Source organism: Actinacidiphila rubida (genome assembly GCF_900110255.1).
Taxonomy (GTDB): domain Bacteria; phylum Actinomycetota; class Actinomycetes; order Streptomycetales; family Streptomycetaceae; genus Actinacidiphila; species Actinacidiphila rubida.
Window position 1 is genome coordinate 230,687 of record NZ_FODD01000004.1, and the last position, 57,671, is coordinate 288,357.

Annotated in this window: 49 protein-coding genes and 1 pseudogene (1 of these 50 cut by a window edge); 17 read left to right on the top strand and 33 right to left on the bottom strand. The window is 72.3% G+C overall.

Features of this window, described 5'->3' with window-relative positions; all coding sequences use genetic code 11:
* Window positions 1-172 precede the first annotated feature (172 nt).
* Both BMW99_RS05535 and BMW99_RS05540 read left to right on the top strand, forming a co-directional pair.
* Window positions 173-2,620 carry a DNA gyrase/topoisomerase IV subunit A gene (locus BMW99_RS05535; protein WP_075016329.1) on the top strand — a complete coding sequence of 816 codons (2,448 nt, stop codon included), beginning with the start codon at window positions 173-175 and terminating at the stop codon, window positions 2,618-2,620.
* Window positions 2,621-2,795: 175 nt separating this feature from the next.
* A complete protein-coding gene (locus BMW99_RS05540) occupies window positions 2,796-3,746 on the top strand; it encodes a sucrase ferredoxin (protein WP_075016330.1) in 951 nt (316 codons plus the stop codon).
* A gap of 2 nt (window positions 3,747-3,748) precedes the next feature.
* Here BMW99_RS05540 and BMW99_RS05545 read toward each other — a convergent pair whose 3' ends face one another.
* The 3 genes from BMW99_RS05545 to BMW99_RS05555 form a co-directional block, all read right to left on the bottom strand.
* Window positions 3,749-4,825 carry an ABC transporter substrate-binding protein gene (locus BMW99_RS05545; protein WP_069465761.1) on the bottom strand — a complete coding sequence of 359 codons (1,077 nt, stop codon included), beginning with the start codon at window positions 4,823-4,825 and terminating at the stop codon, window positions 3,749-3,751.
* Between the two features lie 133 nt (window positions 4,826-4,958).
* Entirely contained in the window at window positions 4,959-5,837 is an 879-nt protein-coding gene (locus BMW99_RS05550; protein WP_069465760.1) for an ABC transporter permease, read from the bottom strand.
* Window positions 5,827-6,642: an ABC transporter ATP-binding protein gene (locus BMW99_RS05555; RefSeq protein ID WP_069465759.1), complete on the bottom strand. Its 816-nt coding sequence runs from the start codon at window positions 6,640-6,642 to the stop codon at window positions 5,827-5,829. The genes BMW99_RS05550 and BMW99_RS05555 overlap by 11 nt, the downstream gene beginning before the upstream one ends.
* A 270-nt stretch (window positions 6,643-6,912) precedes the next feature.
* On the opposite strand from BMW99_RS05555, the gene BMW99_RS05560 reads away from it, so the two are divergent.
* The gene (locus tag BMW99_RS05560; protein ID WP_069465758.1) at window positions 6,913-8,532 is read left to right on the top strand and encodes an ATP-binding protein; all 1,620 of its coding nucleotides are present in this window, start codon (window positions 6,913-6,915) and stop codon (window positions 8,530-8,532) included.
* A complete protein-coding gene (locus tag BMW99_RS05565; protein WP_069465757.1) occupies window positions 8,529-9,227 on the top strand; it encodes a response regulator in 699 nt (232 codons plus the stop codon). Before BMW99_RS05560 ends, BMW99_RS05565 begins: the two co-directional genes overlap by 4 nt.
* A 38-nt stretch (window positions 9,228-9,265) precedes the next feature.
* Here BMW99_RS05565 and BMW99_RS05570 read toward each other — a convergent pair whose 3' ends face one another.
* The 5 genes from BMW99_RS05570 to BMW99_RS05590 form a co-directional block, all read right to left on the bottom strand.
* Window positions 9,266-10,924 carry a solute symporter family protein gene (locus BMW99_RS05570; protein ID WP_245791221.1) on the bottom strand — a complete coding sequence of 553 codons (1,659 nt, stop codon included), beginning with the start codon at window positions 10,922-10,924 and terminating at the stop codon, window positions 9,266-9,268.
* Window positions 10,921-11,391, bottom strand: a complete 471-nt coding sequence (locus tag BMW99_RS05575; protein ID WP_075016331.1) for a DUF485 domain-containing protein — start codon at window positions 11,389-11,391, stop codon at window positions 10,921-10,923. Before BMW99_RS05575 ends, BMW99_RS05570 begins: the two co-directional genes overlap by 4 nt.
* Before the next feature lie 95 nt (window positions 11,392-11,486).
* The gene (locus BMW99_RS05580; RefSeq protein ID WP_075016332.1) at window positions 11,487-12,146 is read right to left on the bottom strand and encodes a response regulator transcription factor; all 660 of its coding nucleotides are present in this window, start codon (window positions 12,144-12,146) and stop codon (window positions 11,487-11,489) included.
* Complete coding sequence (locus tag BMW99_RS05585; protein WP_069467610.1) at window positions 12,143-13,297, bottom strand: sensor histidine kinase; 1,155 nt, start codon at window positions 13,295-13,297, stop codon at window positions 12,143-12,145. Before BMW99_RS05585 ends, BMW99_RS05580 begins: the two co-directional genes overlap by 4 nt.
* Window positions 13,294-13,773, bottom strand: coding sequence for a DUF1453 family protein (locus tag BMW99_RS05590; RefSeq protein WP_069467611.1), 480 nt, complete (start codon window positions 13,771-13,773; stop codon window positions 13,294-13,296). The genes BMW99_RS05585 and BMW99_RS05590 overlap by 4 nt, the downstream gene beginning before the upstream one ends.
* A gap of 472 nt (window positions 13,774-14,245) precedes the next feature.
* On the opposite strand from BMW99_RS05590, the gene BMW99_RS41195 reads away from it, so the two are divergent.
* From BMW99_RS41195 to BMW99_RS05620, 6 genes are all read left to right on the top strand, one after another.
* Window positions 14,246-14,770, top strand: coding sequence for a signal peptidase II (locus BMW99_RS41195; protein ID WP_177226056.1), 525 nt, complete (start codon window positions 14,246-14,248; stop codon window positions 14,768-14,770).
* Between the two features lie 205 nt (window positions 14,771-14,975).
* Complete coding sequence (locus BMW99_RS05600) at window positions 14,976-15,935, top strand: GlxA family transcriptional regulator (protein WP_075016334.1); 960 nt, start codon at window positions 14,976-14,978, stop codon at window positions 15,933-15,935.
* Window positions 15,936-16,223: 288 nt separating this feature from the next.
* On the top strand, window positions 16,224-17,222 hold the full coding sequence (gene gap, locus BMW99_RS05605) for a type I glyceraldehyde-3-phosphate dehydrogenase (protein ID WP_075016335.1): 999 nt from the start codon (window positions 16,224-16,226) through the stop codon (window positions 17,220-17,222).
* A 176-nt stretch (window positions 17,223-17,398) separates the two neighbouring features.
* On the top strand, window positions 17,399-17,848 hold the full coding sequence (locus BMW99_RS05610) for an SRPBCC domain-containing protein (RefSeq protein ID WP_069464507.1): 450 nt from the start codon (window positions 17,399-17,401) through the stop codon (window positions 17,846-17,848).
* On the top strand, window positions 17,845-18,183 hold the full coding sequence (locus BMW99_RS05615; protein ID WP_069464508.1) for an ArsR/SmtB family transcription factor: 339 nt from the start codon (window positions 17,845-17,847) through the stop codon (window positions 18,181-18,183). Before BMW99_RS05610 ends, BMW99_RS05615 begins: the two co-directional genes overlap by 4 nt.
* 34 nt (window positions 18,184-18,217) lie before the next feature.
* Window positions 18,218-19,030, top strand: a complete 813-nt coding sequence (locus BMW99_RS05620) for an SDR family NAD(P)-dependent oxidoreductase (RefSeq protein WP_079138571.1) — start codon at window positions 18,218-18,220, stop codon at window positions 19,028-19,030.
* A 39-nt stretch (window positions 19,031-19,069) separates the two neighbouring features.
* Here the strand turns inward: BMW99_RS05620 and BMW99_RS05625 are convergent, their stop codons facing one another.
* The 9 genes from BMW99_RS05625 to BMW99_RS05665 form a co-directional block, all read right to left on the bottom strand.
* On the bottom strand, window positions 19,070-19,495 hold the full coding sequence (locus tag BMW99_RS05625; RefSeq protein ID WP_141726211.1) for a DUF6086 family protein: 426 nt from the start codon (window positions 19,493-19,495) through the stop codon (window positions 19,070-19,072).
* Window positions 19,496-19,552: 57 nt separating this feature from the next.
* Window positions 19,553-20,035, bottom strand: coding sequence for a SitI3 family protein (locus BMW99_RS05630; RefSeq protein WP_069464511.1), 483 nt, complete (start codon window positions 20,033-20,035; stop codon window positions 19,553-19,555).
* 25 nt (window positions 20,036-20,060) lie between these two features.
* Window positions 20,061-21,488 carry a CdiA C-terminal domain-containing protein gene (locus BMW99_RS41760; RefSeq protein WP_069464512.1) on the bottom strand — a complete coding sequence of 476 codons (1,428 nt, stop codon included), beginning with the start codon at window positions 21,486-21,488 and terminating at the stop codon, window positions 20,061-20,063.
* Window positions 21,485-21,805 (bottom strand): hypothetical protein, encoded by a 321-nt coding sequence (locus BMW99_RS05640; RefSeq protein WP_069464513.1) that lies wholly within the window; start codon window positions 21,803-21,805, stop codon window positions 21,485-21,487. The genes BMW99_RS41760 and BMW99_RS05640 overlap by 4 nt, the downstream gene beginning before the upstream one ends.
* 123 nt (window positions 21,806-21,928) lie before the next feature.
* A complete protein-coding gene (locus BMW99_RS05645; protein ID WP_177226057.1) occupies window positions 21,929-23,632 on the bottom strand; it encodes an alkaline phosphatase family protein in 1,704 nt (567 codons plus the stop codon).
* Between the two features lie 128 nt (window positions 23,633-23,760).
* A complete protein-coding gene (locus BMW99_RS05650; protein ID WP_069464515.1) occupies window positions 23,761-24,957 on the bottom strand; it encodes an alpha/beta hydrolase family protein in 1,197 nt (398 codons plus the stop codon).
* Between the two features lie 105 nt (window positions 24,958-25,062).
* Window positions 25,063-25,746, bottom strand: a complete 684-nt coding sequence (locus BMW99_RS05655) for a LuxR C-terminal-related transcriptional regulator (protein WP_069464516.1) — start codon at window positions 25,744-25,746, stop codon at window positions 25,063-25,065.
* On the bottom strand, window positions 25,737-27,236 hold the full coding sequence (locus BMW99_RS39915) for a sensor histidine kinase (RefSeq protein ID WP_069464517.1): 1,500 nt from the start codon (window positions 27,234-27,236) through the stop codon (window positions 25,737-25,739). The genes BMW99_RS05655 and BMW99_RS39915 overlap by 10 nt, the downstream gene beginning before the upstream one ends.
* A gap of 609 nt (window positions 27,237-27,845) precedes the next feature.
* Window positions 27,846-29,966, bottom strand: coding sequence for a DNA gyrase/topoisomerase IV subunit B (locus tag BMW99_RS05665; RefSeq protein WP_069464518.1), 2,121 nt, complete (start codon window positions 29,964-29,966; stop codon window positions 27,846-27,848).
* 441 nt (window positions 29,967-30,407) lie between these two features.
* Between BMW99_RS05665 and BMW99_RS05670 the strand changes: the two genes are divergently transcribed.
* On the top strand, window positions 30,408-30,638 hold the full coding sequence (locus BMW99_RS05670) for a DUF7455 domain-containing protein (protein ID WP_069464519.1): 231 nt from the start codon (window positions 30,408-30,410) through the stop codon (window positions 30,636-30,638).
* 204 nt (window positions 30,639-30,842) lie between these two features.
* Here the strand turns inward: BMW99_RS05670 and BMW99_RS05675 are convergent, their stop codons facing one another.
* The 5 genes from BMW99_RS05675 to BMW99_RS05695 all read right to left on the bottom strand — a co-directional run bounded on the left by BMW99_RS05675 (window position 30,843) and on the right by BMW99_RS05695 (window position 37,300).
* Complete coding sequence (locus BMW99_RS05675) at window positions 30,843-31,697, bottom strand: S1 family peptidase (protein ID WP_069464520.1); 855 nt, start codon at window positions 31,695-31,697, stop codon at window positions 30,843-30,845.
* 131 nt (window positions 31,698-31,828) lie between these two features.
* On the bottom strand, window positions 31,829-33,400 hold the full coding sequence (locus BMW99_RS05680) for an RNA polymerase sigma factor (RefSeq protein ID WP_069464521.1): 1,572 nt from the start codon (window positions 33,398-33,400) through the stop codon (window positions 31,829-31,831).
* A 253-nt stretch (window positions 33,401-33,653) separates the two neighbouring features.
* Window positions 33,654-34,598 (bottom strand): FadR/GntR family transcriptional regulator, encoded by a 945-nt coding sequence (locus BMW99_RS05685; protein WP_079175943.1) that lies wholly within the window; start codon window positions 34,596-34,598, stop codon window positions 33,654-33,656.
* A 106-nt stretch (window positions 34,599-34,704) separates the two neighbouring features.
* A complete protein-coding gene (locus BMW99_RS05690) occupies window positions 34,705-36,513 on the bottom strand; it encodes an ABC transporter ATP-binding protein (RefSeq protein ID WP_069465008.1) in 1,809 nt (602 codons plus the stop codon).
* A gap of 52 nt (window positions 36,514-36,565) precedes the next feature.
* Entirely contained in the window at window positions 36,566-37,300 is a 735-nt protein-coding gene (locus tag BMW99_RS05695; protein ID WP_069465009.1) for an NUDIX hydrolase, read from the bottom strand.
* Between the two features lie 232 nt (window positions 37,301-37,532).
* On the opposite strand from BMW99_RS05695, the gene BMW99_RS05700 reads away from it, so the two are divergent.
* On the top strand, window positions 37,533-38,843 hold the full coding sequence (locus BMW99_RS05700; RefSeq protein WP_069465010.1) for an alpha/beta fold hydrolase: 1,311 nt from the start codon (window positions 37,533-37,535) through the stop codon (window positions 38,841-38,843).
* Here BMW99_RS05700 and BMW99_RS05705 read toward each other — a convergent pair.
* Window positions 38,755-39,999 (bottom strand): DUF4192 domain-containing protein, encoded by a 1,245-nt coding sequence (locus tag BMW99_RS05705; protein WP_069465011.1) that lies wholly within the window; start codon window positions 39,997-39,999, stop codon window positions 38,755-38,757. The two genes, BMW99_RS05700 and BMW99_RS05705, sit on opposite strands and share 89 nt — an antisense overlap.
* 135 nt (window positions 40,000-40,134) lie before the next feature.
* Between BMW99_RS05705 and BMW99_RS05710 the strand changes: the two genes are divergently transcribed.
* Together BMW99_RS05710 and BMW99_RS05715 are read left to right on the top strand one after the other, a co-directional pair.
* Window positions 40,135-42,315: a RecQ family ATP-dependent DNA helicase gene (locus BMW99_RS05710; RefSeq protein ID WP_069465012.1), complete on the top strand. Its 2,181-nt coding sequence runs from the start codon at window positions 40,135-40,137 to the stop codon at window positions 42,313-42,315.
* A 197-nt stretch (window positions 42,316-42,512) separates the two neighbouring features.
* On the top strand, window positions 42,513-43,103 hold the full coding sequence (locus BMW99_RS05715) for a hypothetical protein (protein ID WP_075016337.1): 591 nt from the start codon (window positions 42,513-42,515) through the stop codon (window positions 43,101-43,103).
* 13 nt (window positions 43,104-43,116) lie between these two features.
* Here BMW99_RS05715 and BMW99_RS05720 read toward each other — a convergent pair whose 3' ends face one another.
* From BMW99_RS05720 to nrdR, 8 genes and pseudogenes are all read right to left on the bottom strand, one after another.
* Complete coding sequence (locus tag BMW99_RS05720; RefSeq protein WP_075016338.1) at window positions 43,117-43,788, bottom strand: hypothetical protein; 672 nt, start codon at window positions 43,786-43,788, stop codon at window positions 43,117-43,119.
* Window positions 43,789-43,842: 54 nt separating this feature from the next.
* Entirely contained in the window at window positions 43,843-44,529 is a 687-nt protein-coding gene (locus BMW99_RS05725; RefSeq protein ID WP_069461698.1) for a ribonuclease HII, read from the bottom strand.
* A 70-nt stretch (window positions 44,530-44,599) separates the two neighbouring features.
* On the bottom strand, window positions 44,600-45,508 hold the full coding sequence (locus BMW99_RS05730) for an ADP-ribosylglycohydrolase family protein (protein WP_069461697.1): 909 nt from the start codon (window positions 45,506-45,508) through the stop codon (window positions 44,600-44,602).
* Window positions 45,509-45,661: 153 nt separating this feature from the next.
* Complete coding sequence (locus BMW99_RS05735; protein ID WP_069461696.1) at window positions 45,662-46,324, bottom strand: histidine phosphatase family protein; 663 nt, start codon at window positions 46,322-46,324, stop codon at window positions 45,662-45,664.
* A gap of 183 nt (window positions 46,325-46,507) precedes the next feature.
* Window positions 46,508-47,113, bottom strand: a complete 606-nt coding sequence (locus BMW99_RS05740; RefSeq protein ID WP_069461699.1) for a YdbC family protein — start codon at window positions 47,111-47,113, stop codon at window positions 46,508-46,510.
* A 59-nt stretch (window positions 47,114-47,172) separates the two neighbouring features.
* Window positions 47,173-47,397: pseudogene (locus BMW99_RS05745) on the bottom strand (MBL fold metallo-hydrolase); the annotation flags it as partial.
* A 94-nt stretch (window positions 47,398-47,491) separates the two neighbouring features.
* Complete coding sequence (locus BMW99_RS05750; protein WP_069461694.1) at window positions 47,492-50,371, bottom strand: vitamin B12-dependent ribonucleotide reductase; 2,880 nt, start codon at window positions 50,369-50,371, stop codon at window positions 47,492-47,494.
* A 122-nt stretch (window positions 50,372-50,493) separates the two neighbouring features.
* Window positions 50,494-51,006 carry a transcriptional regulator NrdR gene (nrdR, locus tag BMW99_RS05755; RefSeq protein ID WP_069461693.1) on the bottom strand — a complete coding sequence of 171 codons (513 nt, stop codon included), beginning with the start codon at window positions 51,004-51,006 and terminating at the stop codon, window positions 50,494-50,496.
* A gap of 606 nt (window positions 51,007-51,612) precedes the next feature.
* On the opposite strand from nrdR, the gene lexA reads away from it, so the two are divergent.
* Window positions 51,613-52,392, top strand: a complete 780-nt coding sequence (gene lexA, locus BMW99_RS05760) for a transcriptional repressor LexA (protein WP_069461692.1) — start codon at window positions 51,613-51,615, stop codon at window positions 52,390-52,392.
* 97 nt (window positions 52,393-52,489) lie between these two features.
* Here the strand turns inward: lexA and BMW99_RS05765 are convergent, their stop codons facing one another.
* Window positions 52,490-54,496: an ATP-dependent DNA helicase gene (locus BMW99_RS05765; RefSeq protein ID WP_075016339.1), complete on the bottom strand. Its 2,007-nt coding sequence runs from the start codon at window positions 54,494-54,496 to the stop codon at window positions 52,490-52,492.
* 143 nt (window positions 54,497-54,639) lie between these two features.
* Between BMW99_RS05765 and BMW99_RS05770 the strand changes: the two genes are divergently transcribed.
* Window positions 54,640-55,809 carry an FHA domain-containing protein gene (locus BMW99_RS05770; protein ID WP_143080515.1) on the top strand — a complete coding sequence of 390 codons (1,170 nt, stop codon included), beginning with the start codon at window positions 54,640-54,642 and terminating at the stop codon, window positions 55,807-55,809.
* Window positions 55,810-55,894: 85 nt separating this feature from the next.
* Window positions 55,895-57,097 (top strand): serine/threonine-protein kinase, encoded by a 1,203-nt coding sequence (locus BMW99_RS05775; RefSeq protein ID WP_069462959.1) that lies wholly within the window; start codon window positions 55,895-55,897, stop codon window positions 57,095-57,097.
* Between the two features lie 33 nt (window positions 57,098-57,130).
* Here BMW99_RS05775 and BMW99_RS39115 read toward each other — a convergent pair whose 3' ends face one another.
* Window positions 57,131-57,671 carry the 3' portion of an FHA domain-containing protein gene (locus tag BMW99_RS39115; protein WP_141726075.1) on the bottom strand. 167 nt of this gene lie beyond the right edge of the window, so only the last 541 of its 708 coding nucleotides appear in the window; its start codon lies beyond the right edge, outside the window — the gene reads right to left on this strand; it ends in the stop codon at window positions 57,131-57,133.

The window sequence follows — 57,671 nt, forward strand, 5'->3', positions numbered from 1 at the left end:
CGCCCGCGACAGGCGCCGGGGACCGCCGGCCGGCGGCGCACGGGCACGATCGGGACGGGTCGTCGTCCGCGCTGTCGGTAGCGCGGGCCACAATGGTCCGCGTCAGCTCACCGGTCCACCCGAAGGATCCGGACCTGTTCCGGAAGGCAACCAGACAAGGAGCGCCGCCGAGATGGCCCGCCGCACGACGAAGACCCCGCCTCCCGACGACGGTTTCGAGGAGCGCATCCTCGACATCGACGTGGTCGACGAGATGCAGGGCTCGTATCTCGAATACGCCTACTCGGTGATCTACTCGCGCGCCCTGCCCGACGCCCGGGACGGCATGAAGCCCGTGCACCGGCGCATCGTCTACCAGATGAACGAGATGGGCCTGCGTCCCGAGCGCGGGTACGTCAAGTGCGCCCGCGTCGTGGGCGAGGTGATGGGCAAGCTGCACCCGCACGGCGACTCGTCGATCTACGACGCGATGGTCCGCATGGCGCAGCCGTTCTCGCAGCGCCTCCCGCTGGTCGACGGCCACGGCAACTTCGGCTCGCTCGACGACATGCCCGCCGCCATGCGGTACACCGAGGCCCGGATGTCCGGCCCGGCGCAGCTGATGGTCGAGTCGATCGACGAGGACACCGTCGACTTCGCGCCGAACTACGACGGCCAGGAGCGCGAGCCCTCCGTCCTGCCGTCGGCCTACCCCAACCTCCTGGTCAACGGCGCGTCCGGGATCGCGGTCGGCATGGCCACCAACATGCCGCCGCACAACCTCGGCGAGGTCATCGCCGCCGCCCGCCACCTCATCCGGTACCCCAACGCCGACCTCGACGCGCTGATGCGCTACGTGCCGGGCCCCGACCTGCCGACCGGCGGCCGGGTCATCGGCCTGTCCGGCATCAGGGACGCCTACGAGTCGGGCCGCGGCACCTTCAAGATGCGCGCCACCGTCTCCGTCGAGGACGTCACCGCCCGCCGCAAGGGCCTGGTGGTCACCGAACTGCCGTTCAACGTCGGTCCGGAGAAGGTGATCTCCAAGATCAAGGACATGGTCGGCGCGAAGAAGCTCCAGGGCATCGCCGACGTCAAGGACCTCACCGACCGCGCCCACGGCCTGCGCCTGGTCATCGAGATCAAGAACGGCTTCAACCCCGAGGCGGTGCTGGAGCAGCTCTACAAGCTGACGCCGATGGAGGACTCCTTCGGCATCAACAACGTGGCCCTGGTCGACGGCCAGCCGCTGACGCTGGGTCTGAAGGAACTGCTCGAGGTCTACGTCGACCACCGCTTCAGCGTGGTGCGGCGCCGCAGCGAGTTCCGCCGCACCAAGCGCCGCGACCGGCTGCACCTGGTCGACGGCCTACTGGTGGCCCTGGTCGACATCGACGAGGTCATCGCCATCATCCGGGCCAGCGAGAACGCCGCGCAGGCCAAGGAGCGCCTGATGGAGCGCTTCGGCCTGAGCGACGTGCAGACCCAGTACATCCTCGACACGCCGCTGCGCCGCCTCACCCGGTTCGACCGCATCGAGCTGGAGTCGGAGCGGGACCGGCTGAACGCGGAGATCGCCGAGCTGACCCGGATCCTGGACTCCGACGCGGAGCTGCGCAAGCTGGTGTCGGCCGAACTGGCCGCGGTGGCCAAGCAGTACGGCACCGAGCGCCGCACGGTCCTGCTGGAGTCGCCGGACGCCCCGACGGCCGCGGTGCCGCTGGAGGTCGCCGACGACCCGTGCCGCGTGCTGCTCTCCTCCACCGGCCTGCTCGCCCGCACCACCTCCGGCGAGGAGGTCGACACCGGCGAGGGCAGGCGCGCCAAGCACGACGTGATCGTGTCCGCGGTGCCGACGACGGCCCGGGCGGACGTCGGCGTCGTCACGTCGCTGGGCCGGCTGCTGCGGCTCACCGTGATCGACCTGCCGAAGCTGCCCGACACGGCGGGCGCCCCGGCGCTGGCCGGGGGCGCGCCGCTGGCCGAGTTCCTGTCCCTGGAGGACGGCGAGCACGCGCTGTGCCTGACCACGCTCGACGAGTCCTCGCCCGGACTCGCCCTGGGCACCGCGCAGGGCGTGGTCAAGCGCGTCGTGCCGGACTACCCGGCGAACAAGGACGACCTGGAGGTCATCGGTCTCAAGGACGGCGACACCGTGGTCGGTGCGGTGGAGCTGCGCACCGGCGACGAGGACCTGGTCTTCATCACGGACGACGCGCAGCTGCTGCGCTACCCGGCGTCCCAGGTGCGGCCGCAGGGCCGGCCGGCCGGCGGCATGGCGGGCATCAAGCTCGCCGACGGCGCCAAGGTGATCTCCTTCACCGCGGTCGACCCGGGCGTGGACGCGGTGGTGCTCACCATCGCCCGCAGCGACGGCACGCTCGACGGCGCGACCCAGGGGACGGCGAAGCTCACCCCGTTCGACCAGTACCCGCGCAAGGGCCGGGCCACCGGCGGCGTGCGCTGCCAGCGGTTCCTGCGCGGCGAGGACGGCCTGGCCCTGGCCTGGGCGGGTGCCACCCCGGCCCGCGCCGCCACCTCCACCGGCGCCCCCGCGGACCTTCCCCCGAAGGACCCCCGCCGCGACGGCTCCGGCGTTCCCCTCGCCAAGCCCATCACCTCCATCGCCGGCCCCATCTGATCCCCCCGCCCTTCCCTCGCCGGCTCGACGCCCGGCGGGGGAAGGGTGCCCGCCGGCGCCGCGGGGTGGTCCCCGGACTCCGTCCGGGAGGTGCCCCCGGCGGCCCGGGGGCCGGAGCGCTGCCGGGAACCTGCCGGAGAGCGGGACCTCGGAGGCGTCCGGCTAGGCTCGGCACGTGAGCCCCGACGTCACCACCTGCTCCGCCGCCTCGGCGACCCTCGCCGAACCCCTCGCCGCCACCGCGGCCGTCGCCCCGACGTGGCTGCTGATCGAGCAGCCGGGACCGTGGGGCGCGAAGGCCCTGCGGGCCAGTCACCTCAACGCCGCGGTCGGCCGCGACCTGGAGCGGCTGACCGACGGCAGCGGCGTCCGCCCGGCGCTGATCCGCCGCCCGGGCCGCCACGCGGACCTGCACCGCCCCACCCGCCACCGCGTGCTCCTTGCGCACACCGCCCCGCATGACCCGTGGATCCGCACCGCCTGGCTGGACGACCCCGCCGAACTCACCGCCCTGGACTTCGCGGCGCTCGGCGCCGGCACCCATGACGGATGGGGCACCCCCTACGTGGGACCGCCGCTGGCCCTGGTGTGCACCAACGGACGGCGCGACCGCTGCTGCGCGGTCCAGGGCCGCCCGCTCGCCGACGAGCTCGCCCGTTCCGGCGGCAACGACGTCTGGGAGGTCACCCACCTCGGCGGCCACCGTTTCGCGCCGACGATGCTGGTGCTGCCGCACGGCTACGCCTACGGCAGGGTCGACGGCCACCACGCCAAGGACGTCCTGACGGCGGTCGCGGCCGGCCGGGTCGTGCTGACCGGCTGCCGCGGCCGGTCCGCGTGGGAGCGCCCCGGCCAGGCCGCCGACCTCGCGGTCCGGGACCTGACCGGGGAGGAGCGGGCCGACGCGCTGTCCGTCGGTCCGGCCGAGCCGCTGACCCCGGACACCTGGTCCGTGCCGGTCCGGCACCGCGACGGCCGCGCGTGGCGGGTGGCCGTGACCCGCACGGTCTCGGAGCCGCCGCGCCCCGAAAGCTGCGGCGCGGCCCTCGGCACACCGGCCCGGATGGAGGTCACGGGTGTCGAGCCGGTCGCCGGGGCCGCGGAAGTGCCGCCGCGTGCTCGCTGACGCTACTTCACGTTCTTGACGAACTCCGTGGTGTAGGTCTTCTCCAGGTCCACCGTGGCGTTCCGCAGGTTCGGGTTGAACGCCTTGAGGACGTTCTCCACCGTCTTCGGGCCGTCCGCCGGCATCACGCCGTCGGTGGTGAACATCGGCAGCGTGGCCTTGATGGCCTGCGCGTAGAGCGTGGCGCCGCCGTGCGCGTAGTCGGCCGGCATCTTCGCGGCGATCTCCTCCGGGGAGTGGGAGGACATCCAGCGCAGGGTCTTCACGAAGGCGTTGGCCAGCTTCTGGACGGTGTCCTTGTGGCCGTTCACCCAGTCGGTGTTCATGTACAGGCTGGACGACGGGTACAGGCCGCCGAGCGCCTGGCGCGAGCCGTCGGGGGTGCGCATGTCGTACAGCACCTTGCCGATGCCCTTGTCGAGGATCTGCGCGACGGTCGGGTCCGTGGTCATACCGGCGTGGATGGAGCCCTGCTGCATCGCGGCGATGAAGGTCTGGCCGGCGCCGGCCGCGATCGGGGTGAAGTCCCCGACCTTGAGGCCGTTGTGGACGGCCAGGTACTTGGTGAGGAAGTCGGTGGAGGAGCCGAGACCCGTCACGCCCAGGCGCTTGCCCTTGAAGTCCTTGGCCGACGTGATGGAGCCGGCCGCCTTGTCGGACACGACCTCGACCTCGCCGGGCGCCTGGGCGAACTGCACCACGGACTCGACACTCTTGTGCTTCGTCTGCAGGTCGAGGGTGTGGTCGTAGAAGCCGACCGCGCCCTGGACGTCGCCGGAGACGAGTGCGGTGGTGGCGTCCACACCCGCGGGCTCGGTCATCAGCGTCACGTCCAGGCCCTCGGCGCCGAAGTAGCCGAGCCGCTGGGCGAGCATGGCCGGCAGGTAGATGACCTTGTCGAGGCCGCCCACCATGATCTTCACCTTGGTGCCGTCCTTGGCGACACCGCCGGAGTCGGCCGGCGCCGCGGCGTCGGAGCCCGAACCGGAGCTCGTGGCGGCGTCGTTCGCGCACGCGGTGAGGGTGGTCAGGGCGAGGGCGCCGGCGAGGGCGATCGTCGTCGTGGTACGGGTGCGCATGGGGTCACGTCCTTGTGAGGTGGTGGGAGCGTTGGGGTCCGCGCCGCGGCGGAAGCCGCGTGGCGCGGCGGGTGCCGATGATCGGGCGCGGCGGGCGCGTCTCAGCGGGCGCCGAGGTCGGCGGGCGCCGGGGTCAGCGGGCGCCGGGGTCGGCGGGCTTCCAGCGGAAGAGCCGCTTCTCCAGGAAGGTGAGCAGGCCCTCGGCGATCAGCGCGACGACCGCGAGGATCACCATGGCCGCGTAGACGCCGGCCGAGTTGAAGGTGCCCTGGGCGGTGGAGACCATCAGGCCGAGACCCTTGGTGGCGCCGATGTACTCGCCGACGATCGCGCCGATCAGCGCGAAGCCGAAGCTGACGTGCAGGCTGGTGAAGATCCACGAGGTGGCGGACGGGATGACCACCTGGAAGGTGACCTTGCGGTTGCTCGCACCCAGGATGCGGGCGTTGGACACCAGGTTGCGGTCGACCTCGCGGGCGCCCTGGAAGGCGTTGAAGAACACCGGGAAGAAGACCAGCACGACCGCGGAGGCGACCTTGGAGGCCGGTCCGAGGCCGAACCAGATGAGGAAGATCGGCGCCAGCACGATGCGCGGCATGGCGTTGAGGACCTTCACGTAGGGACCGAACACGTCGGCCAGGAAACGCACCCGGCCGAGGGCGATGCCCAGCAGCACGCCGGTGGCGACGCCGATCACCCACCCGTACACGGCTTCCTGGAGGGTGGTCCAGACCTGCTCGCCGAGCGAGCCCTGGGCGGTGCCGTGCATGATCCAGGTGGTGATCTGGTCCCAGATCTGCGAGGGCATGGAGAAGTTGAACGGGTCGATGACGCCGGTCCGGGAGAACCACTCCCACACGCCGAGGAAGACGACCAGGACGAGTAGCCGCGTTCCGTTGACGGTCAGGACACGCCGGCGGACGGCGCGGGCCCGCGTCCTGCTGCGCTCGGCGGCGTCGGTCGGCTTCGCCAGGGTGCCGGCGGCCGGCAGGGATACGGACTCAGGCGGCATGTCCCGCGCCCCTTTCACGAGTGATGCGGACCTCTTCGCCGAGCGACGACCAGATCTCGCGGTAGATCTCCAGGAACCGCGGCTCCAGCCGGACCTCCTCGACCTTGCGGGGGCGGGGCAGGTCGATGGTGAAGACCTCCTTGACGGTGGCCGGTCCGGCCGTCATGACGACGACCTTGTCGGCGAGGGCGATCGACTCCTCCAGGTCGTGGGTGACGAAGACGACCGAGGATCCGGTGCCCGCCCACAGGTCGAGCAGCTGGTCGGACATCAGCGCCCGGGTCTGCACGTCGAGCGCGGAGAACGGCTCGTCCATGAGCAGGATCTTCGGGTCGTTGACGAAGGTCGCGGCGAGCGCGACGCGCTTGCGCTGTCCGCCGGACAGCTGGTGCGGGTAGCGGTCCTCGAAGGCGGACAGGCCCACCCGGGCCAGCCAGTCGCGGGCCCGCTCCCGGGCCTCGGTCTTGGGGACGCCGCGGAACCGCGGGCCCGCCATGACGTTGGACAGCACCGTGCGCCAGGGGAAGACGGCGTCCTGCTGGAAGACGAAGCCGACGTCGCCGCCGATGCCGTGCACCGGCTCGCCGCCGACCAGGACCTCGCCCTCGGTGGGCTCCTCCAGGCCGCTGACGAGCGTCAGCGTGGTCGACTTGCCGCATCCGGTGGGGCCGACGACGGCGACGAACTCACCGCGTTCCACGGTCAGGTCCAGATCCCGTACGGCGGTGTGCAGCGCCCCGGACGGAGTCCGGAACGCCTTTCCCGCCCCCCGCAGCTCGATGGCGGGGCTCGTGTTGCTGGTCATGCCGGGGGACGTTAGGAGCGTCACACCGGGTGCCGACAGCCTTGTGAGCGCTCGGCCCCTTCTGCCCACAGAGCGGTGTTCTGCTCGTTTTGCTCGCCGCAGGACAACGAAAGCGAAACGGACTCTGCCCATCCGGCGCTCCAGCGTTTACGTTGCGTTGACGACACGGACGTCGGCGCATGCGGGGGCTGCGGAAGGCCGTACCGGACGTGACAGCGCATATCGGGCGGCGGGCGAGTCCGACGGGTACCGGAGTCGGAGGGCAGCGTCATGCGGATGGGATGGCCGCGCCGTGTCTCGGCGCAGGTCCTGCTGATGCAGGTGGCGATCACCACGGGCGTGACCACGCTGACCGCGGGCCTGTTCCTCGCGCCGCTGGCCCACGAGATCGACCAGCAGGCGGAACAGCGCGCGCTGGCCATCGCGCAGAGCGTGGCCGCGGATCCGCAGATCGCCCGGGAGCTGGTGTCCACGCGTCCGACGCCCGACGGCCCGGTGCAGGCGGAGGCCGAACGTGTCCGGAGCAGGACCCACGCGCTCTACGTGGTGGTCATGAACACCCAGGGCACCCGCTGGTCCCACACCGACACCTTCCAGATCGGCCACGTCGTCTCGACCGACCCCCGCGAGGCGCTGAACGGCCGGGACGTGATGCAGATCGACAGCGGGACGCTGGGGCGCAGCGCGCGGGGGAAGGTCCCGCTGCGCGACGCGGACGACCGCATCATCGGCGCCGTCTCGGTCGGCATCCAGTACAGCAACGTGCGCAACCGGCTGGTCGCGATCGTGCCCAGCGTGCTGATGTACGCGGGCGCGGCGCTCGCGGTCGGCACCCTCGCCGCCTACTGGGCGTCGCGGCGGCTGCAGCGCGCCACTCACGGGCTGGCGTTCGCGGACATCTCCGCGCTGCTGGACGAGCGGGAGGCGATGCTGCACGGCATCCGCGAGGGGGTCGTGGCCCTCGACCCGCAGGGCAGGGTGCGGCTGGTCAACGACGAGGCGCAGCGGCTGCTGGGCCTGGACGGGGACGCGGCCGGGCGTCCGCTGGGCGAGCTGCTGCCGCCCGGGCGGACCGCCGACGTGCTCGCCGGCCAGGCCGAGGGCGCCGACCTGCTGACCGTCAGCGAGGGCCGGGTGCTGGTCGCGAACCGGATGCCGACCGAGGACGGGGGCGCCGTGGTCACTCTGCGGGACCGCACGGAACTCGAACTCCTCGGGCGGGAGCTGGACTCCACGCACGGCCTGCTGGACGCGCTGCGCGCGCAGGACCACGAGCACGCCAACCGGCTGCACACCGTGCTGGGCCTGCTGGAGCTGGGCCTGACCGACGCGGCCGCGGAGTACGTCGCGGAGGTCGCCGACACGCAGCGCGCCTCCGCGGAGGAGGTCGCCGACCGGGTGCACGTACCGCTGCTGTCGGCGCTGCTGGTCGGGAAGGCGGCGATCGCCGCGGAGCGCGGGGTGACGTTGCGGATCTCGCAGGCCACCTGGCTGCCGGACCGGGTGGTCGACCCGCGGGACCTGGTGACGGTGCTGGGCAACCTGATCGACAACGCGCTCGACGCGGCTGCCTCGGCGGTCGAGGTGGAGCTGCGGGCGGAGCGCACCACGCTGGTGCTGCGGGTGAGCGACGACGGCCCGGGGGTTCCGCCGGAGCTGCGGGAGCGGATCTTCACCGAGGGCTGGAGCACCAAGCAGTCCCCGGCGCACCGCGGGCGGGGCCTGGGCCTGGCGCTGGTGCGGCGGCTGGCCGAGCGGTTCGGCGGAATGGCGCGGGTCGGCGCCCGGGCGGGCGGCGGCGCGGTGTTCACCGTGGTGCTCCCCGAGGCGCTGGCGTCGGAGGAGTTCGCCGCGGAGCTGACCGCGGCCGTGCCGGGAGGGGCGCGATGATCGAGGTCCTGGTCGTGGACGACGACTTCCGCGTCGCCGAGATCAACTCGGCGTACGTGGCCAAGGTCCCGGGCTTCCGGGTGGCGGCCCGCGCCCACACCGCGGCGCACGCCCTCGCCACCCTGGAGCGCACCCGCGTCGACCTGGTGCTGCTCGACCACTACCTGCCGGACGAGACGGGCCTGACGCTCGTCCGCCGGATGCGCCAGCTCGGCCACCACGCCGACGTGATCATGGTGACGGCCGCCAGGGACGTGGCGACGGTCCAGGCCGCGATGCGGCTCGGCGCCCTGCAGTACCTGGTCAAGCCCTTCGGCTTCGCGGGCCTGCGGGCCAAGCTCGACGGCTACGCGGCGCTGCGCCGCACCGTGGACGGCGTGGCCGGCGGGGGCGGCGGCGAGGCCGGGCAGGAGCAGGTCGACCGGATCTTCGGGGCACTGCGCAGCGCGGCCGCCTCCCCGGCGTCACTGCCCAAGGGGCACTCGGCGCCGACCGCGGAGCTGATCCGCCGGGTGCTGCGGGAGGCGGCCGGCGCGCTGTCGGCGCACGAGGTCGCGGAGCGGGCGGGGCTCAGCCGGTCCACCGCGCAGCGCTACCTCAAGCATCTGGAGGAGGCCGGGCGGGTACGGCTGACCCTGAAGTACGGGGACACGGGGCGCCCGGAGCACCTGTACGCGTGGGCCCCGCCGGCCTGAGCCGGCGGAGCCCGTCCCGCGTGCGGCGTGCGGGGGCCTCAGGCGGCGCCGGCGCCGGTGAGGGAGCGCACCTCGGTCTCCGCGTAGGTGGCCTCGTCGGCGGGCTCGCGCGAGGTGACGGTGCCGAGCCAGCCGGCCAGGAAGCCCAGCGGGATGGACACCAGCCCGGGGTTCTCCAGCGGGAAGACGTGGAAGTCCACGCCGGACAGCAGCGCGTCCGGCCGCCCCGACACCACCGGCGAGAGCACCACCAGCACCAGCGCGGGCACCAGGCCCCCGTACACCGACCAGACGGCGCCGCGGGTGGTGAAACGGTGCCAGAACAGCGAGTACAGCAGCGCCGGGAGGTTCGCGGAGGCGGCCACCGCGAAGGCCAGGCCGACCAGGAAGGCCACGTTCTGGTCCTGCGCGAGCAGGCTCAGCGCGATGGCGACCGCGCCGATGCCGACCGCGGCGAACCGCGCGACCCGCACCTCTCCGTGCCCCAACTCGGCTTCCGCGGAGGGCTTCTTCTCGCCGGCGGCCACCTTGGCCCGGCGCCAGGTGGCGTACAGGTCGTGCGCCACCGACGCCGAGGAGGCCAGGGTGATGCCCGCGACCACCGCCAGGATCGTCGCGAACGCCACGGCACCCACCACGGCGAACAGCACCGTGCCGCCGGTGGTGCCGGCGCCACCGCCCAGCGCCTCCGCGAGCAGCGGGACCGCCGTGTTGCCCGCGGCGTTGGAGTCGCGCACCGTGTCCGAACCCACGACGGCGGCCGCGCCGAACCCGAGCACGATCGTCATCAGGTAGAACACCCCGATCAGCCCGATCGCCCAGACCACCGACCGGCGGGCGGAGCGCGCGGTCGGCACCGTGTAGAAGCGCGACAGGATGTGCGGCAGTCCCGCGGTGCCGAGCACCAGTGCCAGACCGAGACTGATGAAGTCCAGCCGGCTGGTCCAGCTCCCGCCGTACTTGAGCCCCGGGTCCAGGAACGCCCGTCCGTGGCCGCTGTGATCCGCCGCCGTGTTCAGCAATCGCCCGAAGTCACCGTGGAAGCGCAGCAGGACCAGTACGGTCAGCGCGATCGTCCCGCCGATGAGCAGCACGGTCTTGACGATCTGGATCCAGGTGGTGGCCCGCATCCCGCCGAACGACACGTAGACCACCATCAGCGCGCCGACGCCCACCACCGTCCACGTGCGGGCCGTCCCGCTGTCGCTGCCGCCGAGCAGCACCCCGACCAGGCTGCCCGCGCCGACCATCTGCGCCACCAGGTACAGGATCGACACGGTGACCGAGGCGGTACCGGCGGCGATCCGCACCGGCCGGCGGCGCATCCGCGCGGCCAGCACGTCGGCCAGCGTGTACCGCCCGCAGTTGCGGACGAGTTCGGCCACCAGCATCAGCACGACGAGCCACGCCACGAGGAAGCCCACCGAGTACAGCAGCCCGTCGTACCCGAACAGCGCGATCAGTCCCGAGATGCCGAGGAACGACGCCGCGGACATATAGTCCCCGGCGATCGCGAAGCCGTTCTCCATGGGCGTGAACAGCCGCCCGCCCGCGAAGAACTCCTCCGACGAGCTCCGCCGCCGTCCCGCCCACACCGTGATCGCCAGCGTCGCCGTCACGAACACGGTGAACAGCAGCACCGCCAGCCCGTGCCGCTCCCCGGCCGCCTGCGCGAGCAGCGGCCCCCCGCCCCTCAACGCACCCGCTCCTGCCCCGTCCTCGTGGCCAGCGACCACCGCAGGTCCAGTGCCAGCCGGTCCCGCCGCGTCCGCGCGTGCCGGGCGTACGCCCACGTCAGCAGGAACGTCGTGGCGAACTGCGCCAGCCCCGCGACCATCGCCACATTGAGCCCGCCGCCCACCTGATGGGCCATCAGGCGCGGTGCGGTCGTCGCCGCCACCAGGTACAGCAGGTACCAGAGCAGGAACGCCGCGGTCATCGGGAAGACGAACCGCCGGTAGCGGTCGCGCACCTCACGGAACGCCGCGCTGTCCTGCACCTCCAGGTAGGCCGACGCCCGACCGTCCGCGGCCGGCTCCGCCTCGGGGTGCGGCGGCCGCGGGGCGGCCTGCTGCTCCGGCACCCACAGGCCGGTCCCGGCCGCGTCGTGCCAGGGGTCGTCCATCCGCAGCGGCCCCTGGTCGCCCCCGTCGTCGTTGTCCACCGAGCTCTCCTCGTTCCACCGGCCGGCCGGCCGATGCGCCCAATCATGGACAGAGCGGGAAGATCCAGGTCCAACAAGCCGATACCTTCACCTCATCAGGTGATGCCGTGCCGGTAGGCGTAACCGACGGCCTGCGCGCGGTCCCGGACGCCGGTCTTCGCGAACAGGTTGTTGATGTGTGTCTTGACCGTCGCCATGCTCACGTGCAGCCGCCCGGCGATCTCCGTGTTGGACAGCCCGTCCGCCACCAGTGCCAGCACCTCCGCCTCTCGCGCCGTCAGCCCGTCCGGCAGTTCGCGGGAGGCCGTCTCCCCCGGCCTGCCCGGCAGTCGGCCGCCCGCGGACAGCGCGTCCAGCACCCGGCTCTGCACCGCGGGCGACAGACCCGCGCCGCCGGCGGTGACGTCCGCGATGGCCCGGGCGATCTCGTCCCCGCCCGCGTCCTTCGTCAGATACCCCCGCGCCCCGGCCCGCAGCGCCGGGAACAGGTCGCCGTCGTCCGCGTAGGTGGTGAGCACCACCACCTGCGTGCCCGGGTGCTCGGCCCGGATCCGCCGGGTCGCCTCCACGCCGTCGCAGCGCGGCATCCTCAGGTCCATCAGCACCACGTCCGGCCGCTGTTCCGCCACCAGCCGCACCGCCTCCTCTCCGTCCGCCGCCGCCCCGACCACGTCGATGTCGGGCAGCAGCCCCAGCAGCATCACGATCCCCTCGCGAACGATCGTCTGATCGTCCGCGACCACCACCCGCGTCATGCGGGCACCCGCAGGCGCACCACGAAGCCCTCCTCCACCGGTCCGGCGTCCAGCGCGCCGCCCAGCAGTTCGGCGCGCTCCCGCATCCCCCGAAGACCGTAGCCTGCGCCGGACGCCCCCAGAGAGTTGTCCACAGGCGTCTTGCCGCCGTAGTCCCGGAACTCCAACTCCACCTCTTCGGGGCGGTACTCCAGCCGCAGCGCGACCCTGGCCCCAGGCGCGTGCTTGCGCACGTTGGTCATGGCCTCCTGCGCCACCCTGCGCACCGCCAGCCCCGCCTCGGGCGCCAGCCCGCGGGACTCCCCCTTCACCTCCAGCCGCGCCCCCTCCGCCGCGATCAGCTCCCGCAGGAACTCCTCCACCGGCGCCATCTCGCCGCGCAGCGCCGACAGCGCCTGCCGCGTCTCGGCCAGCCCCTCGCGGGCCATCCGCCGGGCGGCCACGATCCGCTCCAGGACCATCTCCCGGTCCGCGCCCCGCTCGACGAGCAGCCGCGTCGCCTCCAGGTGCACGGTCTGCGCCGACAGGCTGTGCGCGAGCACGTCGTGTATCTCCCGCGCGATCCTGGCCCGTTCGGCCAGCGTGGCCGACTCGGCCTCGGCCGCCCGGGCGGCCCTCTCCTGGGCCAGCATCCGCTGCGTGCTGCCGCGCGCCTCGGCGTCCAGCCGCATCGTGTAGCCGCCGAGCACCAGGCCGAGCGCGGTGAGCGTGACCACCAGCCAGTTGCCCCCGCCGCCGAGCAGCCCGAACCCGGTCAGCGACCCGGCCGCGAGGGGAGCCGCCGCCGCCAGCGGCAGCCGCTGGACCGACAGGATCGTGCACCCGCACCACAGGATGCTGCCGGCCACGTCCCCGCCCAGCGCGTGGGAGACCACTCCCCCGGCCATCAGCAGCAGCATCAGGCCGACGGACGGCCACAGCAGGTGCCGCAGCGTCGTCCGGAAGTACGCCCACACCACGGCGAAGGCGACGAGCACCCCGATGACCGCGCCGAACGTCTCCCACGCGCCGAGCCCGCCCCGCGCGGTGACACCCCACACGGCCGCACCCGCCAGGATCACGCGCACGCCGCGGCCGACGCCGCGCCGCGCCTGCGAGCGGCCGGCCCGGGACAGTGCCTCCCGCGACGGCCAGGTCGTCCAACCCGTCATGAGACCGCAGGGTACGACGCGTGCCCGCGCTGGGCCCGCAGCACCAGCACACCGCCCCGTACCAGCAACGTTCCGGCGACGGCCAGCAGCAGTGAGCCGGTGTGCTGGTGGATGCCCGTCCCGGCGGCTGCCGCGTACAGGCCGACGCGTATCGCGATGCCGAGCACCCACACGGCGATCGTGGCCCTGGTGCCCTGGGCCCAGACCGCGCCGTCCGTGCCGGTCCACATCCGGGTGGTGCCCGCCCACGCCAGGCCCATGACGGCGCCCACCGCCAGCTCGGCACCGAGCAGGGCTATGGAGGCGTCCCGGTGCGCGCCGTCGATCAACCCGCCGTCCCGCACCGCGACCACGGCCAGCACGACCGGCAGCAGCCACCAGCGGCCGCCCGTGGCGACGCGCCGCGGCCTGACCTGCCGCACGATCACCACGCCGATGACCGCGACGATCACCAGGGCATTGACGAGACCGGACATGACGGACGCCTCCGAAGCGTGAGCCGATGATTCCCAACGCCCTCAAATCTAGAGAAACTCGCAGGTCAGCGGATCAAGCCACGGGTTGATCCGGAGAGGGGGCCGGCTCTCCACCCACGGGTGGACGCCGCCCGGCGGGGACCCGGCCCGCCTGCCTGACGGGATGCCGCGGGCGCTCCGCGGTTCACCGCGGCCGCCGCGTACGCTCGACGGGGGACGGGGCAAGGACCCGGAGGTGGGCGTGCGAACGATCAGGGGAGCGCGTGCTGCGCGTGCGGCACGCGCCGTGCGCGCGACGGCGCGGCGGGGAGCGGGGCGAACGGCGCCGGCGTCGACGTCGACGTCGCAGGCGGAGGCGGAGGCGGACCTCTCGGCGGCGGCGAGTGACGGGACGGCCGCGGGCTCGTCATCGTCGTCCGGACCTGCTGCGGCTGCGGCTCCAGCCACGGTCCCGGCTCCGGCAGCTGTACCGGTGTCGACGGCTGTACCGGTGTCGGCCGCGGCCGGACGGCGGACGGCTCTGCTGTGGGCGACGGCCGCGGCGGGACTCGCCGTCGACCAGAGCACGAAGGCGATCGCCGCGGTGACCGTCGAGGGCCATGACCCGGTGCACGCGCTCGGCGGCGCCGTGACGTTCACCGCCCTGCGCAACTCGGGCGCGGCCGGCTCCTTCGCGCCCCACGCCACCCTCGTGTTCACCGTCCTCGCGCTGGGCGTCGTCGCGTTCATCGCCCGGGTCGCGCGGTCGGTGCAGCGTCCCGGCTGGGCCGTCGGCCTCGGCCTGATCTTCGCGGGCGCCGGCGGCAACCTCACCGACCGTCTGTTCCGCACCCCGGGCTTCGGCCGCGGCGCGGTCCTGGACTTCATCCAGGTCGGCCACTCCGGCGTGTTCAACCTCGCCGACCAGTGCGTGACCGCGGGCGCCGCGGTGGTGCTCGTCCAGGCGATGCGCGGGGTCCCCATGCGCGCCAAGTCCCCCGAATTCGGGCACCCCTGACCCACCCGGCGTCCGCCGCGCGTCGGCCCCGCACCCCGCTCCACCCGCCGCACTCCCGGCCCGCCCGCACCACGCCCGAGCGCCCGGACCACGCCTGGCCCGCCCGCACCACGCCCAAACACCCCCGGCCCCCTCCGGGGGCGTTCCCGCTCGCGCGCCGCGTCGGCCGCGGCCCGTGCCGCCGGCGTCCGCGTAGGCTCGTGGCGTGCCGCCGCCCTCCCGTCTGCATCGCGCCGCCGTCCTCGTGCTGGAAGGGGCGAAGCCGCTCGACGTCGGCATTCCCGCGCAGGTGTTCACGACCCGCGCGAGCATGCCGTTCGAGGTGCGGGTGTGCGGTGCGGAGCCGGGCCTCGTCACGGGCGGCGACGGCCTGTCGTACCACGTGGCGCACGGCCTCGACACGCTCGCGTGGGCCGACATCGTCTTCATCCCGGGCTACCGTTTCCCCGACCGCGAGGACCCACCGCGGACCGTGGTCGACGCGCTCCTCGCGGCGCACGCCGGCGGCGCCCGGCTCGCGGCCATCTCCACCGGCGCGTTCGCCCTCGCCGCGACCGGCCTGCTCGACGGCCGGCGCGCCACCACGCACTGGCACTACACGCGGGCGCTGGCGGCCCGGTACCCCCAGATCCGGGTCGACGAGAACGTGCTGTTCGTGGACGAGGGCAGCGTGCTGACGTCGGCCGGCGCGGCCTCGGGCATCGACCTGTGCCTGCACATCCTGCGCGGCGTGCTCGGGGTGGCGGCCTCCAACCACGCCGCACGCCGCCTGGTCGCGGCCCCGTACCGCAGCGGAGGCCAGGCCCAGTACGTGCCGCGCAGCGTCCCGGAACCGCTGGGCGAACGCTTCGCCGCCACCCGCGAATGGGCCCTGCACCGGCTCGGCGAGCCCCTCACCCTGGAGGTGCTGGCCCGCCACGCCGCGGTGTCGCCGCGGACGTTCTCCCGTCGCTTCGTCGAGGACACCGGATACACCCCGATGCAGTGGGTCATGCGCGCCCGGATCGACATGGCGCGCGAGCTGCTGGAGCGCTCGGAACGCGGCATCGAGCAGATCGCCACGGAGGTCGGTCTCGGCACGGGCGCGAACCTGCGGCTGCACTTCCAGCGCATCCTCGGCACGACGCCGAGCGAGTACCGGCGCACGTTCACCAGCGGCGAGTAGCCCCTGCCGCGCCCCCGTAATGCCACGCGCGGACCCCAGGAAATCCGTCCCGCCCCACCCCATCCGCGACCCCGTCGGAGCACGCGCGGACCCCCAGGGAACCCGTCCCGCCCCGCGTCGCCCGCGACCCCGATCTCGCAGGTCCGGCCACGTACCGGCCGGAAACCTTCGGGTGCCGGCAGCGTCCGCCCGGAGCTTGGCGGGATCCTTGCGAACCGTGGCGCTCGCGCCGTGGCCGCTCGCCCGCGCCGCGCGCGAGTCTGGTGGCGACACCGAAGGGACACATTCATGACTCGCATCGCCATCAACGGATTCGGCCGCATCGGGCGCAACGTGCTGCGCGTCCTGCTGGAGCGCGACAGCGACCTCGAGGTCGTGGCCGTGAACGACCTCACCGAGCCCGCCGCCCTCGCGCGGCTGCTCGCCTTCGACACCACGGCCGGCCGTCTCGGCCGCCCGGTCAGCGCCGACGGCGACACGCTCGTCGTCGACGGCCGCCGGATCAAGGTCCTCGCCGAGCGGGAGCCGGCGCAGCTGCCGTGGGCCGAACTCGGCGTCGACATCGTGCTGGAGTCCACCGGCCGGTTCACCTCCGCCAAGGCGGCCGGCGCGCACCTGACGGCGGGCGCCGCCAAGGTGCTGGTGAGCGCCCCCGCGGACGGCGCGGACGTCACGCTCGCCTACGGCGTGAACACCGGCGCGTACGACCTCGCCGCGCACACGATCGTCTCCAACGCCTCCTGCACCACGAACGCGCTCGCGCCGCTCGCAGCGGTGCTCGACGACCTCGCGGGCATCGAGCACGGGTTCATGACGACCGTGCACGCCTACACCCAGGAGCAGAACCTCCAGGACGGCCCGCACCGCGACCCCCGCCGGGCGCGTGCCGCCGGGGTCAACATCGTGCCGACGACGACCGGTGCCGCGAAGGCGATCGGCCTGGTGCTGCCGAACCTCGACGGCAGGCTGTCGGGCGACTCGATCCGTGTGCCGGTGCCGGTGGGCTCGATCGTCGAGCTCAACACGACGGTCGCCCGGGACGTGACGCGCGACGAGGTGCTGGCCGCGTACCGCGCCGCGGCCGAGGGCCCGCTGGCCGGCGTCCTGGAGTACTCCGAGGACGCCCTCGTCTCGTCGGACATCACCGGCAACCCCGCGTCGTCGATCTTCGACTCCGCCCTGACCCGCGTCGACGGCCGCCACGTCAAGGTCGTCGCCTGGTACGACAACGAGTGGGGCTTCTCCAACCGCGTCGTGGACACCCTCGACCTGCTCGCCGCGCACTGACCCCGCGCCCATCACGCGACTCCGGCCGGACGTCCCTTCCCTGGGGCGGCCGGCCTTCGCACGTCCACCGCGCCAGGGCCGCGGGCACGCCCCACCTTACGCAACGATAAGTTGCGCATCGCACTGCCTCGTGGCAGGCTGATACGCAACAGAAGGTTGCTCATCGGAGGTGCGGTGTGGAGTACGGAAAGCTGGAGCGGGAGATCCACGTCGCCGCGGCCCCCGCGGTCGTGTTCGACGTGGTGAGCCGCCCCGAGCACATCAGGATGTGGTGGTCCGACGACGCGTCGCTCGAGCCCGCGCCGGGTGAGGTCGGCGAGCTGGTGTGGGGCGACCGGGCCGAGGTCGCCGCGATCACCGTGGTCGACGTGGACCCGCCGCACAGGTTCTCGTTCCGGTGGATCGCCCCCGACGGCGAGGTGCCGGACTCCGGCAACTCCCTCCTGGTCACCTTCGAGCTGGAGCCCTCCGGCGACGGCACGATGCTGCGCCTGACCGAGAGCGGCTGGCGGGAGAAGGGCTGGGAGGCCGCCGTGCTGGAGGAGGCCTTCCACGACCACGAGCGCGGCTGGGACCTGTTCCTGCCCCGGCTGCGGGACTACGCCCCGACCGTGGTGCCGCGATGACCGTCGCCGTCGACGACGAGCTCTGGTCGGCGATCGGCGACCCGACGCGGCGCCGCCTGCTCGACCTGCTGCTCGCCCAGGGCACCGGCACGCCCACCAGCCTGAGCGACCGCCTCCCGATCTCGCGCCAGGCCGTCACCAAGCACCTGGGCGTGCTCGACCGCGCCGGCCTCGTCCACGCGACGCCGATGGGCCGCGAACGGCGCTACGAGGTCGACGAGGCCCAACTCGCCCGCGCCGTCCGGCAGCTCAGCGAGGTCGGCAAGAGCTGGGACGCGCGCCTCAACCGGATCAAGCGCATCGCGGAACAGATCCAGCGGCGCCAGGACAGCTGACCGACCGGGCGCCGCGCACCTTTGGAGGACTGTCATGAGTGGATTGCTGCTGAACGACAAGACCGCCGTCATCTACGGCGGCGGAGGCGCCATCGGCGGTGCCGTGGCCAGGGTGTTCGCCCGGGAGGGCGCGCGGGTCTTCATCGCCGGGCGGACGCAGGAGAAGCTGGACGCCGTGGCGGGCGACATCGCCGACGCGGGCGGCAAGGCCGAGACCGCGCAGGTCGACGTCTTCGACCAGGAGGCGGTCGACCGGCACGCCGACGAGGTCGCGACGACGGCCGGCGGCATCGACATCGCCCTGAACGCCGTGAGCGTCATGCACGACCAGGGAACGACACTGGCGGACCTGTCGCTCGAGGAGTTCATGCGCCCGGTCGACGGCTTCCTGCGGTCGCTCTTCATCACGAGCAAGGCCGTGGCGCGCCACATGGGCGGTGACCGCCCCGGCGTCATCCTGACGCTGTCCGAGCCCGGGTCCAAACTGGCCGTGGGCGGCATCCTCGGCCACAGCGTGAGCGCTGCCGGCAAGGAGGCCTTCACCCGGGTGCTGGCCGCGGAACTGGCTCCCCGCGACATCCGCGTGGTCGGCATCCGCCCCCACGCCGTCGTCGACGCCCCCGCCGCCGGCTCCTACACCGAAGAGCTCTTCCAGCCGCTCGCCGCGGGCGCCGGCCAGTCCGTCCGCGATCTCCTCGAAGGCGGCGCCATGGCCGAAGGCACCCTCCTCAAGCGCCTGCCCACCCTCTCCCAAGTGGCCGAGACCGCGGCGTTCCTGGCATCGGACCGGGCCGCCTCCCTCACCGCCACCACCGTCAACCTCTCCGCCGGCACCCTCACCGACTGAACCCCGCGCCGCGGTGGCGATGTGCCGTCGCGCACCCCCTCAGCGCGGCATGACGGCGGAGTGCTGATCGCGCAGGGCGGCCCAGGCGGCCTGCTGTTCGGGGACGACCGAGCCGGGCACGGGCCGTCCGGCGCGGTCCAGCAGGACAAGGGCCGTGGCGATGAGCCCCACGGTCAGCGTGCGCTGGATTCCCTGCTCCGTCGCGCCGTACTCGGCCAGCGCGGCGGAGCAGAACGCCTCGAGAAGGGAATCGTCCACGCGGCACTCGCCGTTGACGACGTCACCGCATCCCGAGGGCGCCCGCAAGAGGTCCGCGAGCAGCGCCGCGTGGCCGAGGAACAGGACGGCGACCCGGTCGTCGGGACGCCACAGGCCGGTGCCGGCGGCGGAATGCGTCGGGCCGGTTCTGAACCAGGTGTGGGACACGGGGAACCGGGCGCCTTCGGGAGCACCGTCAGAACTCATGGAATCCAGGACCCTTTCACCCGTCACTCGTCACCGTCACTCGCCACTCGTCATTCGTCACTCGTCAGAAAAGGCGTACGTCGCGCGGCGGTAGGGCTGCTGGACGGCAGCCAGGCGCTGCGGGGACCACAGGTCGTCCCTCTCGTTCAGGCTCAGGTCGTCGCCGCGGCGGAGCAGCCAGATGATCTCGTCGTGGTATTCCAGCGCGGCGTCACCGGGAACCTGGTCCAGCAGTCCCGCCACGAGCAGGATGACGTCGTCCTCCTGACCGGCCAGGTCCGCCTCCTTGTCGAACACGAACGCCACCCGCACGCTCGGGGAGATGCCGAGATCGGTGACCAGCGGGCTCCAGGGCTGCGGGCGGGTCGCGACGACCCGGATCCAGGTGCCGTGCTCCGAGACGACTCCGGGGTCCAGGAGCGCCTCGGGCGTCACGGCCGCCGCGAGCAGGCCGGCGCCGGACCCGATGGCCTTGAGCGCGCGTGCGACTTCGGCCGGCGGCATCGTCGTGGCGATGCTGAAGCTGTGGGAGATTGCCATGTCAGGGTGATCCGTCTCGATGGTTCTACGGGTACAGGTGCAGGACGTTGCCCTGCTTGTCGATGACGATGACCTCTTTCAGCCCTTCGATCGGCCAGTCATGGAGCTGGGAACGAAGTTTCCCGACGTCCGCGGAACTGTCGGCGAGGTTCACCACGACGCGGTCGGTCTGGCCGTCCTCGACTTTCTGGGAGATCCTGCTGGCGATGTTGCGGGGGTTCCCCGTCGAGGGAGCCACGTTGTCGAACACCTGGCCCTCGACCCGGTAGTCAGGGTTCTTGTCACCGGGAATGTCGGGGTTCTGCTCCACGTCATAACCCGATTTGGCCAGGGTATCGGCCGACTCGTTCTCCCGCTGCAGCGCCAGCTTGTTCTCGGGGGCGTCGCCGTCGTTGATCGGGGTCCGGCGTCCCCGTGGCGCGGCTTCGGGGTTCGGTTCGTTCGAGGGTCCCGTGCGCGACTCGGTGGCCGACGGGTCCCAGTCGCCTCCACCGCCCGAACCCCCGTCGGAGGTCATGTTCACCCGGTCAGGACCCGCCGCGTCGTGGGCGATGGTGCTCGCGCCCAGGCCCGCCAGGCTCAGCCCTCCCGTGATGGCCGCCGCGGACACCACGGCGGTAGGCACGCCCAGAAGCGCTCCGATGCCCGTGGCGTCGAGGACGACCCCGCCGATCTCGCCGCCGGCGCCCAGCGTCGCGAGCCCGATGCCCCCGAGGACCTCCATCACGGCGCCCGCGTCGTGGGCCATCGCGTTGCCGAGGGAGGCGAGATCCGAGAGCGCGGTCTCGCCGACGTTCTCCAAGGTGTGGCCGACGTCGGACAGGGCGTCGCCCACGGAGTGGCGCACCTTGTCCCACCGGCTGTCGTGCAGCCCGTCGTGGGTGATCGCCCGGTGGATGCGCTGCTCGGCAGCCCTGGCCGCGTTGTCCCGCACGTCCTTCGCCGCCCGCAACGCGGTCTTCGCGTCGCCCAGGGCCGACGCGGCGGCCTCCTGCTGCTTCTTGAGGCCGGCGAGGGTCGGATCGGACGGGTCGGTGCCCTGGGGAAGCGCGGCCATCTTCGTGGTGGCGGCCCTGTGGTCGGCGTCGGCGGTCTGGGCGTCCTTGAGCGCCTTGTCCGCCATCTTCTGGGCCTGTTCGAGTGCGCTCGCCCAGTCCGCCTCGCTCCCCTCCCGTACCTGCGATCCCATGGCCTCCGCGGCTATGTGGTAGCGGTGGTACGCCTTGCGCAGAGTGCCCTCGGCCGAGTCCGCGGCGTCCCGGAAACGGTCGGCGGCCTTGGACTTCCAGGACTCCACCGAGGCGAGGGCCTTGATCTCACCCGCCTGCCGCCAGATCCGCTCCGCCGTCTCGCCGAGTGCCGTTCCGAGCAGCGCGACGGCGTCGGGGTCCCCCGGTATCGGGTCCGCGTCCTCGTCGAGAACGGCCCACTCGTGAACGGGCGGGCGCCTCACTCGGGCGGGCCCTGCTGCTTCGCCGCGGCGTCCTCGCGCCGCAACGCGTCGGCCAGCGCCTTGTCCACGCCGTCATAGGTGTCGGCGGCGTCCTCGGTGGCCATGCCCAGCGTGCGGATCTGGTCGGCCAGGTGCTCCCGGTGGATCTTCCAGTTGCTGCCGAAGGAGTGGAACGCGCCGGTGATCCGGGAGTCTCCCAGCTCAGCCTGGGAGTAACCGTCGGCAGGATTGGCGTGACCGGTGAACTCGTCGTAGATCCGCTGCAGTTCGCGTGAACAGTCACGAATGCGCTTCGTGTCCGCTGTCAGATCGCTCAAGATCCCCCCAGTCTCCGGCGAGCTCCCCGAGCACCAGACTAGCCACGCCCACGCGCCGGCGCCCCGCCTGTTCGGTCACAACCGCGTGCCGTTGATGGTGCGGGGAGTTCGGTGGGGAGCGGGTCATGCCATCGGTGGGCGCAGGCCGGGAAAAAGCGTGTGTGCGCTCTCGTGGACGATCGCCATGGCCTCCTGGCCTTTCAGCGGAGCCCTTTCGTCGATCTGCGGCACGCTGGCGCCCATCTGCTCGACCAGGGCGAGGTAGCCGTGGAACAGGGCGGTGGCCAGTGGGTTGAGTGGTGCGTCGGGCGGGACCAGGTCCTGGTCGAACGCGGGGACCGCCTGGGCAGCGATGTCGGGCCAGTCCTGTGGATCGCGTGGCCGATCGAGGCTCAGGATGGCCGACAGGTCCGGGGCGTCGGCATCCCGGGCTGTGAGGGGCGGGCCGAGATTCCAGCGTTCGCGGAGCGTGCGGATGACCGAGGTGTGGTGGTGGACGTGGTTGACGACGGTCCGTTCGGGCACCCAGGCGGAGATCGCGATCGCGGGAAGGCGGACGCCAAGGCGGTCGAAGGCGAAGCCCATCTGCCCCGCTGGCGCGCCGGGCTCCGGGGGGACGGCGCGGGGCGGGGCTATGTGGTCGTAGGTGCCGCCGTGTTCGTCGAAGACGACCATCAGCAGCGTGTTGAAGGCATTCGAGCCCTCCGGCGCATTCGACGAGCGGACTGCACCGTAGATCTCGGCCAGCAGGGCCTCGCCGCCCAGGAGGGACGAGGGTGCGTCGAAGGGCATTCCGTGGAGCAGGGCGGATTCCGGCGGGTGCATGTCGTTGTGCCCGTGCCACAGGTTGGGCTCGATGAACGCGTAGGTGGGCAGCGTGCCGGCAGCGGCGTCCTCCAGGAACCGGTCCACGGTGACGAAGTGGGTGGCGAACCGCCGGCGCAGCCGCGGGCCGTGGATCAGCCCGGTGAAGGGGATCGAACTCGGCGCGTCCACGTAGACCCGCCAGGTCAAGCCGTTCGCCTCCAGCCGCTCGAAGACCGTCTCGGCGTTGTTGTGCAGCGGGAAGGTGCGGTACGGGGCGTTGACGACAAAGCCCGAAGCGCTCGCGGCGTGGAAGAACGAGCGGTTGGTGAACGTCTGCGAGGGTACCTCGGCGAACCAGTGGTCGAACGTGGCGAATCCCCGTGCCAGCGTTGACAGCACCGGCATCTGCTCGGAGGTGTACCCGGCCATGATCTGCGCGTACTCGCGGTACTTCGGCTGGCGGCCCAACTCTGCCCGGAACGCGCTGATGTAGTCGGTGACGAATCCGTCCATCGTCGGCGCGCGCCCGGGTCGTGGCGTGTTGAACGGGGCGGCCATGTCCTCTGCCAGCACCCCCCGGTTGCTCTCGGGGTCGATCACGCCGAAGAGCTGGGTATTGACGTGCGGGTACTCCTCGCCCGGATCCGGGTTCGGCGTGTCCATCGTCTCGGCGGTCCCGTAGGGGACGATCTGGTGGCCCGAGTGCTCCTCGGCCCAGCCAGGGATCGGGTTCGAGAGGTCTTTGCCGAGGACACCTTCGAATGCGGCGACCTCGCCCGGCTGGTACAGCTGCCCGAGCAAGTTGTCGAACGACCGGTTCTCGAACATCAACACGACCACATGGTCCAGGCCATGGCTGCCGTCGGTGGCGGACATCAGTGGCCTCCGATCCGCGCGCCCCCTGTCCCCGCAGTCGATTCCACTGTTCTCTTGCTCTGTACCGCTGTCAAAAGAAGGCAGCCGAGCCCGCACGATCAGGCCGATGACCAGCGCAAACGCGCGCCCCTCTCGCAGCTTCAAGAGCCGGGCAGCGCCTCTCGAATCCGCCGTGACAAGGGCGTCCATCGGGGCGGCGGCCCCGTCTGAGCGAGCGGCTGACGGTGGCCCGGCGAATGCGTCGGAGGCTGGGCTCGGCGGCCGCCGCTGCTTCATGGGATGAACTTCACCTCGGGGAAGGCCGCGCTCGGGCCGTCGAGGCGATGCCCTCGGCGGTGCCGGAGGTGCAGGTCGAAGAAGGCGAGCGGGTAGGCCTGTTGGATCCGTACCGACCGGGCCGGGTCCAGGGTGCCGATCCAGTCCTGGATCTGCTCCTCGGTCATCCCGAGGATCTTGCCCGCTTGCGGGATCAGCGTCGCGTTGTCGCCGTACGAGTTGTGGATGGCCCCGTCGGCCTGGATGTCGAGCCGCCAGCCGCGAAGACGAGTCCAGAACTCCTCGACGTCGGGCATGGCGGCCCGGGTGAACACGGCGGTCATCATCATGAACGGCCGGTCCAAGTCAGCGGTGATGGTCGGCTGCATCGGGCCGTCGATGCTGAGCCCGGCGCGGACGCGCCGGTCGGCGAGCATGGTGAGCGCGGTGGCGGTGCCACCCTTCGACCAGCCGAACGCTCCCATGCACCGCGGGTCGAGGGCGCCGAGCAAGCCCTGGGGCAGTGCCTTGCCGTCGACGTCGGGGTTGTGCCCGGCGGCGAGGCTCTCCACGCAGTCGAGAAGGAACGTGAGGTCGGCGGCGAAATCCCTCGGGTACATCGGAACGTCGTCCGGGATGACCACCCGTCCGTCGGGGAACTCGGTGAACGTGTCGTGGGTGTGGTCGACGGTGACCACGGCGTAGCCATGGCTGGCGAGTTCCTGGACCATGATGGTGTGGTCGCTGCGGTGGCTGCCCGAGCCGTGCGCGTACACGATGACGGGGAGGCGGTGGCCCGTGCGGCGCACGGGCGCGCCAAGGTGCCCGGCGGTGAGCGGGCCGAGCGCGGGGTCGAGGGGGAAGCCGACGTCGGCGAGGAACGCCCGCAGTGCGCCCTCGGCCATCCACGGGGCGCGCGGCAGGTTCTCCGTCCTGCGGGCGGGGTACCAGACGCTGGCCATCAACTCGCGGTAACGCCCCGGGCCGGCCGCAGGATCCGGACGGGAAGCGTCGACGAGGTGCAGGGGCACCGTGCCCACCGGGTACGGTCCGGTGGGCACGGGCAGGGTGAGCGGCACCGGGTCCGGGGCGGTCGAAGCCGCCCACGCCTGGTGTGCGGCACCCAGCGGCACGGCGGCCCCGACTGCCAGCGCGGCCCCGAGCATGCGGCGGCGCGTCATTCCTTCTCGGTTCATGAACGGAGTGGTGGTCACGGACCCTCCCTGGGGTCTGGGCGGCACTGGGTTTCCGGGCAGCATCGGGCCGCCCGGTGATGGGGGCGCCGGGCCCGCCCGGCAGGGTTTCGGTCGGGGATCAGCTCAGTGGCTCGGTGGAGTGCGGCCGTCGCCCGGCGCTGACATGAGGTAGGCGAGCACGGCCAGCACGCGGCGGTTGTCATCGTCGGAGGGGGCGAGCTGCAGCTTGGCGAAGATGCTGGTGCTGTGCTTGGACACGGCCTTCTCACTGATGAAGAGCCGGTTCGCGATGGCACTGTTGGAGCGTCCCTCGGCCATGAGTTCAATCACTTGGCGTTCCCGTTCGGTGAGCCGCGAGAGGGGTTCGCGGTCGCCGCGGCCGCGGCGGCCGAGCAGCTTGGTGACCACTTCGGGGTCCATGACCGTGCCGCCCGCGGCGACCGTACGGATCACGTCGACGAACTGGTCGTCGCTGAACACCCGGTCCTTGAGCAGGTAGCCGACCCCTCCGGACTGGTCGGCGAGCAGTTCCTCGGCGTAGATCTGCTCGACGTACTGGGAGAGGAGGAGGATCGGCAGGCCCGGGATCCGTTCGCGGGCGGTCAGTGCCGCCCGGAGCCCGTCGTCGGTGTGGGTGGGCGGCAGCCTGATGTCCACGATCGCGAGGTCCGGCCGGCAGTCCAGCAGCGCGCCGAGCAGGCCAGGGGCGCTGTCGGTGGCCGCCGCGATCTCGAACCCGCGTGCCTTGAGGAGCCTGACCAACCCCTCCCGGAGCAGGAAGAGGTCTTCCGCGACGACTATGCGCACGGCACCTCCATGGCCACGATCGTCGGTCCCCCGGGCGGGCTGCTGACCGCCAGGACTCCGTCGAAGGCCGCCAGCCGTCGCTCCACCCCGGCCAGCCCGGTGCCCCGGGCGGGATCCGCGCCGCCCACTCCGTCGTCGACGACCTCGATGCGCAGCACCCTGTCGGCCCGGGCCATGCGGATCCGGAGTTCGTGCGCCGAGGCGTGCCGGACGGCGTTGGTGACGACCTCGGCGACGGCGAAGTAGCACGCCGACTCCAGAGGGTCGGCGAGCCGTTCGGGCAGATCGATCTCGGTCCCGCACGGCAGGGGCAGGTCCAGTGCGAGTGCCCGGACCGCCTCGCCCAGGCCCCGGTCGGCCAGCATCGGCGGGTGCATCCCCCGGATCAGGCCGCGCAGTTCCTCCAGTGCCGCCGCGGAGGCGACGCGGGCCTCCACGACCAGTGCGGCGGCCTCGTGCGGATCACTGTGGATCATCTCCTCGGCGACCCGGAGGTTCATCCCGATGGTGACCAGGCGCCCCTGCGCGCCGTCGTGCAGGTCCCGCTCGATCCTGCGCAGTTCCGCAGCCGCGGAGCCGACCGCCTCGGCCCGCGTCTCCGACAGTTCCCGCACCCGCCGGGTCAGCGCCGGATCCGGATCCCGTCCCAACATGCGCCTGGCATGCGGCAACACGGTCACCGGCAGCAGCCAGAGCCCGAGGGTCAGCAGCACTGTCCCCTGGATCCCGCCGAGGACGGACGCATGGTGAGCCGTCTCCAGGGGGAGCAACGGCGTCGGCCCGCGCGGGGAACCGAACTTCTGCACCACCCCCAGGGACTGCCCGAATCCGCTCTGGGCGATGTCGTACACCCCGATCCCCACGAGTCCCAGGGCCGCCAGGGCCGCCGCCGCTCTCGGCCACCGCACGAGCCCGACCACGACGGCCCCCAACAGCGCCAAACCCACCAGGTAGTCGACCACGGCCAGCGTGATCCCGGTGCCCGGCGACGCGGACTGCCACAGATCGAGGCCGAGCAGGTCACCGGTCATCACCACGACGGCGGGCAGCAGCAGGGCCCAGCGCGCGGAACTCGGCACGTCGGCTGCGGCCAGACGCACGGGCCTTTCGCTCGCCGGCCAGCGCAGAGCTGCACAGGCAAAGACGGCGAGCACCGGGACGCTCACACAGCCCACCATGACGTTCAGCAATGTCGACCCACGGCCGGCGGAGGGATAGGTGAGCCAGTACGTCCACTCCAGCAGTTCGCCGGTCACTGCCGCGACCGCGGGGAGCACCCACCGCCGGGGGGCGCGCGCTGAGGGGAGCAGTACGGTGGCCAGCAGGCCGGCCATCAGCAGCGCCGCGGGGAACAGCCCGCCGGGTTCCAGTTCCGGCAGGGTGACGACGTAGCCGCCCCCTCCGGTGGAGTTGTGCAGGGCCAGCAGCAGGGCCGGCACACTGCCGTACGCGGCCGCGCCCACCAGCCCTGCCACGACGGGCCAGCCCATCCGCCCAGCGGGTCGCCCGATACCCCCCGACCGGTCCCGCGCCTGCTCAGCCCTGAAGGCCAGCACAGCGCAGACCGCGGTCAGCGTCACCAGCACGCCCGCCGGCCAGGGCGCTGCCCCGTACATCGGAAACGGCCACATACCCGCCCCCCGTCTCGTGATCCGGGCCACGCGCTGTGGCCTGGAAATCATGCTGCTGTGAGGGACCGGCAAGCGCCATGGGCCGAAACCCACTTCTGAGGTAGGCAAACACCTACCCCGGCCGGGCTGGGGAGCGCACGGAGGCCGAACGAAACAGCGCCCGAGCCGACCGGAGCCGTCCCGGGTGTTGTTGAGCAGGTCGGGGGCCATACCCCCGGCCTGCCACCAGTGGGCCCTGCGGGACTCGAACCCACGACCAGTCGATCAACAGCGCCGGTCCGGGCGTGCGGCCGGGTGTCGATGGGGAGCGGCTCTTCCGAAACCCGCGGGCCGCCCTGACGAAGGTGACGGGCCGGTGCGGGGAAGCGGCATGGCCACTCCCCCGCACCGGCCCGGCGGCAGATCCCTTGCGGACTGTTTGCGGACCGCAAGGGGGTAGATCAGGCGGCGTGCTCGCTCCGCCGAAGGTCAGACGTCGATCTTCGATCGATCCAGCGTCCCCGCCGAGTTGGTGATGAACTCCTTGCGGGGGGCGACCTCGTTGCCCATCAGGAGGTCGAAGGCCTGCTCCGCGGCTTCGAGGTCGGCGATGTTGATGCGGCGCAGGGTGCGGTGGCGGGGGTCCATCGTGGTCTCGGCCAGCTGGTTGGCGTCCATCTCGCCGAGGCCCTTGTAGCGCTGGATGCCGTCCTTGTAGCGCACGTTGCGGCGCTGGAGGTCCAGCAGGGTCTGGTGGAGTTCGTTGTCGGAGTAGGTGTAGACGTACTTGTCCTGGCCCTTCTTGGGCTGGACGAGTTCGATGCGGTGCAGCGGCGGGACCGCGGAGAAGACGCGGCCCTCCTCGACCATGGGGCGCATGTAGCGCTGGAACAGGGTGAGGAGGAGGCAGCGGATGTGGGCGCCGTCCACGTCGGCGTCGGCGAGGAAGATCACCTTGCCGTAGCGGGCCTGGTCGATGTCGAAGGTCCGTCCGGACCCTGCTCCTATGACCTGGATGATCGCGCCGCACTCGGCGTTCTTCAGCATGTCGGAGACCGACGACTTCTGGACGTTCAGGATCTTGCCGCGGATCGGCAGCAGCGCCTGGAACTCGGAGTTGCGGGCGAGCTTGGCGGTGCCGAGGGCTGAGTCGCCCTCGACGATGAACAGTTCGCTGCGCTCGACGTCGTCGCTGCGGCAGTCGGCCAGCTTCGCGGGCAGCGAGGACGTCTCCAGCGCGGTCTTACGGCGCTGCGCGTCCTTGTGCTGGCGGGCCGCGATCCGGGTGCGGGCGGCCGCAACGGCCTTGTCCAGCACGGCGCGTGCCTGGGCCTTGGTGTCCCGCTTGGTGGAGGTGAGGAACTCCTTCAGCTCCTTGGCGACGACCGCGGCCACGATCCGGTTGGCCGCGGAGGTGCCGAGCACCTCCTTGGTCTGGCCCTCGAACTGCGGTTCCGCCAGGCGGACGGTGATGACGGCGGTCAGGCCCTCCATCGCGTCGTCCTTGACGATGTCGTCCTCGGCGACGCGCAACAGCTTGGTGGAGCGCAGGACTTCGTTGAGGGTGCGGGTCACCGCCCGCTCGAAGCCGGTGACATGGGTGCCGCCCTTGGGGGTGGCGATGATGTTCACGAAGGAGCGGGCGGTGGTGTCGTACCCGGTGCCCCAGCGCAGCGCGATGTCGACGCCGAGTTCGCGGGTGACCTCGGTGGGCGTCATGTGGCCCAGGTCGTCCAGGACGGGCACGGTCTCCTTGAAGGTGCCGCTGCCGGTGAGCCGCAGGACGTCGCAGATGGGCTTGTCGGGAGCGAGGTACTCGCAGAACTCGCTGATGCCGCCGTCGAAGTGGAAGACCTCCTCGACCGGCTTCTCCGTCTCCAGGCCGCGTTCGTCACGCACCACGATAGTGAGGCCGGGCACGAGGAAGGCGGTCTGACGGGCGCGCTGGTGGAGGTGCTCCAGGGAAAGCTTGGCGTCCTTGAGGAAGATCTGGCGGTCCGCCCAATAGCGGATGCGGGTGCCACTGCGGGTACGCGGGACCTTCTTGACCTTCGTCAGACCGCTGCCCGGTTCGAAGCGCGCTTCGGGGCCGGCCTCGGTGAAGATGCCGGGCACACCGCGGCGGAAGCTGATGGCGTGGGTGTGGCCGCCGCGGTCGACCTCGACGTCGAGCCGGGCGGACAGCGCGTTGACGACGGAGGCGCCGACGCCGTGCAGGCCGCCGGAGGCCGCGTAGGAGCCGCCGCCGAACTTGCCGCCGGCGTGCAGCTTGGTCATGACGACCTCGACGCCGGTCAGACCCGTCTTGGGCTCCAGGTCCACGGGGATGCCGCGGCCCTGGTCGCCGACCTCGACCGAGCCGTCCTCGTGGAGGATCACCTCGATGCGGTCGCCGTGGCCAGCGAGGGCCTCGTCGACGGAGTTGTCGATGATCTCCCAGACGCAGTGCATCAGGCCCCGGCTGTCGGTGGACCCGATGTACATGCCGGGGCGCTTGCGGACGGCTTCGAGGCCTTCCAGGACGAGCAGGTGCCGCGCGGTGTAATTGGAGCCGTCACGCTCTCCACCCGTCAGCAGTGCGGACGACGGCACGGATGTTTCGGCGGTCACGCGAGCAGCTCCTCGTTCCATATGTGTGACGTTCGTCAACCGCGGCTTTCGTCGGGGGACGGCGGTCGTGTCGGTGACGAGGGTACCGAGGCCGGGCAGGGAGGCTGCGCCACGACCCGGTATCCGGACTGCCCATCCTAGCTCTCATCGAGCATGCGTTCGATAACACGCACGAGTGATACACATGTCACGTTCCCAAAGAGGCATGAACCATTTAGGCTCCGGGCACGTCCTCTCCAACAACCCGACAGCCAGCCGGGGGGAAAAGGGACAACAGCTCCAGACGCGACATCCGACGTGAATCATTCCTTTCTGCCGCGAATCGGTAACAACCAGTCACTCCGAAGTCGGTTCCAAGGAAAAGCCGTGAGCGGGAACGTTTTCGGCCTGGTTGGATGTTGATGCTGGTACGACCCCTCGTCGAGGTAGAGAAGAGGCGACGTGACTACTGTTCTGACCCCCGCGAATCCGCTGACGGCGGCCGACCGCTGCGACCGGTGCGGCGCTCAGGCTTACCTGCGTGTCGTCCTCATCAGCGGTGGTGAGCTGCTCTTCTGCGCCCACCACGGCCGCAAGTTCGGGCCCGAGCTCAAGAAGATCGCAGCGGAAATACAGGACGAGACCGGCAGGCTCACCGACACCCCGGCGTCGGCGGAAGAAGACGAGCGCTGACGCATCGCACAGCGGCGAGTTCGGACCCGCGGGCGGATGGACCCCTTCAGGGGGTGTCCGCCCGCAGGTGTTCCCGAAGGACGGTGAGTGCTGCCGTCGTTACTCGTCGCCCGTCACCTGCCGCACCGCAGCGGCGGTGCGACCCGGAATCGACAACGAACCGTCCCAACGATCTGACGCGGCGTCACGAATCGTGACGTGACGTCACATGTGCTGCGCGACGAGTGACGCGACCGCAGAGACGCGCGTGTACACGCCGGGATACTCCGCGAGCGCGCAGCCGTTCCCCCACGAGACCAGGCCGACGAGCCGGCCGCCGACGACCAGCGGGCCACCGCTGTCCCCCTGGCACGCGTCCTTGCCCCCGCCCTGCGCGCCCGCGCAGAGCATCGTGGCCGCCTGGTAGCTGCCGTCGGTACCCCCCGGATACGCCTTCTCACAGGTCGTGTCCGCGAAGATCGAGACCGGCGCGGTGCGCAGCGACGTCGCGTAGTCGCCGCGGCCGGTCGTGTCACCCCACCCGTAGACCTCGGCCTGGGTGCCCGGGGCGTAGTCCGCCGTGTCCGAGGGCTGAGCCATCGGAATGGACGCGCCGGCCGGCAGGGAGTGGCCGAGGGTGATCACCGCGACGTCTCCGGCGTTGGTCGCCGGGTCGAACGCGGGGTTGACCCAGACGTCGGCCAGCGGCATCTCCTCGCCGCCGGTGCCCGTCAGGTCGGTCCGCCCGACGATCAGGCGGAGATCCGTCAGCTGGTGCCAGTCGCTGACACCGAGGGCCTCGGTGCTGAAGCAGTGGGCCGCGGTCACCACCGTGTGCGGCCCGACGGCCACGCCGCCGCAGAACTGCCCGGAGCGGTCGGCGCCGAAGCGGGACCTGCTGCCGAGGGCGACCACCCACGGCTCCTGGTCCGTGGTGGTCGGGGTGCCGCCCACCACGACCTCGTTCGCCGAGGCGGACGTGGCGGGGGCGGCCATCGGTATGGCCAGTGCCGGCAGCACGGCGACCACCCCGGCGACCAGGACTCGGCAGCGCAGCACGGCACGAAAGACGGAACGCATAGGGCCTCCTGACTCAGTGGATCTCCTTGAACACCCAGAGTCAGCGAAACGTTCGGAGGCCGCATCCGCAGAACGCGCAGATGCCCGGCCGGGTGACCCGGCCGGGCATCTGCGGTGGTGATCCTCGGCGATCAGTCCAGGTAGTCGCGCAGAACCTGCGAGCGCGACGGGTGCCGCAGCTTCGACATCGTCTTCGACTCGATCTGGCGGATCCGCTCGCGGGTGACGCCGTACACCTTGCCGATCTCGTCCAGCGTCTTGGGCTGGCCGTCGGTGAGACCGAAGCGCATGGAGACGACGCCCGCCTCACGCTCGGACAGGGTGTCCAGCACCGAGTGCAGCTGCTCCTGCAGAAGCGTGAAGCTGACCGCGTCGGCCGGCACGACCGCCTCGGAGTCCTCGATCAGGTCACCGAACTCGCTGTCGCCGTCCTCACCCAGGGGGGTGTGCAGCGAGATGGGCTCGCGGCCGTACTTCTGGACCTCGATGACCTTCTCGGGGGTCATGTCGAGTTCCTTGGCCAGCTCCTCCGGGGTGGGCTCGCGGCCCAGGTCCTGGAGCATCTGCCGCTGGACGCGGGCCAGCTTGTTGATGACCTCGACCATGTGGACGGGGATGCGGATCGTCCGCGCCTGGTCGGCCATGGCACGGGTGATCGCCTGCCGGATCCACCACGTGGCGTACGTGGAGAACTTGAAGCCCTTGGTGTAGTCGAACTTCTCGACCGCACGGATCAGGCCCAGGTTCCCCTCCTGGATCAGGTCCAGGAAGAGCATGCCGCGGCCGGTGTAGCGCTTGGCCAGCGAGACCACGAGCCGGAGGTTGGCCTCCAGCAGGTGGTTCTTGGCCCAGCGGCCGTCCTCGGCGATGATCTCGAGCTCACGCTTGAGCTTGGGCGCGAGCTTGTCGGCCGCCGCCAGCTTGTCCTCGGCGAACAGGCCGGCCTCGATCCGCTTGGCGAGCTCGACCTCCTGCTCGGCGTTGAGCAGCGGGACCTTGCCGATCTGCTTGAGGTAGTCCTTGACCGGGTCGGCGGTGGCACCGGCGACGGCGACCTGCTGGGCAGGCGCGTCGTCCTCGTCGTCGTCGGAGAGCACGAAGCTCTCGGACTCCGTCTTCTCGGTCTCGTCTTCTCCGCCCTTGCCGGGCGCGGCGTCCTCGAGCAGCTCCTCCGCCTCGACTGCCTCGTCCTCGCCGGAGCCGGTGGCCGCGGTCTTCTTCGCCGCCACCTTCTTCGCGGGGGCCTTCTTGGCAGCCGTCTTCTTGGCGGCGGTCTTCTTCGCGGGTGCCTTCTTGGCTGGTGTTTCCGCGTCCACCGATGGCTCCACCGTGGTCTCGGCCTCGACCACCACCTCGGGGGCGGGGGCCGTGGGCACTACGGTCTTCTTGGCAGGAGTCGCCTTCGTGGCGACCGTCCTGGTGGCAGTACGCTTCGCCGGGCTCTTGGCTGCGACGCTCTTACGGGTGCGCTTGGGCGCCTCAGCGGCAGTCACCATCAGCGTCACACCCTCCTCGTCGAGGACCTGGTTGAGGCTGCGCAGAACGTTCTTCCACTGGGTTGCCGGAATCTGGTCCGCTTCGAACGCCCGACGCACGTCGTCGCCGGCGATCTGGCCCTGGGCCTTACCCTGCTCGATGAGCGCCATCAGAGACTCGGATTCGGCGATCTCGGACGGGAGCGTACGGGATGTGCTGGCCGACACGAACAACCTCTCGGAACGATGGGAACGACTCGGTGGGACCTTGCGGCGACTCAGCGTCGCAACGGACGCCGGGTATGCCGTGCGTGGCCGCCACCTCTTAAGTCATCGCACTGCTTCGCCAAGCGTTACGCCCAGCTTACGTGGCCCGAGTCACACCCCAAATCGCACCTTCATGCGGCAAAGCCGGGCATCTGCCACGCATGGGGCCGCCGCCGGTCCCGTCGGTCCGGGACCCGCGGCGGCCGGGGCGCGATCAGTGCTCGCGCGGCGCGGGGACGACGTGGTCCGAGGAACCCGCGGCGCCCGAGGAGCCCGCGGCACCGGCGCCGGCGGAGGACGGACGGGCGGACGGGACGGACAGCAGCTCGCGCATCGCCTCCTCGGCCGTGCCGCCGTCGCCCTCGGCGAGCGCGTCCACGATGCGGTGGTGCAGCCCGACGGCGGCGTCCCCCGAGCGCTCACAGCCGGTGATCGAACCGCCGGAGACGTGGAGTGCGGAGGAGACGATGCCCGACAGGTGCTCCAGCATCTTGTTGCCCGCGACCTGGAGCAGCAGGGTGTGGAACTCGGAGTCGGCGCGGGTGCAGGTCAGGGCGTCACCCTGGGCGGCGGCGTGGGCCATGATCTCCGCCATGTCGGCCAGCCGCTGCTGGACGTCCTCGCGTCCATGGCCCGCGGCGAGCCGGGCCGCCAGCGGCTCGATGGTCCAGCGCAGCTCCTGGAGCTCGCGTCGCTGCTCGTCGCGCTGCGGGCCGAACGCCCGCCACTCGATGATGTCGGGGTCGAGGAGGTTCCAGTCGCTGACCGGGCGGACCCGGGTGCCGACGTTGGGCCGGGCGCTGACCAGCCCTTTGGCCTCCAGCACGCGCAGCGACTCGCGCACCACGGTGCGGGAGACCTCGAAGCGCTGGCCGATCTCCTCGGGCACCAGCGGGCGGTCGGCGCCGAGGTCGCCGGAGACGATCATCTGGCCGAGTTGCTGGACGAGTTGGCCGTGCAGTCCACGGCCGCGACTGCCGCCCGCGCGGCGGCCGACCCGGCTCAGGTCCGGCTCCACGCCTTCCCAGGACGGCGCAGGTCCGGGGCGTTCGGCGCCGGGGGCGTCGGGGTAGGGGTAGCGGTCCAGCTCGCCCGCACCGGCGACGCCGGAGTCAGCGGAGCGAGCCGCGGTCATCATGGAATGCGCAAGGGTACTCACGCATCCTTTGTCGGCCATGCCGATACGAGCCTTGAGCGCTTTGCTGAAAAGCACACGAAAGGGTGAGCACTCATCACCTGATCATTGACGTCCCTTTGTGGAGGAATCACCCCTTCTTGCTGGTAAGCGGGGCACTTGCGCTGTCGGGGAGGGGAGTTGAGCGGCGTGCGCGCCGCCGTCCGAGCAACGCGCTGGCCGTGTACGCGCCCAGGAGCGCGGTCAGCGACAACGCCAGCGCCAGGACGAAGGGTTGGCTGACGAACCGCAGCGCCGTCGCGACCGCGCTGCCGTCGCCCTGCGGGACACCGCTCGCGACCGACCACAACGCACCTCCCGCTTCGATGAGTTCCCGGGCCGTCGACTCACCGAGCAGTGCCCGCGCGGCCGGTACGGCGAGCAGGGGCACGGCCAGTACCGCCGCGACCCCGAGCGCGGTCGTGCGGAACACGGCGCCGGCGAGCACCCCCGCCCACGCGCAGCCGACCGCCAGCGCGGCCCAGCCGCCGAGCACCACCGGCGAGCGCGCGGGGTCGGGCGCGTGCGCCCCGGCGAGCGGGGTGTGCAGCAGTGCGACGTCGACCACCGCGGCGAGTGCGGCCAGCACGAGCGCGGCGAGCGCGGTGAGCGCGAGCTTGGCGCCGAGCAGCCGCGGGCTGCGCGGCTCGGGCCCGTACCCGGGGGCGAGCGCCGGGTACAGGTACTCCTGGCCGTAGGTGAGCGCGCCCAGGCCGCCCGCGCCGATCGCGGCCGCGGGCAGCGGGAGTTCCGCGGACCAGCCGGAGAGCTGACGCAGCGGGGTGCGCGGGGTGCTGCCGTAGCGGGCCATGAGCACGGTGCCCGCGGCCGAGCAGGCCAGCGCGACGGACGCGGCCAGCCAGGGGGTGCGGACGCCGAAGCCGCGCCGCACCTCGTAGGCCAGGGCGTGGGCGGGCCCGTCGCGGTGGCCGATCCTGCGGGGCAGCCGCGGCGGCCGGGCCGCGAACCTGCGGCGCCTCCCGGACCCGACGTCCGGGCCGTCCTTCCCCGCGTCCCCGTCGGCCGGTGCGCCGGGCTGCGCGGCTCCCCCTTCGGGGGTCTGGTCGGCGAGCTGGTGGAGCAGGATGCCGTGCTGGTAGGCGGTCTCGCCGACGGCCGCGGAGGTGGAGCCGAAGACGGCGATCCTGCTGCCGCTCGTGGTCACCACCTCCGCGCCCTCGCCGGTGAGCAGTTCGCCGAGGCGCTGGGCGTAGGGGGAGCGCACGGCGACGAAGGGACGCAGCCGGGTGCGGGCGAAGTCCTCGGCCGGCTCGTCGGCGGCCAGGCGGCCGCCGTCCAGCGCGATCACATGGTCGGCGGTGCGGGCCAGGGCCCGAACGTCGCGGCTCGCCAGCAGGACGGCCCCTCCCCCGGCGGCGTGCCGCCGCGCCAGGTCGTGCACCCAGGCCGCTTCCCTGGGCGGGAGTTCGCGCACCGGGTCGTCCAGGATCAGCGCGCGGGGGCGTGCCAGGAGCGCGACGGCGAACCCGAGGCGCCGGTCCATGCCCAGCGAGTAGGTTCCGATGGGCTCCTCCGCGACGGCGTCGAGGCCGACGAGGTCCAGCACTTCCTCGGCGCGGGACAGGGGGACCCCGAAGGCCGAGCAGAGCATCCGCAGGTGTCCGCGAGCCGAACGCCTCGGGTGCGCCGGGACGTCGCCGATCAGGGCACCGATCTCCCGTGCGGGGTGGACCAGTTCCTGCAGCGGGCGGCCGTCGACCAGGGTGGCGCCCCGGCCCGGTTCGACGCCCAGCATCAGCCGCATGGCGGTGGACTTGCCCGAACCGGCGGGTCCGAGCAGGCCCGTCACCTCACCCTTGCGGACCTCGAACGACAGGTCGGCGACCGACGGCCGGGCACCGCGACGGGACATGCTGGTCAATCCGATGGCCTGGATCACCCCAGCACCATAACGCCCAAAACCTCAGAAAACGGACAGGGTTCGGGGAGCGTCAGACCTCGGGCCGCAGCATCGGCGGATTCAGCAGGGTGGCCCCTCCGGCCCTGAACAACTGAGCGGGCCGGCCGCCCTGACGGGTCGTGGTCCCGCCGGTCGGCACCAGGAAGCCCACCGTGCCGGTGACCTTGCGGTGGAAGTTGCGCGGGTCCAGCGCGACCCCCCACACCGCCTCGTAGACCCGCCGCAGCTCACCCACCGTGAACTCGGGCGGGCAGAAGGCGGTGGCCAGCGACGAGTACTCGATCTTCGACCGGGCCCGCTCGACGCCGTCCGCCAGGATCGTGCCGTGGTCGAACGCCAGCGGAGCCGTGTCGCCGGCGTGGTCCTGGCCGTTCTCGGCGAGCAGCGTGTCCACGGGAGCCCAGCGGGCGCTGCGCGCGTCGCCGCCGGCCCGGGGAGCGGGCAGGTCGGGCGCGAGCACGAGGTGGGCGACGCTGACCACCCGCATCCGCGGGTCACGCTGGGGGTCGCCGTAGGTCGCCAGCTGTTCCAGATGGGCGCCGTTCTGCGCGCGCAGTCCGGTCTCCTCCGCCAGCTCGCGGGCCGCCGCCTGGGACAGGTCCTCGTCCGCCCGCACGAACCCTCCGGGCAGTGCCCACCTGCCCTGGAACGGGGGCTCCCCGCGACGTACCGACAGCGCGCACAGGGCGTGGTGCCGCACGGTGAGCACGACCAGGTCGACGGTGACGGCAAACGGCGGGAAGGCCGACGGGTCGTAGGGCGACATGCCGCGATCTTAGTCGTCTGCCTGACGATAATCAGCCGGATCGGCACCTGTTCGCGATCAGGTCGGACCGAAAATTCCCCACGGCCCCCGCGCCCGGCGGATCCCGCGTCCGGCCCGGCACCCCGTCGAGCGTGCGCTCCCCCGCCCGTCTACCGTTCCCCCACGGGAGCTGCGGCTCCCCGCACCGACCCGTACCGCCCAGCACCGCCCCGCACCTCCGGAGAGAACACCCATGGCCGTCCACCGCCAGCCCGGCACCGTCATCACCGACCGCACCTTCACCCTGCCCCTGGACCACGCCGATCCGGCCGGCGAGCAGATCGAGGTGTACGCACGTGAGGTCGTGGCGGCCGGCAAGGAACACAGCGAGCTGCCCTGGCTGCTGTTCCTGCAGGGCGGACCCGGTGGGCGCTCGCCGCGCCCGCTGGGCCGTGACAGCTGGCTGACCCGTGCCCTGGACGACCACCGCGTGCTGCTGCTGGACCAGCGCGGCACCGGGCGCTCCACTCCGGCCACCCGGCAGACCCTGTCCGCCCGCGGCGACGCCGCCGCGCAGGCGCGCTACCTCACCCACTTCCGGGCCGACTCCATCGTCCGCGACTGCGAGGCCATCCGGCTGACGCTGCTGGGCGACGCCGGCCGCTGGACCCTGCTGGGCCAGAGCTTCGGCGGCTTCTGCGCCCTCACCTACCTCTCGTTCGCGCCGCAGGGGCTGCGCGAGGTACTAATCACCGGCGGGCTCGCCGGGCTGCTCAGCAGCGCCGAGGACGTCTACCGCGCGGCCTATCCCCGCGTCGAGCGCAAGAACCTCGCCCACTACGCCCGCTATCCCGAGGACGTGGCGGCCGTGCGGGAGATCGCACGCCACCTGTCCGACCGGGACGTGGTGCTCCCCGGCGGCGGCCGGCTGACCCCCGAGGCGTTCCAGTCGCTGGGCCTGATGCTCGGTTCCGGGACCGGCTCGCACACCCTCCACTATCTGATCGAGGACGCCTTCGTCTCCACGTCCACCGGGCCCGAGCTCTCCGACTCCTTCCTCTCCGAGGTGCAGGGGCACCTGTCGTTCGCGACCAACCCCCTCTACGCGGTCATGCACGAGGCCATCTACGGCCAGCGCTCCGTCTCCCCCGCCGGGACCGGCTGGGCGGCCGAGCGGGTCCGCGCCGAGTTCCCGCAGTTCGACGCCGCCGCCGCGCTGGGCGGAGGCAGGCCGGTGCTCTTCACCGGCGAGACCGTCCACCCGTGGATGTTCGCCACGGATCCGGCGCTCCAGCCACTGCGCGAGACCGCGGAGCTGCTGGCGCAGCACGAGGAGTGGCCCGACCTCTACGACCCGGCCGCCCTGGCGGCCAACGAGGTGCCGGTGGCGGCGGCCGTCTACCACGACGACATGTACGTCCACACCGCCGACTCCCTGGCCACCGCCCGGGCGGTGCGCGGACTGCGGACCTGGATCACCGACGAGTACGAGCACGATGGCCTCCGGGCGAGCGGCGGCCAGGTGCTCGACCGGCTGCTCCGTCTGGTCCACGGCGAGCTTTAGCCGCGGACAGGACCCTGCGGCGGCGCTCCCGTCGCAGGGAGCCGCGCAGCAGCTCAGGGTCGAGCCCCGAGTTGACGGCGTGGTGCAGCAACCGCGCGAAGGTGTAGGTGGGTTCGAGGTCGAGAGCGAGTCCGAGGGCGGCCCTGGCCTCGGCCTCGTCCCCCGTGGACCAGGCCACCCAGCCGGCGAGGGTCAGCGGCGCCGCGGCGTGCTCGGCGTAGGTGCCGGCGCAGCGCCGGGCCAGCGCCCGCCACAGCCGCAGTGCCGCGTCGACCTGCGCGGGCTCCATCCACTCCGCCGCCCGGTCGCGGGTCTCCCGGTCCTGGAGGCCCAGGATGATCGTGGCCGCCTCGTCGTCGGCGAGCAGCTTGTCGTCCCGCCGATCGGCACGTGGCGCGTCCCCGATCAGCGGCGCCCTGCGGAACCGCTCCATCGCGGTACGGGCCAGGTGGAGGGTGCGGTGCCTGATGTCGTCGCTGGCGGCGCCGTCGGCGAGCATGCGCGGTACGAGTGCGGCCGCGGCGGTGTCCAAGGCGATCTCGTGGTCCCGGTCGCGCGGTTCGAGGGGCTTGAGCCGCGACTCCATGTCCCGCAGCGACGACGGAGAGGGAAGGCCGAGGTAGGCGGCCGTGGCCGCCATGGCGGTGCTGCCCGGCGGCGGCAGCGCTTCCCCTTCCGCCGGCGAGGGCGCGGACTCGGGCCGCACGTAGGACCACCAGCGTCCCGCCGAGACGCACAGAGCCTCCACCACGGGCACCTCCAGAGTTCCGCAGGCCAGCCGCAGCCGCTGCACGAGCGGGCGCAGCCGCTCCACCACGTCGGCCGGGGTCTCCTTCTCACCGGGGTCCTGGCAGACGAAGGCCACGACGGCGTCCGGCGAGACGCCGCGGCGCGCGCTGTTCTTCACCAGCACCTCCGCCAGCTGCCCGGCGACCGCGGGCCATTCGTCCGGGTCGTGCGGCAGACCGAGGCGCACCCGGCCGCCGAACCGGCCGTGCTCGCCGTGGAGCGCCACGAGGACGATGCTGTCGTTGGGATGGAAACCCATCAGATACGGGAGCGCGTCGGCGAGCTCGCCCGGGCCGCGCAGGGTGATCTTGACTTCTTCGGACGAGTTCGGTGACTGTCCGTGCCGGATTTGGTTGCTCTGTGTCATGACTCGACGATGACGCACCGCACGCTCTCCGCACCAGCCCCCCCGAATGCCTGTGGATAACCTTCGTCCCGGGTTATCCACAGGCCCGGACCGCGGCGTTGGCGGAATGTCGGTCGGATCGGGTTGCATGGGGGCATGAGCGAGGACACCACCGCGCTGCGTGGCGCGGCCGACACCGTACTGAGCCGACTCGTCGGCGCCGAACCGGGCGCCGCGCGGCTGCGCGAGGACCAGTGGCGCGCGGTCGAGGCGCTCGTCGCGCACGGCCGCAGAACGCTGGTGGTGCAGCGCACGGGCTGGGGCAAGTCGGCGGTGTACTTCGTGGCGACCGCGCTGCTGCGCGAGCGCGGCGCGGGCCCGACCGTGATCATCTCGCCGCTGCTCGCGCTCATGCGCAACCAGGTGGAGGCGGCCGCCCGCGCGGGCATCCGCGCGCACACGATCAACTCCTCCAACGCCGAGGAGTGGGACGGCATCCAGGCCGACGTGGCGGCGGGCGAGGTCGACGTCCTGCTCGTCAGTCCCGAGCGGCTGAACAACCCCGACTTCCGCGATCAGGTCCTGCCGAAGCTGGCGTCCACGACCGGCCTCCTCGTGGTCGACGAGGCGCACTGCATCTCCGACTGGGGCCACGACTTCCGCCCGGACTACCGGCGGTTGCGCACCATGCTGTCCGACCTGCCGCCGGGAGTGCCGGTGCTGGCCACCACGGCGACGGCCAACGCCCGCGTGACCGCGGACGTCGCCGAGCAGCTCGGCACCGGTCTCGACGGCGGGGAAGGCGCGGGCGCCCTGGTGCTGCGCGGGCCGCTGGACCGGGAGAGCCTCTCACTCGGCGTGCTGGGGCTGCCCGACGCCGCGCACCGGCTGGCCTGGCTCGCCGACCACCTCGACTCCCTACCGGGCTCCGGCATCATCTACACCCTCACCGTGGCGGCGGCGGACGAGATCACGGCGTTCCTGCGGCAGCGCGGCTTCGCGGTGGCGTCTTACTCCGGGCGCACCGAGAACGCCGACCGCATGGCGGCGGAGGCGGATCTGCTGGCCAACCGAGTCAAGGCGCTCGTGGCCACGTCCGCCCTCGGCATGGGCTTCGACAAGCCGGACCTGGGTTTCGTCGTCCACGTCGGCTCGCCGTCGTCGCCGATCGCGTACTACCAGCAGGTCGGGCGGGCCGGCCGAGGCGTCGACCATGCCGAGGTGCTGCTGCTGCCCGGCCAGGAGGACAGCGCGATCTGGCGGTACTTCGCGTCCCTCGCCTTCCCGCCCGAGGAGCAGGTGCGGCGCACCCTCGATCTTCTGGCGGCGGCCGACCGCCCGCTGTCGGTCCCGGCGTTGGAGGCCCGTGTCGACCTGCGGCGGTCCCGCCTGGAGATCATGCTGAAGGTCCTCGACGTGGACGGCGCGGTGCGCCGCGTCCGCGGCGGCTGGACCGCCACCGGCCAGCCGTGGGTCTACGACACCGACCGCTACGCCTGGGTGGCCCGCCAGCGCGAGGCCGAGCAGGACGCCATGCGCGAATACGCGAGCACCACGCAGTGCCGGATGGAGTTCCTGCGGCGCCAGTTGGACGACGAGCAGGCCGCTCCCTGCGGGCGCTGCGACAACTGCATCGGCGCCCGGCATCCGTCGGAGGTGTCGGCGGCCGCATTGGAGGCCGCCCGTGCCGCACTCGGCCGGCCCGGCGTGGAGGTGGAGCCGCGCAAGATGTGGCCCTCCGGGCTGGACGCCGCCGGTATCGGCCTCAAGGGCCGTATCGCTCCAGGGGAGCAGGCCGCGCCGGGCCGCGCGCTCGGCCGCCTGTCCGACATCGGCTGGGGCAACCGGCTGCGTCCGCTGTTCGCCGACGGCGCCCCCGACCAGCCCGTACCGCCGGCCGCCGTCGAGGCCGTGGTGCAGGTCCTCGCGGACTGGGCGAAGGGGCCCGGTGGCTGGGCGAGCGGAGCCCCTGACGCTCCGGAGCGCCCGGTCGGCGTAGTGGCCATGGCGTCGCGTCGGCACGGCACCCTCGTCCAGTCGCTGGCCGCGCGGATCGCCGACGTCGGCCGCATGCCGCTGCTGGGCACCATCGGCTACGCCGGCGGGGAAGGCCCTGGTGCGGTGCCGCGCAGCAACAGCGCCCAGCGGGTCCGTGTGCTGCACGAGGCGTTCCAGCTCTCGCCCGAACTCGCCGGGGCGCTGAGCGACAGCCCCGGCCCGGTACTGCTGGTCGACGACGTCACGGACACCGGCTGGACGCTCGCGATGGGGGCCCGGCTCCTCCGGCGCGCGGGGGCCGCCGCGGTGTTCCCGCTGGTCCTGGCGATTCAGGCGTGAACCGCACCCGCATCATCAGCAACCGGAAGGGATCTAAGCGGCGGACAGGTCTATACCGGTCAGGTCGGTCAATTGCCCGTTGCCGCACGGCAGTGCGAGAGGAAGAATTGCCTTCGGATCCCCGATCGGCTCCTGGAGCCTTCTGACCGGAGTGCGCCCGCACCCGGTCCCTGGGTGTATCCGCGGAAGGGAGGACCGTGACCATGGGTTTCGTTGCGGCGACGTCCACCGGTATTCCCTCCCGCGCCGCGAGAAACCTGGAGGCCGCCGAGTGGGCGGACGTCGGCATCCCCCTCCTGGCCAATCCCCGCGACGTGATCAAGGACCTCCACACCCGCCACCTGCCGTCGCCGTCCACCGCGGTCGTCGCCGTGTACGACCCTGACGGGCGGGTGCGCGCCAGTGCCTCGTTCTCCGGACGGGTCGGCGTCTTCGACGGATGGGAGCGGCGCAACGCGCTGCTGTCCCACCTCCGCCGGGTCATCCCGCACGACCTGAGGCTGCGCCATCCGGTGCGGACCGCGGTCCTCATGGTCTGCCGGGACGGAGTGCCCGCCTGGACGCCCGAGGACGGAGCCTGGATGTGGGGGCTGCGCGACGCGTGCACCCTGCACGGCCTGCGCTGCGGCTCCTATGTGTCGCTCACCGGCGACGGCTGGAACGTGATCGGCGAGAACCGGGCCGGGCGTACGCCCAACTCGGCTTCGTGGTCCCGGCAGACGGGCGGTTCCCGCTCGCTGCCTGAGGAGACCCCGAAGCCGCTGCCCAAGGCGGCCGCCGCCCGCTGACGGCGGCGGCCGGTCAGGCGCTGGCGCCCAGCAGGGCGTTGATCCGCGCCGGCTCGCCGCAGACGATCAGCAGCGTGCCCGCGCGGTCGAGGGCACCGGCCAGCACCTGAGGCATCGTTTCGTCATCGCCGCCGTTGATCGCGACCACCACGACCGGACGGCCCGCGGCACGGCCGGCGGTGATGTCGGCGTAGAAGACGTCGTCCGTGGCGTCGTGCTGCGCCCAGTAGGACGCCTCACCGAAGGACAGCTCGTGGGCTGCCCACGGATGACGGTCGCCGGTCGTCAGCACCAGGATCTCGCCCGGTGCACGGCCGGCGTCCAGCAGCAGGTCGACGGCCTCGTCGGCCGCGTCGACCGCACCGTCGACAGGCGCGGGGATCAGCTGGATCTGCGCGGAACCATCGGTCTCACGCTGCTTGGGCACCGTGGACTGGCCGGCACCGGCGTTCGGCCGCTGGCCGCCGCCGGGCCGGGCGGGCCCGGGACGGGCCGAGCCGGCACCCGCGGACGCCGGCGGACCGGGGCGCGGGGCGGTCGGACGCGGGGCCGCGGATCGCGGGGCCGCCGGACGCGGCGGGCCGGGGACAGGACGGGGGGTCGACGCACTCCGGCCGGGGGCCGGAGCAGTGCGAGGACCCGGGACGCTCTCGTGAATCTGAGGCTCCTCGGGGGTGAGAGGCATGAGTTGATGTCTATCAAACGTGCTCGGAATGCGCAGCGGGGGGTGGGTCCTCAATCAGAAATCGAAACCGAGTTGTTCCCCTGTGTCCGCGTCTTCCCGCACCTTCTTGAGATGCTGCCAGCGGGGCATCGTGTCCAGGTAGGACCACGACAGGCGGTGCTGGCCGGTCGGCCCGAACTCCTCAAGGGCCGCCCGGTGAACGGGTGACGGATATCCGGCGTTGTCCTCGAAAGCGAACGGGGCGTATTCCGTGCCGAGTTCGGCCATGGCCGCGTCCCGCTGCACCTTCGCGATGACCGACGCGGCGGCCACCGCGACGCACGACTGGTCGCCCTTGATCACGGTGCGCACCCGCCAGGGGCCACCGAGGTAGTTGTGCTTGCCGTCGAGTATCACCGCGTCGGGGCGCTCCGGGAGGTCGTCCAGGGCCCGGGTCGCGGCCAGTCGCAGCGCGGCCGTCATCCCGAGCCGGTCGATCTCCTCGTTCGAGGCGTGTCCGAGGGCGTAGGAGGTGACCCAGCCGGTGAGCACGGCGGCAAGCGCGGTGCGCCGCTTGGGCGTGAGGAGCTTGGAGTCGGTCAGGCCCTCGGGAGCGCGGCGCAGACCGGTGATCGCGGCGCACACCGTGACCGGTCCGGCCCAGGCTCCACGGCCCACCTCGTCGACACCGGCGACGGATCGGACGCCCAGGGTGGCGCGCATCGAGCGTTCGACGCGATGAGTGGGTGGTTCGTACGGCATGGCGGGGACCAGCCTACTCTGCGGAGATCCGCGGTCTCCAGAGGGTCGAAGGTGGTCGAACAGCCCTGGTTCAGGCCGGAACGGCCCAATCCGGCAGGGTTTCGGTCCGTTCGGTCCAGGTCGCCGGCGGCTCGCCGCCCGCCCGCGCCGCGACGATCCCGCCGACGATGGCGCAGGTGGTGTCGACGTCGCCACCGGCCCGCGCCGTGGTCCAGAAGGCCCGTTCGTAGTCGCCGAGATGGCGTGCCGCGGCCCACAGCGCGAAGGGGACGGTGTCGTGGGCGCTGGTGCGCCGCCCGCAGCCGAGGACGGCGGCCACGGTCGCCACGTCGCCGTAGTCGAGCATGTCGCGGGCGCGCCGGATGCCGGCGTGCACGGCGCTGCGCGGCACCAGTTCCAGGACGGCGGCCAGCAGGTCCGCCGGGTCCTCGGGACCGCCCGCGGGGTCGGCGGCGATGGCCGCGGCCGCGGCGACGGCCATCGCACCGACGACCGCCTCACGGTGCTGGTGGGTCGGGTAGGCGGAGATCTCCGCCTGGTGGGTGGCCTGCACGGGGTCGCCCGCGTAATAGGCGCCGAGCGGGGCGACCCGCATCGCGGCGCCGTTGCCCCACGAACCCTGCCCGTTGAAGAGCGCCGCGGCCAGCTCGCGCCAGTCGGCCCCCTCCTGGCGGATCTGCCGCAGCATGCGGTTGACCGCGGGACCGTAACCGCGGTCGAAGTCGTGGTGCTCGGCGAACGACATCGCCAGGGCGTCCTGGTCGATGCGCCCGTGCCGGGCGAGGACGGCCACCACCGAGCAGGCCATCTCCGTGTCGTCGGTCCATCCCCAGGCGCCGGGCGGCAGTTCGCCGCGCTGGAGGGCGGGATAGTTGGCGGGGACGAAGAACTGGGAGCCGAGGGCGTCGCCGATGGCGAGTCCCTGGAGGCTGGCGAGGGCGCGGGCGAGCGCGGCGGAGTCGGCGGTGTGAGCGGTCATGGCCCGAAAACTCTGACATCGCACATGATCCGGGTCAATCTCCCTGTGCCGAAACTCACCTGCGTGCCCGCCACCGGCGGGCCCTCCACACAGCCGCGCACCCACACCGCCACGCACGCGTGGCGGCTCACCCGTGGTGGCTCACGCGCCGGCTCACCCGTGGCCGCCGCCGGGCGGCCCTGCCGTGCCCCACCGCTCGAAGGGACGGTCGAGCGAGAACCTGCCGTCCTTGCCGCCCACGAGCATCCGGAACTCGCCGTTCGCCGGGTTGGACAGCGTCTCGAACTCCTCCACCGTCCAGTGGAACCAGCGCATGCAGAACAGCCGCATGGTCAGCCCGTGGGTGACGAGCAGCACGTTGGGCGGGAAGTCGGGCTTGTCGAACGCGCGGTGCAGGGTCTCCAGGAAGGCCCCCACCCGGTCGTAGACGTCGGCGCCGCTCTCCCCCATGGCGAAGCGGTAGAAGAAGTGCCCGTAGGCGTCCCGGGCCTTGCGCTGCCGCTGGATGTCCTCCAGGTCCTGCCAGTTGCCCCAGTCCTGCTCCCGCAGCCGCGGCTCCTCGCGGGCCTGGACGCGCCAGGGGTCGAGGCCGAGGGCGTGGAAGGTCGCCCAGGTACGGCGGTAGGGCGACACGAACGCCTGGACGCGCTCGTGGCCGAACACCTCGCGGAGCTGCCCGCCGGCGTGCCGCGCCTGCCGCATTCCCTCGTCGGTGAGCTCCAGAGCGTGGTCCGGCACCCGTTCGTAGATGCTGTCGTCCGCGTTGCCCTGGGACTCGCCGTGCCGGATCAGCACGATGCGGTGAGGGCGTCCCATGGCGCCAGCCTATGGCCCCGCAGGTCGCGGGGCACGACCGGCCCCGGACGTCGGGCCGCCGGGCCCCGGACGCCGGGCCCTCGGCGGGCGGGCGTCGGGCCGTCGGGGGGGCGGCGTCCGGCCGCGGCCGCCGCCGGGGCGTGCCCGGTCGGCGGGGAGGACGACCGAGCTTCCGCCTGGGCCTCAGAGCGTCCAGGTAGGGACCACGTCCACCATGTCGCCCGCCACCGACAGCACGTCGTCGTCCAGCTCCGCCCGCTCCGACAACCGGGACACCGCGGACTCCCGGTACTTGCCGTGCTCGGTCGAGGAGTCCCACATGGACAGCACGAGGAAGTCGTCGCGGTCCCCCTGGCCGAAGAGACCCCGGAGCATCCCCGGGGAGCCCGCCATGGCCGGGTTCCAGACCCGCTGCTGCATCAGGGTGAAGTGGTCGACGCGGTCGGGCCGTACGTTGCACAGCGCCACCCGCAGCAGGTCGGCGTCGGTGAACAGCGGCTCGAAGCCGACCTTCACGTCGAGCCGGTGCTCGAAGAGCCGCGTGCCGAGCATCTCGAAGGTGCCCCTCTGCGCGGTCGCCAGGCCGTCGTGGGGGCCGGCCATGAACGCGTCGTACGCCCGCTGCCCGTCCCAGAAGGCGAAGAGGTGCGCCACCCCGGGCTGGGACCGGCTCCAGCCGCCGCCCTGGCCCCGGAATCCGGGTTGTTCCCGCAATGCCGCCCATCGGCGCTGGCCGCGCTCGAACCCCGGCCGGTCGAGGACCCCGCAGCGTATCCACTTCACCAACACCGCGCCATCGTAGTGGGGTTGGAACAGTGCCTCGGGCCACACGGCTGGTCCGCCCGGGATCAGAGCGCTGCGGACTCCCCCGGCCGCAGCCGGTGCAGCCGGTCGCCGAGGCCGGCGGCCGCGAACGCGGCCTCCAGGCTGTCGCCGTCCTGCGTGAAGTGGCCCCAGTGCTCGAAGTGCAGCGGCACGACCCGGCGGGCCCCGAGTATCTCCGCCGCCTGCGCCGCCTGCGCGCTGGTGAGGGTCAGCGGGGCACCGGGCACCAGCCTGCGACAAGCACCTGCCCCGCGGGCCTATTCCCGGCCTCACCCGTTCGGCCGCACATGCGGGAGGGGGCGCCGGCTCGGTGCCGGCGCCCCCTCCCGTCTCAGACGGTGATCAGCTGCAGCCGCTGGTCGAGCCGCAGCCCTCGCAGAGGTAGCAGCTTCCGGCGCGCCGCATCTTCGTGCCGCAGGAGAAGCACAGCGGGGCGTCGGCGTTCAGGCCGAGCTGGATCTCCAGCAGCTCCGTGGAGTTGTGCGCCTGCTTCGGCGCCGGGACCGTCGCCGCGGCCTCGGCGGGCTTGGCCACCGACAGCGGCTTGCGGGGCTCCTCGCGAGGCGCCGACTGGGCCAGGCCCTCGACGTCCATCTCCTCCTCGGCCGCCTCGTAGGAGCCGGTGTCCAGGTGCCGCTGGCGCTCCCCGGCGGAGTGGATGCCGAGCGCGGACCGCGTCTCGAAGGGCAGGAAGTCCAGCGCCAGGCGGCGGAAGATGTAGTCGACGATCGACTGGGCCATCCGCACGTCCGGGTCGTCCGTCAGACCGGCCGGCTCGAAGCGCATGTTGGTGAACTTCGAGACGTAGGTCTCCAGCGGGACGCCGTACTGCATGCCGACCGAGACGGCGATGGAGAAGGCGTCCATCATGCCCGCGAGGGTCGAGCCCTGCTTGGACATCTTCAGGAAGACCTCGCCCAGGCCGTCGTCCGGGTAGGAGTTGGCCGTCATGTAGCCCTCGGCACCGCCGACGGTGAAGGACGTGGTGATGCCGGGACGTCCCTTCGGGAGGCGCTTGCGCACCGGACGGTACTCGACGACCTTCTCCACCGCGGCCGGAGCGACGGCCTCGGCCTTCGTCTCCTCCTTCTTCTTGGCGGAGAGCGGCTGGCCGACCTTGCAGTTGTCGCGGTAGATCGCGAGGGCCTTCAGGCCGAGCTTCCAGCCCTCGTAGTAGACCTCCTCGACCTCCTCGACGGTCGCCGTCTCGGGCAGGTTGACCGTCTTGGAGATGGCACCGGACAGGAACGGCTGCGCCGCGGCCATCATCCGCACGTGGCCCATGGCGGAGATCGCCCGCTCACCCATCGCGCAGTCGAAGACCTCGTAGTGCTCCTGGCGCAGGCCGGGGGCGTCGACCACGTTGCCGTGCTCGGAGATGTGGGCGACGATCGCCTCGATCTGCTCGTCCTGGTAGCCGAGCCGCTTGAGGGCGGTGGGCACCGTGTTGTTGACGATCTGCATGGACCCGCCGCCGACCAGCTTCTTGAACTTGACCAGGGCCAGGTCGGGTTCGACGCCGGTGGTGTCGCAGTCCATCATCAGGCCGATGGTGCCGGTCGGGGCGAGCACCGACGCCTGCGCGTTGCGGAATCCGTTCTTCTCACCGAGGCGCAGGACGTCCTGCCATGCCTCCGTGGCCGCCGCCCACACCGGGGTGTCGAGGTCGTCCACCCGCGTGGCGGTGGTGTTGGCGTCCGAGTGCTGCTTCATGACCCGCTTGTGGGCGTCCGCGTTGCGCGCGTAGCCGTCGTACGGGCCGACGACCGCGGCGAGCTCGGCCGACCTGCGGTAGGAGGTGCCGGTCATCAGCGAGGTGATGGCGCCGGCCAGCGCCCGGCCGCCGTCCGAGTCGTAGGCGTGGCCGGTGGCCATCAGCAGGGCGCCGAGGTTGGCGTAGCCGATGCCCAGCTGGCGGAAGGCGCGGGTGGTCTCGCCGATCTTCTCGGTCGGGAAGTCGGCGAAGCAGATGGAGATGTCCATCGCCGTGATGACCAGCTCGACGACCTTGGCGAAGCGCTCGGCGTCGAAGGACTGGTGGCCCGCCTCGTCGTGCCGCAGGAACTTCATCAGGTTCAGCGAGGCCAGGTTGCAGCTGGAGTTGTCCAGGTGCATGTACTCGCTGCACGGGTTGGAGGCGGTGATCCGGCCGGTCTCCGGCGAGGTGTGCCAGTGGTTGATCGTGTCGTCGTACTGGATGCCGGGGTCGGCGCAGGCCCAGGCGGCCTCGGCGAGCTTGCGGAACAGGCCCTTGGCGTCGACCTCCTCGATGACCTCGCCGGTCATCCGGGCACGCAGCCCGAACGAGGAGCCGGACTCGTACGCCTTCATGAACTCGTCGTTGACGCGGACGGAGTTGTTGGCGTTCTGGTACTGGACGGAGGTGATGTCGTCCCCGCCGAGGTCCATGTCGAAGCCCGCGTCGCGCAGGGCGCGGATCTTCTCCTCCTCCGTGACCTTCGTCTCGATGAAGGCCTCGACGTCGGGGTGGTCGACGTCCAGCACGACCATCTTGGCGGCGCGGCGGGTGGCACCGCCCGACTTGATGGTGCCCGCGGAGGCGTCGGCACCGCGCATGAAGGAGACCGGGCCGGAGGCGTTGCCGCCGGAGGAGAGCAGCTCCTTGGAGGAGCGGATCCGGGAGAGGTTCAGACCTGCGCCCGAACCGCCCTTGAAGATCATGCCCTCTTCCTTGTACCAGTCGAGGATCGACTCCATGGAGTCGTCGACGGACAGGATGAAGCAGGCGGACACCTGCTGGGGCTGGGCGGTGCCCACGTTGAACCACACCGGCGAGTTGAAGCTGAACACCTGGTGCAGCAGCGCGTAGGTGAGCTCGTGCTCGAAGATCTCGGCATCCGCCGGGGACGCGAAGTAGCCGTGCTCCTCACCTGCCTTGCGGTAGGTGAGCACGACCCGGTCGATGAGCTGCTTCAGGCTCTTCTCGCGCTGCGGGGTGCCCACCGCGCCGCGGAAGTACTTGCTGGTGACGATGTTGACCGCGTTCACCGACCAGAAGTCGGGGAACTCCACACCGCGCTGCTCGAAGTTGACCGAACCGTCGCGCCAGTTCGTCATGACGACGTCACGGTGCTCCCAGACCACCTCGTCGTACGGGTGCACGCCGGGGGTGGTGTGGATGCGCTCGATACGCAGGCCCTTGCTCGCCTTCGCCCCCTTGCTGCGGGAACCACGCGCCGGGCCGCTCGTCGTCTCTGTCATGCCGCCTCCCTATACGGGCGAAAACGCCCTGATGTGCGCGGTTCTTCCCCCGCTGCACGGTGTTGTCTGCCGCCTTCGCACCCCCTGGGTGCGCCGGCGTAATCCGGTCCTGCGCGCGGCGGTCAGTCAGCCGCGGCCGCGGGCGCGGGGACCCCGAGGTCCTCGTCGAGCCCGCCAGGGGTCTGCGGTGGGAGCTGCTCGCGCAGCTCTCCGATGGCCCTCTCGAAGTCCTCGAGCGAGTCGAACGCCCGGTACACCGAGGCGAAGCGCAGATACGCGACCAGGTCGAGGTCCTGGAGCGGGCCGAGTATGGCCAGCCCGACGTCGTGGGTCGACAGCTCGGCGCTGCCGGTGGCCCGGACCGCCTCCTCGACGCGCTGCCCGAGCTGGGCGAGGGCGTCCTCGGTGACGGGGCGGCCCTGGCACGCCTTGCGCACGCCGGCGATCACCTTGTCCCGGCTGAAGGGCTCGGTGACGCCGCTGCGCTTGATCACCATCAGGGACGCGGTCTCGACGGTCGTGAAGCGCCGGCCGCAGTCGGGACACTGGCGCCGACGGCGGATCGAGGCTCCGTCGTCGGTGGTGCGGCTGTCCACGACGCGGCTGTCGGGGTGTCGGCAGAAGGGGCAGTGCATGTCTTCCTCCTCCCTCCCTCACCCGGAGGTGAGCGCACGACAACGACGCTCGCGCAAGCCCTGACGGGCCGCCGAAGCAGTCTCAATACTAGTCACGTGACCACAACTTGTTGTGGCCGGGGTCCATCCAACCACTAGATCTGGTGTCCGCGCGCCAAAGTCGTGGATTCGCGTGTCGCCCGCGTGTCGCGCGCCCGCCCGCGACCACGCAGGGGTGCGGAGCGTGTCGCAGCGTAGACGACGGCGTTCTCCGGTGCGGCGCCGGGAGGGGGTGGCACACTGACGACGGGGGGCGACGCGGAGGTGATCCGCGGCGACCGGAAAGGCGATCCGCGGACCCGTTCCGAGACGCTCCGATGAGGTGTCCCGAAGGTCGTGGCGACCCGGCGGAGGGGTAACCGCGACCCGCCGAAGGTCATTCCCGAATCGAACTTCCATTCGATCAATACACCCGGTACCTTGATCACGTCAGCGGATTTATGCAAATTCACTCGAACGTGTGTTTGGCGCAACCTTTCGAAACCCACTACCGTTGTACTAACTGCCCGTGCCGCGAGCGGGCCGACCGCAGTCCATGCGGTGGAGAACATCTCGAAAGGGGCCGCCGTGACCACCGCCGCAGAGAGCGGGACCGCCACACTGACCGCCCATGACCGCTCCCCGGATCGAATCGGCCCGTTGGACGTGATGAACGAAGAGAACGCACCCAAGCCCGCACGCGCCCTTCCCGGACGGCCCCCCGGTATTCGCGCGGACAGCTCCGGTCTGACCGAACGGCAGCGGCGCGTGATCGACGTGATCAGGGACTCCGTGCAGCGGCGCGGCTACCCGCCGTCCATGCGGGAGATCGGCCAGGCCGTCGGCCTGTCCAGCACCTCCTCGGTGGCGCACCAGCTGATGGCGCTGGAGCGCAAGGGCTTCCTGCGCCGCGACCCGCACCGGCCGCGCGCGTACGAGGTCCGCGCCTCGGACGCCGGCTCCCCGCAGCCCACCGACACCACGGGCAAGCCCTCCGCCTCGTACGTCCCGCTCGTCGGCCGTATCGCGGCGGGCGGTCCGATCCTGGCCGAGGAGTCCGTCGAGGACGTCTTCCCGCTGCCCCGCCAACTGGTGGGCGACGGCGAGCTGTTCGTCCTCAAGGTCGTCGGTGACTCGATGATCGAGGCCGCCATCTGCGACGGGGACTGGGTGACCGTGCGCCGCCAGCCCGTCGCGGAGAACGGCGACATCGTGGCCGCGATGCTGGACGGCGAGGCGACCGTGAAGCGCTTCAAGCGGGACAACGGCCACGTCTGGCTGATGCCGCACAACTCCGCGTACCAGCCGATCCCCGGTGACGAGGCGACGATCCTCGGCAAGGTGGTCGCGGTGCTCCGCCGGGTCTGACCGCTGCCGGCCGACCCGGCCACTCATCCGGGCCCCGGAACCACTGCGCCGGTTCCGGGGCCCTGTTCTGCCCGCGGACGGCGCCGCGGGCACCCGCTCAGACCGCCGCCTCGACCTTCGCCTTCGCGTCGATCGCCGCCAGCGACTTCCGTACCTGGTTGCGGTCGGTGGTGTACCAGAACTCCGGCATCGAGGCCCGCAGGAAGCTCCCGTAGCGCGCCGTGGCCAGCCGCGGGTCCAGGACCGCCACCACGCCGCGGTCGCCGCTCGCACGGATCAGCCGGCCGGCTCCCTGCGCCATGAGCAGCGCCGCGTGGGTGGCGGCGACGGCCATGAAGCCGTTGCCACCGTGCTCCTCCACGGACTTCTGCCGGGCGCTCATCAGCGGGTCGTCGGGCCGCGGGAACGGGATGCGGTCCATCACCACCAGCTGGCAGTTGACTCCGGGCACGTCCACCCCCTGCCACAGCGACAGCGTCCCGAACAGGCAGGTCTCCGCGTCCTGGGAGAAGGTGCGGATCAGCTCGCCGAGCGTCTCCTCGCCCTGCAGCAGCACGGGGTTGTCCAACCGGCCGCGCATCGCCTCCGCCGCCGCCTGGGCGCCACGCATCGACGAGAACAGCCCCAGGGTGCGGCCGCCCGCCGCCTCGATCAGCTCCGCGAGCTCGTCCAGCATGTCCTCGCGGCCGCTGTCGCGGCCGGGCTGGGACAGGTGCCGGGCGACATAGAGGATGCCCTGCCGGCCGTAGTCGAACGGCGAGCCGACGTCGATGCCCTTCCACGGCGGCACGTCCTCGCCCTCGGTGCCCTCGGGCGCCAGGCCGAGCGACGCCGCGACCCCGTTGAAGTCGCCGCCGAGCTTCAGCGTCGCCGAGGTCAGCACGACCGACCGCTCGGCGAACAGCTTCTCGCGCAGCAGGCCGGACACGCTGAGCGGCGCGACGCGCAGGGAGGCGCCGAAGCGGTCGTGCCGCTCGCACCACACCACGTCGTACTCCGAGCCCTGGACCAGGCGTTCGCTCACCTCGTGCACGTGCTCCACCGAGGCGAGGGCCTGCTTGCGGATCACGTCCTCGTCCTGGACCGACTTGTCGCGCGTCTCGCCGAGCGCGGTGATCACCTGGCGGCAGGCGTCGCGGAGCGCCGCGAGGACGTACGCGAGGTCCTCCGGGATCTCCTCGAGACGGCCCGGCAGAGCCAGTTCCATCAGGCGCTCGAAACCCTCGGCGGCGCTCAGCAGCGCGTCCGCCGCCTTCTCGTTGACGAGCTTGGCGGCGCGCTTGACCGCGCGGTTGACGCCGATCGGCGACAGCTCCCCGGTGGCCACACCGGTGACGCGCGACACCAGTTCGTGCGCCTCGTCGACGATCAGCACCTCGTGGCTGGGCAGCACCGGGGCGCCCTGGATGGCGTCGATGGCCAGCAGCGCGTGGTTGGTGACCACCACGTCCGCGAGCTTGGCCCGCTCCCTGGCCGCCTCCGCGAAGCACTCGGCCCCGTAGGCGCACTTGGTGGCGCCCAGGCACTCCCGCGAGGTCACGGAGACCTGGCTCCAGGCGCGGTCGGACACGCCGGGGGTCAGGCCGTCCCGGTCGCCGGTCTCCGTCTCGTCCGACCAGTCGCGCAGGCGCAGCAGGTCCTGCCCCAGCTTGCTGGTGGGGGCGGCCGCCTCGAAGGGGTCGAACAGGCCGTCCTCCTCGTCCTGCGGGACGCCCTCGTGGAGGCGGTGCAGGCACAGGTAGTTGGAACGGCCCTTGAGCATGGCGTACTGCGGCTCCCGGCGCAGCAGCGGTCTGAGCGCCTCGACCGTGCGCGGCAGGTCGCGCTCCACGAGCTGGCGCTGCAGGGCCAGCGTCGCGGTCGCCACGACCACCCGCTCACCGTGGGCGAGTGCGGGCACCAGGTACCCGAGGGACTTGCCGGTGCCGGTACCGGCCTGGACCAGCAGGTGCTCCTGCTCGTCGACGGCGGTCTCGACGGCCTGGGCCATGGCCACCTGGCCCTGCCGCTCGACGCCGCCGACGGCGGTGACCGCGGCGTGCAGCAGGTCGGTGAGGGCCGGGGGTCCCTCCGGGGGAGGCAGGGGGCGGGATGAGTCGTCCATAGGGGGGCCAGCCTACGGCGCACCACTGACAGTGACGTCCCGCGCCGTCGGATGTGGCCGATACCGGTGGCGGCGGGGATCATTCCCGGGACCGGTCGCGGCGGCCGGTGCTAGCTTCTGGTCATATGCAGTGCGAGAGCCGCTTGACGCTTGACGCCTCCGCCGCGGACCACGTCGTCGACGTGGCCAACGTCGTACGGGAGCCCGCGCTCGGCGGCGACAGGCCGGCCGACCTGGCCCGGTTCGAGGGAGTGCTCGACGCGCTGGCGGACTTCTCCCGCGACCCGGCCGTGCAGGTCTACGCGATCACCGACCGCTCCCTGCTCACCGACGCCCGGCTGACCGCGCGGGAACGCGAGCGCCTGGACCGGTGGTACCGGCACGGGCTGATGGAGGTCCTCCCGCGGGCCGACGACCGCATCCTGGAGCTGGCGGACGCCCTCGGCGTGCGGGTGGTGAGCGGCGACAACTTCCTGGACTTCCACCGCGCCCACCCGTGGATCCCCGGCGACCGCGACCGCTTCCTGCGGCCGGTGCTCGGCGACGACGGCGTGATCGTGGTGCGCCCGCGGATCATGCCGGTGCCGCCCGAATGGCAGGTCTCCCGCAAGGAGGAGGAGGGGCTGCTGCTCGAGGCGGGCGTGCTGCGGCGCTGGGCGCCGAACGGGCACCTGACGGTGCTCGGCCGGCACTGGCGCTGCCCCGAGCCCGGCTGCCCCCTCTTCGGCGCCGGGGACCGGCCGAGCACCGCCCTGCCGCGCCGCCGCAGGGATCGGGTGCTGTGCCCCACCCACGGCGGGCCGCTGGCCGACGCCGGGCCACGGCCGCGCCAGGTGCAGGTGAAGGTGCTGATGGACGGCACGGTCAGGGGCCGCTTCATGGTGACGGCCGGCGAACCGCTGGCCGTGGGGCGGGCGCCGGCCGGTGGCGGGGCCGTGCTCGGGACCTGGGTCGACGACCACGCCGTGGAGTCGGTGAGCCGCACCCATGTGGTGCTGGCGTTCGACGGCCGGGTGCTGACGGTCCTCGACGAGCGCAGTGCCAACGGCACCCGGATCCGCCGCAGCCGCCCGGCCGGCGACGAGCTGGTGCCGCTGCACCACGGCAGCCGCTGGACCCTGCGCCGCGGCGACTCGGTGGTGCTGCACGACCGTCTCGAACTGCTGCCCAGCGGGCGGCAGTTCGTGTTCGAGGAGGACGGGACGGACGGTACGGTCGATCCGCTGCGGCAGGAGTCGGCGGCCGGTCCCACGATGATGGGCGTGCCCTTGCCGGCACTCGACGAGGGGCGGCGGGGCGATGGCCGGGAGTGAGGGGCCGCGGGACGGGGAACCGGCTCGGCGCGGCCCTGGACGCCGGATCGGGCGGGTCCGGGATCAGGCGGGAGACGGGCACGGCGTGGCGGACGTGATCGACGTCGGTACGGTCCTCAGCGGCCGCTACCGGCTGGAGGAGCCGCTCGGCGGCGGCGGGTTCGGGCGGGTCTTCACGGCCCTGGACCAGAGCCTGGGCCGCCGGGTCGCGGTCAAGGTGCTGACCCTGCGCGACGAGTGGGCCGACGACGAGCGCAGCGAGCGGCAGGGCAGGTTCCGGCGCGAGGCCATGGCGGCCGCGGCCCTCAGCCATCCGAACGTCGCCACCGTCCACGACGCCGGCGACCATCAGGGGCGGCCGTTCCTCGTGATGGAGCTGCTGCGGGGCAGGGACTTCGGCCGGGTGCTGCTGGAGCGGGGCGGCCTGCCGGTCGCCGATGTCGTGGCCTACGGCGCGCAGATCTGCGCGGGCCTGCAGCACGCCCACGAACGGGGCCTGGTGCACCGGGACATCAAGCCGGAGAACCTGATGCTGCTGCCCGACGGGGTGGTGAAGATCCTGGACTTCGGCCTGGTCACGCAGCGGGACTCGAAGCTGACCAGGTACACCGACCCGCACGCCGTCATGGGCTCCCCCGCCTACTTCTCGCCCGAGCAGGCGCAGGGCCGGGACGTGACGGGCCGGTCCGACCTGTACTCCGTGGGCTGCGTCCTGTACGCGCTGCTGGCCGAGGGGCCGCCGTTCTCCTCCAGCAACTACGTCGGATTCGCGTACCTGCACGTCCACGAGACGCCGGAGCCGCTGGAGCGGCGGCGTCCTGACGTGCCGCGGGAGCTGGCCCTCCTGGTGCACGAGATGCTGGCCAAGCACCCGGCGGACCGGCCGGCCGGGGCGGGTGAGGCGGCGGCGCGGCTGCGGGCCCTGGCGCGCCCGGTCCCCCCGCCGCCGCGCAGCCCCACGGCGCTGGACCAGGGCGCCCGTCATCTGGTGTGGACACTCCTGGAGGAGGGCGAAGGGCTGCTGCGGAGCGGCAGGTTCGCGGACGCCGACCGCCGCTACTGGCAGGCCATGCAGCAGATCGCGCGCCTGGGAGCGGACCGCGAACCCGCCTCCTTCGCCGCGCAGTTCGGCCGGGCCCGGGCGCTGGAGGGGCTGCACGGCCTGGCGGCGGTGGTCCGCCGGCTGGAGAACCTGAGCGACGAGGCGGCCTCGGCGCTGGGTGCCGGCCATCCGCTGGCGCGCTGCCTGGCCGACTACTCCGCGGCCAGGCCGGAGTCGAGTCTGTGAGGGGCGGCGCCGGGGAGACCCCCACGACGGACCTTAGAGCGCGATCCGGACGGTGAGGTCGGCCGCCAGCCGGACGGTGTCGCCGGGCCGCACGGCGGCGGGCTCCAGCGCCTTGAGCCGGTAGCCGTGCACGAAGGTGCCGTTGGTGGAGTCCTCGTCGGTGATCCACGCCGAACCGTCGGCCTCGACCCCGAAGGTGGCGTGCAGCCGCGACAGGTTGTCGTGCGCCGCCAGGAACTTCACGGCCGGGCACAGCCGGGGGTCGCGGCCGAGCCGCACGCGCCCGCCCGGCTCCACGGTGACGGTCTCGTCCCCCGGGAAGCACAGGCGCAGCGCCTGGCTCGGCGCGTCCCTGCGGGTCTGCGCGGCGCGTTGCAGGGCCCCGGGGATGAGCCGGATGACCCGGGCGTGCTCGGCCTCCCGGCCGGCGGGCCCGCCGACCTGCGGCAGCGCGTCGGTGGCGTCCATGTCGTCGCCCATGTCGTCCGCGTGCTCACGGCCCTGGGCGTCGACTGCGTCGTCGGCGTGACCGGCGTACCCGGCGTCCGTGCCGCCCCGGGCCTCCCCCGCGTAC

Excerpts from the sequence above, each read along its gene's own strand:
- BMW99_RS05675 (WP_069464520.1), bottom strand. The coding sequence starts at position 31,697 with ATGCGTTCCGTCTTTCGTGCCGTGCTGCGCTGCCGAGTCCTGGTCGCC.
- BMW99_RS05630 (WP_069464511.1), bottom strand. The coding sequence starts at position 20,035 with ATGGCAATCTCCCACAGCTTCAGCATCGCCACGACGATGCCGCCGGCC.
- BMW99_RS05580 (WP_075016332.1), bottom strand. The coding sequence starts at position 12,146 with ATGACGCGGGTGGTGGTCGCGGACGATCAGACGATCGTTCGCGAGGGG.
- gap (WP_075016335.1), top strand. The coding sequence starts at position 16,224 with ATGACTCGCATCGCCATCAACGGATTCGGCCGCATCGGGCGCAACGTG.
- BMW99_RS05735 (WP_069461696.1), bottom strand. The coding sequence starts at position 46,324 with ATGGGACGCCCTCACCGCATCGTGCTGATCCGGCACGGCGAGTCCCAG.
- BMW99_RS05535 (WP_075016329.1), top strand. The coding sequence starts at position 173 with ATGGCCCGCCGCACGACGAAGACCCCGCCTCCCGACGACGGTTTCGAG.
- BMW99_RS05555 (WP_069465759.1), bottom strand. The coding sequence starts at position 6,642 with ATGACCAGCAACACGAGCCCCGCCATCGAGCTGCGGGGGGCGGGAAAG.
- nrdR (WP_069461693.1), bottom strand. The coding sequence starts at position 51,006 with ATGCACTGCCCCTTCTGCCGACACCCCGACAGCCGCGTCGTGGACAGC.
- BMW99_RS05725 (WP_069461698.1), bottom strand. The coding sequence starts at position 44,529 with ATGCCGTACGAACCACCCACTCATCGCGTCGAACGCTCGATGCGCGCC.
- BMW99_RS05615 (WP_069464508.1), top strand. The coding sequence starts at position 17,845 with ATGACCGTCGCCGTCGACGACGAGCTCTGGTCGGCGATCGGCGACCCG.
- BMW99_RS05560 (WP_069465758.1), top strand. The coding sequence starts at position 6,913 with ATGCGGATGGGATGGCCGCGCCGTGTCTCGGCGCAGGTCCTGCTGATG.
- BMW99_RS05695 (WP_069465009.1), bottom strand. The coding sequence starts at position 37,300 with ATGTCGCCCTACGACCCGTCGGCCTTCCCGCCGTTTGCCGTCACCGTC.
- BMW99_RS05765 (WP_075016339.1), bottom strand. The coding sequence starts at position 54,496 with ATGGACGACTCATCCCGCCCCCTGCCTCCCCCGGAGGGACCCCCGGCC.
- BMW99_RS05565 (WP_069465757.1), top strand. The coding sequence starts at position 8,529 with ATGATCGAGGTCCTGGTCGTGGACGACGACTTCCGCGTCGCCGAGATC.
- BMW99_RS05750 (WP_069461694.1), bottom strand. The coding sequence starts at position 50,371 with ATGACAGAGACGACGAGCGGCCCGGCGCGTGGTTCCCGCAGCAAGGGG.
- BMW99_RS05625 (WP_141726211.1), bottom strand. The coding sequence starts at position 19,495 with ATGAGTTCTGACGGTGCTCCCGAAGGCGCCCGGTTCCCCGTGTCCCAC.
- BMW99_RS05730 (WP_069461697.1), bottom strand. The coding sequence starts at position 45,508 with ATGACCGCTCACACCGCCGACTCCGCCGCGCTCGCCCGCGCCCTCGCC.
- BMW99_RS05620 (WP_079138571.1), top strand. The coding sequence starts at position 18,218 with ATGAGTGGATTGCTGCTGAACGACAAGACCGCCGTCATCTACGGCGGC.
- BMW99_RS05585 (WP_069467610.1), bottom strand. The coding sequence starts at position 13,297 with ATGACGGGTTGGACGACCTGGCCGTCGCGGGAGGCACTGTCCCGGGCC.
- BMW99_RS05720 (WP_075016338.1), bottom strand. The coding sequence starts at position 43,788 with ATGCCTCTCACCCCCGAGGAGCCTCAGATTCACGAGAGCGTCCCGGGT.
- BMW99_RS05710 (WP_069465012.1), top strand. The coding sequence starts at position 40,135 with ATGAGCGAGGACACCACCGCGCTGCGTGGCGCGGCCGACACCGTACTG.
- BMW99_RS05545 (WP_069465761.1), bottom strand. The coding sequence starts at position 4,825 with ATGCGCACCCGTACCACGACGACGATCGCCCTCGCCGGCGCCCTCGCC.
- BMW99_RS05590 (WP_069467611.1), bottom strand. The coding sequence starts at position 13,773 with ATGTCCGGTCTCGTCAATGCCCTGGTGATCGTCGCGGTCATCGGCGTG.
- BMW99_RS39915 (WP_069464517.1), bottom strand. The coding sequence starts at position 27,236 with ATGGGCTGGCCCGTCGTGGCAGGGCTGGTGGGCGCGGCCGCGTACGGC.
- BMW99_RS05700 (WP_069465010.1), top strand. The coding sequence starts at position 37,533 with ATGGCCGTCCACCGCCAGCCCGGCACCGTCATCACCGACCGCACCTTC.
- BMW99_RS05550 (WP_069465760.1), bottom strand. The coding sequence starts at position 5,837 with ATGCCGCCTGAGTCCGTATCCCTGCCGGCCGCCGGCACCCTGGCGAAG.
- BMW99_RS05705 (WP_069465011.1), bottom strand. The coding sequence starts at position 39,999 with ATGACACAGAGCAACCAAATCCGGCACGGACAGTCACCGAACTCGTCC.